The organism is Phenylobacterium sp., assembly GCF_030651185.1.
Taxonomy (GTDB): Bacteria; Pseudomonadota; Alphaproteobacteria; order Caulobacterales; family Caulobacteraceae; genus Phenylobacterium.
The window spans coordinates 1-54919 of the sequence record NZ_JAUSCJ010000017.1 but is presented as its reverse complement, the minus strand read 5'-3'; the positions used below and the strand labels follow the sequence as shown (position 1 = coordinate 54919).

At 67.3% G+C, this 54919-nt stretch carries 63 protein-coding genes, 1 tRNA gene and 1 pseudogene (1 of these 65 cut by a window edge); 57 read left to right on the top strand and 8 right to left on the bottom strand.

The window, feature by feature from the left end; translation table 11 throughout:
- From Q7J39_RS07000 to Q7J39_RS06845, 32 genes and pseudogenes are all read left to right on the top strand, one after another.
- On the top strand, positions 1-475 hold the 3' portion of the coding sequence (locus Q7J39_RS07000) for a DNA methyltransferase (RefSeq protein ID WP_304821957.1). Its footprint begins 497 nt before the window's first position; 475 of the gene's 972 nt are visible here — the last part of the coding sequence; its start codon lies beyond the left edge, outside the window; it ends in the stop codon at positions 473-475.
- Between the two features lie 2 nt (positions 476-477).
- A pseudogene (locus Q7J39_RS20885) lies at positions 478-849 on the top strand (DNA cytosine methyltransferase); the annotation flags it as partial.
- 421 nt (positions 850-1270) lie between these two features.
- A complete protein-coding gene (locus Q7J39_RS06990) occupies positions 1271-1606 on the top strand; it encodes a hypothetical protein (protein WP_304821952.1) in 336 nt (111 codons plus the stop codon).
- A 40-nt stretch (positions 1607-1646) separates the two neighbouring features.
- Positions 1647-1949: a hypothetical protein gene (locus Q7J39_RS06985; RefSeq protein WP_304821949.1), complete on the top strand. Its 303-nt coding sequence runs from the start codon at positions 1647-1649 to the stop codon at positions 1947-1949.
- Between the two features lie 479 nt (positions 1950-2428).
- A complete protein-coding gene (locus Q7J39_RS06980; RefSeq protein ID WP_304821946.1) occupies positions 2429-3103 on the top strand; it encodes a hypothetical protein in 675 nt (224 codons plus the stop codon).
- Positions 3100-3453 (top strand): thermonuclease family protein, encoded by a 354-nt coding sequence (locus Q7J39_RS06975; RefSeq protein ID WP_304821944.1) that lies wholly within the window; start codon positions 3100-3102, stop codon positions 3451-3453. Before Q7J39_RS06980 ends, Q7J39_RS06975 begins: the two co-directional genes overlap by 4 nt.
- On the top strand, positions 3450-4019 hold the full coding sequence (locus Q7J39_RS06970) for a transcription termination/antitermination protein NusG (protein ID WP_304821941.1): 570 nt from the start codon (positions 3450-3452) through the stop codon (positions 4017-4019). The genes Q7J39_RS06975 and Q7J39_RS06970 overlap by 4 nt, the downstream gene beginning before the upstream one ends.
- A gap of 157 nt (positions 4020-4176) precedes the next feature.
- The gene (locus Q7J39_RS06965) at positions 4177-4500 is read left to right on the top strand and encodes a hypothetical protein (protein WP_304821937.1); all 324 of its coding nucleotides are present in this window, start codon (positions 4177-4179) and stop codon (positions 4498-4500) included.
- The gene (locus Q7J39_RS06960) at positions 4497-5720 is read left to right on the top strand and encodes a phage terminase large subunit (RefSeq protein ID WP_304821934.1); all 1224 of its coding nucleotides are present in this window, start codon (positions 4497-4499) and stop codon (positions 5718-5720) included. The genes Q7J39_RS06965 and Q7J39_RS06960 overlap by 4 nt, the downstream gene beginning before the upstream one ends.
- Before the next feature lie 12 nt (positions 5721-5732).
- Positions 5733-7748 (top strand): anti-CBASS protein Acb1 family protein, encoded by a 2016-nt coding sequence (locus Q7J39_RS06955; RefSeq protein WP_304821931.1) that lies wholly within the window; start codon positions 5733-5735, stop codon positions 7746-7748.
- Positions 7745-8767 carry a minor capsid protein gene (locus Q7J39_RS06950; protein WP_304821928.1) on the top strand — a complete coding sequence of 341 codons (1023 nt, stop codon included), beginning with the start codon at positions 7745-7747 and terminating at the stop codon, positions 8765-8767. The genes Q7J39_RS06955 and Q7J39_RS06950 overlap by 4 nt, the downstream gene beginning before the upstream one ends.
- Positions 8768-8774: 7 nt before the next feature.
- Positions 8775-9029 (top strand): hypothetical protein, encoded by a 255-nt coding sequence (locus tag Q7J39_RS06945; RefSeq protein ID WP_304821925.1) that lies wholly within the window; start codon positions 8775-8777, stop codon positions 9027-9029.
- A 37-nt stretch (positions 9030-9066) separates the two neighbouring features.
- The gene (locus tag Q7J39_RS06940) at positions 9067-10170 is read left to right on the top strand and encodes a DUF2213 domain-containing protein (RefSeq protein ID WP_304821922.1); all 1104 of its coding nucleotides are present in this window, start codon (positions 9067-9069) and stop codon (positions 10168-10170) included.
- A gap of 56 nt (positions 10171-10226) precedes the next feature.
- Complete coding sequence (locus tag Q7J39_RS06935; protein ID WP_304821919.1) at positions 10227-10982, top strand: hypothetical protein; 756 nt, start codon at positions 10227-10229, stop codon at positions 10980-10982.
- A 53-nt stretch (positions 10983-11035) separates the two neighbouring features.
- Complete coding sequence (locus Q7J39_RS06930; protein ID WP_304821916.1) at positions 11036-11986, top strand: DUF2184 domain-containing protein; 951 nt, start codon at positions 11036-11038, stop codon at positions 11984-11986.
- Between the two features lie 68 nt (positions 11987-12054).
- Positions 12055-12408: a hypothetical protein gene (locus tag Q7J39_RS06925; RefSeq protein ID WP_304821913.1), complete on the top strand. Its 354-nt coding sequence runs from the start codon at positions 12055-12057 to the stop codon at positions 12406-12408.
- Positions 12409-12800: 392 nt separating this feature from the next.
- Entirely contained in the window at positions 12801-13163 is a 363-nt protein-coding gene (locus tag Q7J39_RS06920) for a hypothetical protein (RefSeq protein WP_304821909.1), read from the top strand.
- A gap of 78 nt (positions 13164-13241) precedes the next feature.
- Positions 13242-13607: a DUF4054 domain-containing protein gene (locus Q7J39_RS06915; RefSeq protein WP_304821906.1), complete on the top strand. Its 366-nt coding sequence runs from the start codon at positions 13242-13244 to the stop codon at positions 13605-13607.
- Positions 13607-13975 carry a hypothetical protein gene (locus Q7J39_RS06910; RefSeq protein WP_304821903.1) on the top strand — a complete coding sequence of 123 codons (369 nt, stop codon included), beginning with the start codon at positions 13607-13609 and terminating at the stop codon, positions 13973-13975. The genes Q7J39_RS06915 and Q7J39_RS06910 overlap by 1 nt, the downstream gene beginning before the upstream one ends.
- A 1-nt stretch (position 13976) precedes the next feature.
- Positions 13977-14366, top strand: a complete 390-nt coding sequence (locus Q7J39_RS06905; protein WP_304821900.1) for an HK97 gp10 family phage protein — start codon at positions 13977-13979, stop codon at positions 14364-14366.
- Positions 14363-14770: a phage tail terminator-like protein gene (locus Q7J39_RS06900; protein ID WP_304821897.1), complete on the top strand. Its 408-nt coding sequence runs from the start codon at positions 14363-14365 to the stop codon at positions 14768-14770. The genes Q7J39_RS06905 and Q7J39_RS06900 overlap by 4 nt, the downstream gene beginning before the upstream one ends.
- 95 nt (positions 14771-14865) lie before the next feature.
- Positions 14866-16074 (top strand): phage tail tube protein, encoded by a 1209-nt coding sequence (locus tag Q7J39_RS06895; RefSeq protein WP_304821890.1) that lies wholly within the window; start codon positions 14866-14868, stop codon positions 16072-16074.
- A 79-nt stretch (positions 16075-16153) separates the two neighbouring features.
- Positions 16154-16567 (top strand): hypothetical protein, encoded by a 414-nt coding sequence (locus tag Q7J39_RS06890; protein ID WP_304821887.1) that lies wholly within the window; start codon positions 16154-16156, stop codon positions 16565-16567.
- Between the two features lie 422 nt (positions 16568-16989).
- Positions 16990-17283 carry a hypothetical protein gene (locus Q7J39_RS06885; protein WP_304821884.1) on the top strand — a complete coding sequence of 98 codons (294 nt, stop codon included), beginning with the start codon at positions 16990-16992 and terminating at the stop codon, positions 17281-17283.
- Positions 17284-17464: 181 nt separating this feature from the next.
- A complete protein-coding gene (locus tag Q7J39_RS06880; RefSeq protein ID WP_304821881.1) occupies positions 17465-20686 on the top strand; it encodes a phage tail length tape measure family protein in 3222 nt (1073 codons plus the stop codon).
- Entirely contained in the window at positions 20686-21846 is a 1161-nt protein-coding gene (locus Q7J39_RS06875; RefSeq protein WP_304821878.1) for a hypothetical protein, read from the top strand. Before Q7J39_RS06880 ends, Q7J39_RS06875 begins: the two co-directional genes overlap by 1 nt.
- Before the next feature lie 78 nt (positions 21847-21924).
- Positions 21925-22398: a hypothetical protein gene (locus Q7J39_RS06870; RefSeq protein ID WP_304821875.1), complete on the top strand. Its 474-nt coding sequence runs from the start codon at positions 21925-21927 to the stop codon at positions 22396-22398.
- Between the two features lie 15 nt (positions 22399-22413).
- On the top strand, positions 22414-22824 hold the full coding sequence (locus Q7J39_RS06865; protein ID WP_304821872.1) for a hypothetical protein: 411 nt from the start codon (positions 22414-22416) through the stop codon (positions 22822-22824).
- Between the two features lie 603 nt (positions 22825-23427).
- Complete coding sequence (locus tag Q7J39_RS06860; RefSeq protein ID WP_304821869.1) at positions 23428-23793, top strand: hypothetical protein; 366 nt, start codon at positions 23428-23430, stop codon at positions 23791-23793.
- A gap of 139 nt (positions 23794-23932) precedes the next feature.
- Positions 23933-24256, top strand: coding sequence for a hypothetical protein (locus tag Q7J39_RS06855; protein ID WP_304821866.1), 324 nt, complete (start codon positions 23933-23935; stop codon positions 24254-24256).
- An 8-nt stretch (positions 24257-24264) separates the two neighbouring features.
- A complete protein-coding gene (locus tag Q7J39_RS06850; RefSeq protein WP_304821863.1) occupies positions 24265-25095 on the top strand; it encodes a hypothetical protein in 831 nt (276 codons plus the stop codon).
- A complete protein-coding gene (locus Q7J39_RS06845; RefSeq protein ID WP_304821860.1) occupies positions 25095-26108 on the top strand; it encodes an SGNH/GDSL hydrolase family protein in 1014 nt (337 codons plus the stop codon). The genes Q7J39_RS06850 and Q7J39_RS06845 overlap by 1 nt, the downstream gene beginning before the upstream one ends.
- A gap of 423 nt (positions 26109-26531) precedes the next feature.
- Here Q7J39_RS06845 and Q7J39_RS06840 read toward each other — a convergent pair whose 3' ends face one another.
- Positions 26532-26720: a hypothetical protein gene (locus Q7J39_RS06840; protein ID WP_304821857.1), complete on the bottom strand. Its 189-nt coding sequence runs from the start codon at positions 26718-26720 to the stop codon at positions 26532-26534.
- Between the two features lie 99 nt (positions 26721-26819).
- Here Q7J39_RS06840 and Q7J39_RS06835 point away from each other — a divergent pair, with 99 nt between their 5' ends.
- From Q7J39_RS06835 to Q7J39_RS06785, 12 genes are all read left to right on the top strand, one after another.
- Complete coding sequence (locus tag Q7J39_RS06835) at positions 26820-27140, top strand: hypothetical protein (protein WP_304821854.1); 321 nt, start codon at positions 26820-26822, stop codon at positions 27138-27140.
- Positions 27137-27430, top strand: a complete 294-nt coding sequence (locus Q7J39_RS20880) for a DUF6527 family protein (RefSeq protein ID WP_370690004.1) — start codon at positions 27137-27139, stop codon at positions 27428-27430. The genes Q7J39_RS06835 and Q7J39_RS20880 overlap by 4 nt, the downstream gene beginning before the upstream one ends.
- Before the next feature lie 97 nt (positions 27431-27527).
- Positions 27528-27785, top strand: coding sequence for a hypothetical protein (locus tag Q7J39_RS06830; protein WP_304821851.1), 258 nt, complete (start codon positions 27528-27530; stop codon positions 27783-27785).
- Positions 27782-28081, top strand: a complete 300-nt coding sequence (locus Q7J39_RS06825) for a hypothetical protein (protein ID WP_304821848.1) — start codon at positions 27782-27784, stop codon at positions 28079-28081. Before Q7J39_RS06830 ends, Q7J39_RS06825 begins: the two co-directional genes overlap by 4 nt.
- Positions 28082-28301: 220 nt before the next feature.
- Complete coding sequence (locus tag Q7J39_RS06820) at positions 28302-28469, top strand: hypothetical protein (RefSeq protein ID WP_304821845.1); 168 nt, start codon at positions 28302-28304, stop codon at positions 28467-28469.
- 182 nt (positions 28470-28651) lie between these two features.
- Entirely contained in the window at positions 28652-28978 is a 327-nt protein-coding gene (locus Q7J39_RS06815; protein ID WP_304821842.1) for a hypothetical protein, read from the top strand.
- Positions 28975-29163 carry a hypothetical protein gene (locus Q7J39_RS06810; protein ID WP_304821839.1) on the top strand — a complete coding sequence of 63 codons (189 nt, stop codon included), beginning with the start codon at positions 28975-28977 and terminating at the stop codon, positions 29161-29163. Before Q7J39_RS06815 ends, Q7J39_RS06810 begins: the two co-directional genes overlap by 4 nt.
- Positions 29160-30329 carry a hypothetical protein gene (locus Q7J39_RS06805; RefSeq protein WP_304821836.1) on the top strand — a complete coding sequence of 390 codons (1170 nt, stop codon included), beginning with the start codon at positions 29160-29162 and terminating at the stop codon, positions 30327-30329. The genes Q7J39_RS06810 and Q7J39_RS06805 overlap by 4 nt, the downstream gene beginning before the upstream one ends.
- Positions 30326-30580, top strand: a complete 255-nt coding sequence (locus tag Q7J39_RS06800) for a hypothetical protein (protein WP_304821833.1) — start codon at positions 30326-30328, stop codon at positions 30578-30580. Before Q7J39_RS06805 ends, Q7J39_RS06800 begins: the two co-directional genes overlap by 4 nt.
- Positions 30577-31017 carry a D-Ala-D-Ala carboxypeptidase family metallohydrolase gene (locus Q7J39_RS06795; protein ID WP_304821830.1) on the top strand — a complete coding sequence of 147 codons (441 nt, stop codon included), beginning with the start codon at positions 30577-30579 and terminating at the stop codon, positions 31015-31017. The genes Q7J39_RS06800 and Q7J39_RS06795 overlap by 4 nt, the downstream gene beginning before the upstream one ends.
- Entirely contained in the window at positions 31014-31160 is a 147-nt protein-coding gene (locus Q7J39_RS06790; protein WP_304821827.1) for a hypothetical protein, read from the top strand. Before Q7J39_RS06795 ends, Q7J39_RS06790 begins: the two co-directional genes overlap by 4 nt.
- A gap of 103 nt (positions 31161-31263) precedes the next feature.
- Positions 31264-31650, top strand: a complete 387-nt coding sequence (locus tag Q7J39_RS06785; protein ID WP_304821824.1) for a hypothetical protein — start codon at positions 31264-31266, stop codon at positions 31648-31650.
- Positions 31651-32548: 898 nt separating this feature from the next.
- Here Q7J39_RS06785 and Q7J39_RS06780 read toward each other — a convergent pair.
- Together Q7J39_RS06780 and gph are read right to left on the bottom strand one after the other, a co-directional pair.
- Positions 32549-32620, bottom strand: a tRNA-Val gene (locus tag Q7J39_RS06780).
- A 31-nt stretch (positions 32621-32651) separates the two neighbouring features.
- A complete protein-coding gene (gene gph, locus Q7J39_RS06775; RefSeq protein WP_304821821.1) occupies positions 32652-33350 on the bottom strand; it encodes a phosphoglycolate phosphatase in 699 nt (232 codons plus the stop codon).
- An 84-nt stretch (positions 33351-33434) separates the two neighbouring features.
- On the opposite strand from gph, the gene glmU reads away from it, so the two are divergent.
- The 5 genes from glmU (at position 33435) to Q7J39_RS06750 (ending at position 39622) form a co-directional block, all read left to right on the top strand.
- Positions 33435-34784 (top strand): bifunctional UDP-N-acetylglucosamine diphosphorylase/glucosamine-1-phosphate N-acetyltransferase GlmU, encoded by a 1350-nt coding sequence (gene glmU / locus Q7J39_RS06770; protein WP_304821818.1) that lies wholly within the window; start codon positions 33435-33437, stop codon positions 34782-34784.
- A 37-nt stretch (positions 34785-34821) separates the two neighbouring features.
- Entirely contained in the window at positions 34822-35505 is a 684-nt protein-coding gene (gene rpiA, locus Q7J39_RS06765) for a ribose-5-phosphate isomerase RpiA (RefSeq protein WP_304821815.1), read from the top strand.
- A gap of 76 nt (positions 35506-35581) precedes the next feature.
- Positions 35582-36961, top strand: a complete 1380-nt coding sequence (gene gor / locus Q7J39_RS06760; protein WP_304821812.1) for a glutathione-disulfide reductase — start codon at positions 35582-35584, stop codon at positions 36959-36961.
- Positions 36958-38199: an O-antigen ligase gene (locus Q7J39_RS06755; RefSeq protein ID WP_304821810.1), complete on the top strand. Its 1242-nt coding sequence runs from the start codon at positions 36958-36960 to the stop codon at positions 38197-38199. Before gor ends, Q7J39_RS06755 begins: the two co-directional genes overlap by 4 nt.
- Before the next feature lie 43 nt (positions 38200-38242).
- Positions 38243-39622, top strand: a complete 1380-nt coding sequence (locus Q7J39_RS06750; RefSeq protein WP_304821807.1) for a class II 3-deoxy-7-phosphoheptulonate synthase — start codon at positions 38243-38245, stop codon at positions 39620-39622.
- On the opposite strand, the gene Q7J39_RS06745 is transcribed toward Q7J39_RS06750, so the two are convergent.
- A complete protein-coding gene (locus Q7J39_RS06745) occupies positions 39619-41028 on the bottom strand; it encodes a hypothetical protein (RefSeq protein WP_304821804.1) in 1410 nt (469 codons plus the stop codon). The two genes, Q7J39_RS06750 and Q7J39_RS06745, sit on opposite strands and share 4 nt — an antisense overlap.
- A 256-nt stretch (positions 41029-41284) precedes the next feature.
- Here Q7J39_RS06745 and Q7J39_RS06740 point away from each other — a divergent pair, with 256 nt between their 5' ends.
- The 3 genes from Q7J39_RS06740 (at position 41285) to Q7J39_RS06730 (ending at position 43693) form a co-directional block, all read left to right on the top strand.
- Complete coding sequence (locus Q7J39_RS06740) at positions 41285-41728, top strand: hypothetical protein (RefSeq protein WP_304821801.1); 444 nt, start codon at positions 41285-41287, stop codon at positions 41726-41728.
- A 113-nt stretch (positions 41729-41841) separates the two neighbouring features.
- Positions 41842-43218, top strand: coding sequence for an MATE family efflux transporter (locus Q7J39_RS06735; protein WP_304821799.1), 1377 nt, complete (start codon positions 41842-41844; stop codon positions 43216-43218).
- A 58-nt stretch (positions 43219-43276) separates the two neighbouring features.
- Positions 43277-43693 (top strand): VanZ family protein, encoded by a 417-nt coding sequence (locus Q7J39_RS06730; RefSeq protein WP_304821797.1) that lies wholly within the window; start codon positions 43277-43279, stop codon positions 43691-43693.
- Here Q7J39_RS06730 and Q7J39_RS06725 read toward each other — a convergent pair.
- Positions 43690-44592 (bottom strand): cobalamin biosynthesis protein CbiG, encoded by a 903-nt coding sequence (locus Q7J39_RS06725; protein ID WP_304821793.1) that lies wholly within the window; start codon positions 44590-44592, stop codon positions 43690-43692. The two genes, Q7J39_RS06730 and Q7J39_RS06725, sit on opposite strands and share 4 nt — an antisense overlap.
- Before the next feature lie 221 nt (positions 44593-44813).
- Between Q7J39_RS06725 and Q7J39_RS06720 the strand changes: the two genes are divergently transcribed.
- The 3 genes from Q7J39_RS06720 to Q7J39_RS06710 are packed head-to-tail and all read left to right on the top strand — an operon-like array spanning position 44814 to position 48174.
- Positions 44814-45740 carry a Gfo/Idh/MocA family protein gene (locus Q7J39_RS06720; RefSeq protein ID WP_304821790.1) on the top strand — a complete coding sequence of 309 codons (927 nt, stop codon included), beginning with the start codon at positions 44814-44816 and terminating at the stop codon, positions 45738-45740.
- A gap of 39 nt (positions 45741-45779) precedes the next feature.
- The gene (locus Q7J39_RS06715) at positions 45780-46256 is read left to right on the top strand and encodes a glutathione peroxidase (RefSeq protein ID WP_304821787.1); all 477 of its coding nucleotides are present in this window, start codon (positions 45780-45782) and stop codon (positions 46254-46256) included.
- A gap of 16 nt (positions 46257-46272) precedes the next feature.
- The gene (locus Q7J39_RS06710) at positions 46273-48174 is read left to right on the top strand and encodes a tetratricopeptide repeat protein (RefSeq protein WP_304821784.1); all 1902 of its coding nucleotides are present in this window, start codon (positions 46273-46275) and stop codon (positions 48172-48174) included.
- Here Q7J39_RS06710 and Q7J39_RS06705 read toward each other — a convergent pair.
- Both Q7J39_RS06705 and Q7J39_RS06700 read right to left on the bottom strand, forming a co-directional pair.
- Positions 48171-49478 carry an MFS transporter gene (locus Q7J39_RS06705; RefSeq protein ID WP_304821781.1) on the bottom strand — a complete coding sequence of 436 codons (1308 nt, stop codon included), beginning with the start codon at positions 49476-49478 and terminating at the stop codon, positions 48171-48173. The two genes, Q7J39_RS06710 and Q7J39_RS06705, sit on opposite strands and share 4 nt — an antisense overlap.
- Positions 49479-49534: 56 nt before the next feature.
- A complete protein-coding gene (locus Q7J39_RS06700; protein ID WP_304821778.1) occupies positions 49535-51220 on the bottom strand; it encodes an AMP-binding protein in 1686 nt (561 codons plus the stop codon).
- 114 nt (positions 51221-51334) lie between these two features.
- Here Q7J39_RS06700 and ilvD point away from each other — a divergent pair, with 114 nt between their 5' ends.
- Together ilvD and Q7J39_RS06690 are read left to right on the top strand one after the other, a co-directional pair.
- Complete coding sequence (gene ilvD / locus Q7J39_RS06695) at positions 51335-53071, top strand: dihydroxy-acid dehydratase (protein WP_304821775.1); 1737 nt, start codon at positions 51335-51337, stop codon at positions 53069-53071.
- The gene (locus Q7J39_RS06690) at positions 53071-53754 is read left to right on the top strand and encodes an aspartate/glutamate racemase family protein (RefSeq protein ID WP_304821772.1); all 684 of its coding nucleotides are present in this window, start codon (positions 53071-53073) and stop codon (positions 53752-53754) included. The genes ilvD and Q7J39_RS06690 overlap by 1 nt, the downstream gene beginning before the upstream one ends.
- 208 nt (positions 53755-53962) lie before the next feature.
- Here the strand turns inward: Q7J39_RS06690 and Q7J39_RS06685 are convergent, their stop codons facing one another.
- The gene (locus Q7J39_RS06685; protein ID WP_304821769.1) at positions 53963-54655 is read right to left on the bottom strand and encodes an NnrU family protein; all 693 of its coding nucleotides are present in this window, start codon (positions 54653-54655) and stop codon (positions 53963-53965) included.
- Between the last annotated feature and the right edge of the window lie 264 nt (positions 54656-54919).

The following is a 54919-nucleotide window of genomic DNA, read 5'->3' as shown; positions in this document are numbered from 1 at the left end:
CTATCGCAAGTGGGCGACCGAAGAGACCGCCCACATGGTCAAGCCGATCTCCAACCCGAACTACCCGACCGAGCTCTGGCAGCAGGAAGCCTCGCCGGTCTGGGATGGCGAGACCATCTGGAACTATCGCCTCGGCCAGTCGGGCAAGGGCGACTACGATCTACGCGCTACTGAGGTCCTCAACGTCAAAGCGGCCAAGGATGAGGAGGCGATCAAGCACCTCTGCCCCATGCCGCTGAACGTCACGCGCCGCGCCCTGACGCTATGGAGTGCTCCCGACGACGTGGTGTTCTCGCCCTTCATGGGTATCGGGTCCGAGGGCTGGGAAAGTCTGAGGGCCGGACGCCGCTTCATCGGGACTGAGCTGAAGGGCTCCTATTACGACACGGCGGTCGTGAACCTGCGCGAGGCAGCCGCGGCGGGCGAGGGGCCGGACATCTTCGCTGACTCTTCCGCCATGGAGAGCACAGCGTGACGATGACGGTTCTCGACTTATTCAGCGCAGCCGCCGGCGGCTGGTCCCTGGGCATGCACCGGGCAGGCTTCACGACCGTAGCCGCGTGTGAGCGCGAAGAATGGCGCCGCATCCTCTATGCGGAGAACAATCCTGGTGTTCGCCTCTATGACGACGTCTGCACGCTCACGGCGGGACGCCTTGTCGCCGACCTTCGAGCTCTTCCCGACATCATCGTCGGATCACCGCCCTGCCAAGACATCTCAAGCGCCAACACCAAGGGCAAAGGCGTCGACGGCGAAAGATCCGGCCTCTTCTTCGAAGCTATCCGCATCATCGGAGAGGTCCGCCCTCGTTGGTTCGCTCTTGAGAACAGCGCTAATCTCCGAACTCGCGGGGCAGACCGGGTCGTCGATGCACTGGCGAAACTCGGCTACACCTGCTGGCCATTCGTGGTCGGTGTTGGCGACGGAAAAATCGCGGCCGGCATTGGCGGGAACAACGAACGCGCCAGGTCCTGGCTCATCGGCTGCGACCTCGCCCAAATTGCCGACCCCTACAGCCACCCAGTACGGCTCGCAGAGCTATCCCGAGGACCCGAGCCGCAAGCGTCCGTCCCTCTCTACGCTGCTTGCGACGCCTCGGAAGACCGACGCGGATCGGGGCTTCCGGGGGGACCTCCTGGCCCAACTGCAGAACCAGAACAACCGACATGCTGGAATGCTCTCGACGCCGCGGGCCTCGGACATGAAGGCCGGCGGTCATGGGGACGTGGGTCGGATGGGGACGGTTCGTCACCAACTCCAAAAGGCAATGATGCCGACGCCGCTCAAGAGCGACCGGAAGGGCTCGCTGGGCGTCCATGGCGGGGGAGGGCGGGTGAAGTCGCAGAATGTCCCGACCTACCTGCGGGATGCGAAGTGGGACTACGCCCGTCAGATCGCCTCGCTGCTCTCCAGCACCGGCCTGACTGGTCACTCGATGACCTTGCCCGTCACATACGGCTGGATGATGGGCTACCCGCCTGGGTGGCTGGCGCGCGCGTTGCGGTCGGCGGTCCTCGCGGGACGTCTGCCGCTAGCCTCATCGTCGAAGCCTTCGGCGATTCCGTCTGCCCGCAAATCCCGGAAGCGATCGGCCGCGCCATCCTGAGGACCGAGGCCGCGCTGGCTGCTGTCTATTCGGAGGCCGCATGACGATCCCTCCCACCCCCCAGATGGCCGAGACTCTGGCCGCGATCCGTCGGCTGACAGTCGACGGCGTCCCTCCGAGCATGCAGTCCCTCGCTGAGGCCTGTGGATACCGGAGCCGAGGATCATTCCACCAGACCCTCGAACGCATGCGCAGCCGGGGCCTGATCACCTGGGAGCGAGGCAAGGCGCACTCGCTGCAGATCGTCGACGCAGAGCCCGACTACGAAGCCATGCCGACGGAAAGCCTGATGCGCATCCATCGCCGGATCGAGGCGGTGCTGGCGAACAGGGGTGCAGCGTGACGTCTCAGCCCAAACTCTGGAACGAACGCGACTTCGACGAGTGCTGCTATGCGGTCAGTGGTGTCGGAAACGACACGATGGTCTGCGCGGCCCCTTGCCGGGGGTCCTACTGCACAGATCATCGTGACCCGGAAACTGGCGTCATCGCCCCGTTCCCGACCCGCAAGAGATCTGCTTCGCGGAAGCCTCCGAAACTTGGTCCTCCGTCGCCAGCAGCAGCGCAACGGGTCGCCCAAATCCCGAGCCCCAAGCTCGCCGAGATCGTGGCGATTGTGGCGGAGATTCACGGCGTTTCGGTCTCAGACATTGTGGGTCCGAACAAGGCGGTGTCGCTCTCTCCCGCACGTCAGGAAGCGTCGTGGCTTCTGAGGCGGCAAGGCGCAAGCTGGGAGCAAGCAGCCCGAGCCCTCGGAAAGACGGCCAAGAACACCAAGCGCCACGCTGGCGCCTACGGCGATCGCCTTGAGGGAGCGGGCTAGGTGAGCCAGCCCTGGATGAAATTCTATCCCCGCGACTGGCGCGGCGACCAGGCCCTTCGGGTCGTGTCGCTGGCTGCGCGGGGCCTATGGATGGAGATGCTGTGCATCATGCACGAGGCGTCCCCTTACGGTCATCTCCTGATCGGCGCGAAGCCCGTGACAGATGACGCCCTAGCCCGCGCGGCAGGAGCCAGCATAGAGGAGGTCCAAGCCATGCTTGTCGAACTCCACGACGCTGCCGTCTTCGACCGCTCGCGTAATGGCGTCATCCTCTCCCGGCGTATGATCGCTGATCAAAAGAGGTCCGAAGTCGGCCGGAAGGCCAAAGTAGAAGCCCTTGAAAAGGCGAAGGGAAATCCGCGACCTTCAAGGTCAACTACAAGCCCCCCTTCCACTCAGAAGCCAGAAGCCAGAGCTAAGGTAGAAGGGCCCAATAGCCCTTCTACCCTTAGCGACGCGAAGAATGATTTTTTAGGACCGAAGGAAGTTCGGCAGGCCTTCTGCGAAGCATTGGACGATGGCTGGTGCCGCAGCTACCTCGATCCCTGCGGCTGGCAGGACGTTCCTGATCGCGCCCTGGTCCCCCACACCGCCTTGGCCGGCCGGAAGTTGGTCCGCGAAGGCCGCGCCGTCCTCGCGAAGCTTGGACTCATCGTTTTGGAGAAAGCCGCATGATCATCCTCGCCGCCGCCATGTCCGGCCTCATCCTGTGCGCTGATCCGTCCATCACCGACGGCGACACCTTCCGCTGTGACGGGAACCTGAAGATCCGCCTCTGGGGCATCGACGCGCCGGAACTGCAAACCGACGCCGGCCCAGCTTCACGCCGCGCCCTGGCCGACATCACCCGTGGCCAGACCCTCGTCTGCAAGCATCGGGGCAAGAGCTACGATCGCGTCGTGGCCCAGTGCTTCATCGGAAACGCCGACGTCGCCGAACGCATGGTTCGCCAGGGCCAGGCGGTCGACTGGCCGAAGTTCTCCCGCGGCCACTATTCGAAGTTCAGCAAAGGATCTCGTCGATGAGCACATGGTTCGTCTGCCGCGTCACGACCCGCCAGGAGAAGCGCATCCTGGCCGCCTTCGAGGAGAAGGGGATCACCGCCTACTGCCCGATGGAGCGGAAGTGGTCCCTCCATGCCCGCCCCAAGGTCGCGATCAGCCGGGCGCTGTTCCCGGGCTACGTCTTCGCGGTCCTGCCTGATGACGAAGCCCTCGACGCCGCCCGCTCGGATCGGCGGGTGCGCGAGATCATGTGCGACAAGTTCGGTCAGCCGATCGCGGCGACCACCCGCTCGCTCCGCGGGCTCTTCATCGCCGACATGTTCCACGAGTTCGATGAGACGTGGGTGGCGCCCAAGCGCAAGCGGCCGAAGGGGAAGAAGTACTCCCACAAATGGGCGGCCGGACAACAGGCCAAGATCACCCGCGGCCCCTACGAGGGCTTCATCGCCAGGGTGATCAAATCCAAGGGCAAGGAACGCGTCGAGATCATGCTCACGCTCTTCGGGCGCGAGTGGGAGTGGAATGTGTCGCAGGCCGACCTCGAAGAACTGCCAGCACAAGATATTGCGCGCGATCTGGCCGCGTGACATACATGCGGTAGTGCTTCGCTTCGCGAGGCAGGGATGATCGACCTGAGGCTGTCGCTTCCGTAGCGCGCGAGGTTGACCCCGGCCAACCCCACTCGGTTCGGCCCAAATGATGGCGCGTGTCCGCTGCTTTGAATTACAATCAAGGAAATCAAACATGGCACCTCGTGGGGGCGCTCGCCCCGGCGCGGGCCGGAAGCCAGGCGCGGTCAGTCAGGCCAAGCGCGAGATCGCCGAAATGGCGAAGGATCACGCTGAGACCGCGCTGCAGGTTCTCGTGACCGTCGCGAACAACACCCAGGCGCCGAGCGCTGCTCGGGTGTCGGCGGCCACGGCGATCCTTGATCGCGGCTACGGTAAGCCCCGCCAGTCAGTGGAGCTTGAGGGCGCACTCGCCGGGACGATGACCGTGACCTATGTCACCACAGCCTCTGGCCCGGCGCCCGCGCCCAGCGAAGAGGATTACGAGACCCCGGCGTGATCTACGAGCCGATCCCGGCCTATCGGTTCCTGACCGAGAAGCCGCTGGGATCCTATCGGTTCAGGGCAGCGTTCGGGGGTCGGGGCGGGGCGAAGTCCTGGGAGTTCGTCGACGCGGCGATCTTCCACACCGTCACCACGCCCAGGCTGCGCACGATCTTCCTTCGGGAGATCATGGCCAACCTCAAGGAGTCGTCGCTGGAGCTGGTGCGAAACCGGCTTGAGCACTACGGCCTGCTGAACACCTACTTCCGCGAGGTCGACGGCTCGTTCGTCGGAATGGGCGGCCAGAAGGTTCTTTTCATCGGCCTCTGGAAGGGCAACAAGCCGGACGGGATCAAGTCGCTTGAGGGCGCTGGCCTGACGATCTTGGAGGAGGCGCAGGAAGTGCGCCAGGCCTCCCTTGACGTGCTGCTGCCCACCATCATGCGGACGCCGATCTCCGAACTCTGGGCCATCTGGAACCCGCGCCTAGCGACCGACCCGATCGACGTCTTCTTCCGCGGCCCGGTGAAGCCAAAACGGGCCATCGTCCGGAAGATCAACTACGACCAGAACCCGTTCTTCCCCGAAGCCCTTCGGGAGATGATGGAGCTCGACTTCCTGAAGGACCGCCTCCGGGCGATCTGGATCTGGCTGGGCGGCTACATGCCGTCGGTGCAAGGCGCGATCTGGAACCGCGAGGGCCTGGATCGGGCCTGGCAGGCCGGGCGGCTCGTCGAGAGCGGATGGGGCAGGGTGGTTGTCGGTGTCGACCCCTCCGGTGGCGGTGACGACGTGGGTATCGTGGCTGTAGCTGAGTACGGCGACGGCGCGATCGTTCTCGAGGACGCCACCTGTCCGGCGGCCAGCCCTATGGCCTGGGCCACTGCCGTCGCCAAGTGCGTGGAGCGCTGGAAGGCCGACTGCGTAGTCGCCGAGAAGAACTTCGGCGGCGATATGGTGGAGAGCACTCTCCGCGCCGGCAACGTCCGCGCCCGGGTCGTCATGGTCACCGCCAGCCGCGGGAAGCACGTCCGGGCCGAGCCCGTCGCCGCCCTCTACGATCAGAACCGCATTCGGCATCTACAGCCGTTCTCGCTCATGGAAGCCGAGATGCTGATGACCACTCCCGCCGGATACCAGGGCGAAGAGTCACCGAACCGCCTCGACGCCGTCGTCTGGGCGATTACCGAGCTGAAGCTTGAAGGCTCGCAATACAACATCTCGGCGTTCACCTAGGAAGGGGACCGCATGCCGCCTTCCCCTATCCGCCGCACGGGCCGCCCAGGCGGCCTGACGATGGACGGCCTGTCCAACGTGATCTCCGGCGTGGGGACCTCGGTCGATAAGCGGTCCTACGACACCTACACCCTCACGGCGCCCATCACTCAAGGCGAGGTCGAGAGCGCCTATCGCACCTCCTGGCTCGGCCGGAAGATCCACGATCTGCCTCCCTTTGACATGGTTCGAGAGTGGCGCGACTGGCAGGCGAAAGCCGATCAGATCGAGAAGCTGGAAGCCGAAGAGGCTCGCCACGGGCTGCGCAACAAGATCCGCAAGGCTCTGACCTGGGCGCGGCTCTACGGCGGCGCGGCGTTGATCCTAGGCGTGAAGCAAGGCTCCCCCGATCAGCCGCTCACGGCCAGCGCCGGCCTCGGCGCCCTGAAGTACGTCCACGTCGTCACCCGTCACCAACTGACCATCACGGAGATGGACAGCGATCCGGAGTCCGACTTCTTCGGTCAGCCGCTGTTCTACGAGATGAGCAGCCTCAAGGGTCAGGTCCGCATCCACCCGTCGCGCGTGATCGCTTTCGTCGGTCAGCCCATCCCCGAGGGGTCGATGGGCGTGAGCGGCCAGGATACGTTCTGGGGCGATCCGCTCATGCAGAGCGTGCGCGACGCCGTGAGCAACGCCGACCTGTCGCAGAACGGCATCGCCAGTCTGGTGCATGAGGCGAAGATCGACACCCTGTCGATCCCTGGCCTGTCGAACAGCCTCGCCACAGTCGAATATGAGCAACGGCTGATCAAGCGACTGCAGGTCGCCAACCTCGCCAAGTCGCTGCTGAACACCCGCGTTCTCGACTCCGAGGAGAAGTGGGAGACCCGCCAACTCAGCTTCACCGGCATGCCCGACCTGATGGACAAGTTCCTGCAGATCGTCGCCGGCGCCGCAGACATTCCCGTCACCCGCCTCCTGGGCACGTCGGCCAAGGGCCTGAACGCGACCGGGGAGGGCGACAACGACAACTACGACGAGATGATCAGCGCCCGGCAGGAGATGGACCTCCGCCCCTGCCTGGAGCGCCTCGACGCAATCCTCATCCCCTCCGCGCTGGGCAGCCGCCCGCCTGAGGTTCACTTCATCTTCGCCCCGCTGGAGAAGTCCGACCCCAAGGAACAGGCCGAGATCGCCGACAAGCGGGCCGACACCGCCAAGAAGTACGTCGACAGCGGCCTGGTGCCGCTCGTCGCTATGGCGAAGGCGGTTCAGAACGGCCTCATCGAGGACAGCACCTATCCCGGCCTGGAAGCCGCGCTGGCAGAGACCAAGGCGACCGTCGGCCTGCCGGTGGAGCTGTTCAAGGTGCTGCTGACGGCTTGGCAGGGTGGCGGGGCTCCCATCGAGGCCGTCTACGAGCGCCTCAACGCCGCCGGGCTCCTGCCTGCCGGCATGACGATCGACACGTTCAAGGCCGCGATTGAAGAGGGCGGAGAGGCCCTCGGAGAGATGGACGAGGGCGACGAAGGCGGCGACGTCGAGGACCCGATGCTGCGGCTCGCCGCCAATGACGCCGAGCCGCGCACGCTCTACGTTCGTCGCGACGTCCAGAACGCCGCCGAAATCCTGGCCTGGGCCAAGGCCCAAGGCTTCACCACCACCCTGCCGGCCGATGACCTGCACGTCACCATCACCTACAGCCGCTCCCCCGTGGACTGGATGGTGATGGGCGAGAACTGGTCGGGAGACGGCAAGGGCGTCGTGACTGTCCAACCTGGCGGCCCCCGCATGATGGAGCGGTTCGGCGAGGCCACGGTGCTGCTGTTCTCCTCGACGGAACTGCAGTGGCGCCACATGCACATGGTCGAGAAGGGCTGCTCCTGGGATCACCCCGAGTATCAGCCCCACGTCACGATCAGCTACGCCGCGCCCGAGGGAATGGACCTGTCCAAGGTCGAGCCCTACCGCGGCGCCATCGTCCTGGGCCCTGAGATCTTCGAGGAGCTTGACGAGGACTGGGCCGGGAAGGTGGTCGAGGCGTGACCAGCCGCGCCGAGCGGGCGTTCGACGCCGCGGTGAAGCATCGCATCGGCCTGAACCGCTACTCTTCGTGGCTGGTTCGCCGGGTGATCTCGCAGCTTAACCGGGTCGAGAAGGACATCATCAGCCGCCTGGCTGAAGCGGCTCCCGACAGTGTCGCGGGCGGAAGGCTTGAACTGCTGCTGGACGCCATCCGCGTGCTTCAGGCGCAGGGGTGGGTGACCATCAAGGCCCGGCTCACCGAAGACCTGACCGACCTGGCTGAGGCCGAGGCGCTGTTTTCCGATCGGCTGACAAAGCTGGCGGCCCGGCCTGAGGCCTTCACCGTCTTCTCCCCGGCCCCTCCCGTGGGTCAGGTGATGGCTGCGGTTCAGGCCCGGCCGTTTCAGGGCCGGTTCCTCAAGGGGTGGCTGGACGACGCGGAGGAGGGGGCGGCCAAGCGGGTTCGCGAGACCATTCGGCAGGGCTTCATCGAAGGGCGCCCGACTGCAGAGATTGTCCGGACCCTTCGGGGCACGCGGGCCAACAAGTATCGCGACGGGGTGCTGGAGATCAGCCGGCGCGGCGCCGAGGCGATGGTCAGGACGGCCATCACCCACACGGCCAACGTCGCGCACGAGGAAGCCTACCAGGCCAACTCCGACATCGTTCGCGGCGTCGAGTGGGTCAGCGTTCTGGACAGCCGCACGACGATGATCTGCGCCAGTCGGGACGGGAAGATCTACCCCATCGGCAAGGGACCTCGCCCGCCGGCGCACATTGGCTGCCGATCCACCACCATCCCCGTGGTCGACAAGATCGAAGGGGTGGCCGAGTTCAACCGCCCGACCTATCCCGAGTGGCTCGCCAACCAGTCGGCCGCCGCGCAAGACGACATTCTGGGCCCGGCGCGCGGGCGGCTGTTCCGATCCGGGGGCTTGAAGGTCGAGAGCTTCGTGGATCGCAAGGGCTCGCTCCTGACGCTCCAACAGCTCCGCGAGCGAGATGCCGAAGCTTTCCAGCGGGCAGGTCTCACGCCATAGTCGAGGCGTGGATGCCCCGAAATTCCAGATCATCCCCGGCGGCAAGGCCGACAAGGGGAAGCCCAAGAGGAAGCCTCGGGCCAAGATGGGGCCGACCTGGCACTGCCGCCGCTGCATCAAAGACACCGGCCAGATGACCAGCACCTTCCTCCGGGTGACGACCGATCCGATGGACCTGGGCGACCGCCTCGTGGGCGGCAAGGCCAACTGGGTCTGCGTTCACTGCCTGTCTCGCGGCGTCGTGTCTCACCAGACCGTCTAGGCGACCGGCGCTCAGCGCCACGCATAAGGACATCGTTATGCAGTTCTACGACACCGTCGTCCTCGACGGCGTGCGCAAGACCCGCGACGGCTACCTGGTGGCCAGCGCGAAGACTGCCCGCACCGGCATCCAGACCTATACCGCGGGCGAACTCGGCCTGACCGATCGCCAGCCGACCGACGTCATTCGCGTCTACCGCTCGCCCGAGGAGGTCTTCAGCAAGGATGCTCTGGCCTCGATGGCTCATCGGCCCGTGACGGTCGATCACCCGAGCGAGATGGTCGACGCCAGCAATTGGAAGAAGCACAGCGTCGGCATGACCGGCGATGAAGTGGCGCGAGACGGAGAGTTCGTCCGCATCCCCCTGACCCTGATGGATCAGGCCGCCATCATCGCCTGGGAGGGTGGCCGCAAGGAACTCTCGTGGGGCTACACCTGCGATCTCGACTTCACCGACGGCGTGACGCCGCAAGGCGAAGCCTACGACGCCATTCAGCGCGGCATCCGCGCCAACCATCTCGCCACGTGCCGCAACGCCCGTGGCGGATCCGAACTTCGGTTCGGCGACGACAACCCCAACCATGGAGGCCAGGACATGGCTCTCAAGACCATCATCGTGGACGGCCTCCCGGTCGAAACCACTGACGCCGGTGAAGCCGCCGTCAACAAGCTTCGTGGCATGCTGGACACCGCCGGCAAGGCCCTCACCGACGCCAACGCGGCCCACGCCACGGCCATCGCCGCGAAGGACGCCGAACTGGGCACGAAGGACGCCACCATCGCCGATCTGCAAAAGCAGGTCGTGACCGGCGCCGCCCTCGACGCCCTGGTGGCTGATCGCGCCGCCGTCACCGCCAAGGCTAAGGCCATCGCGCCCACCCTGGACGCCGCCGGCAAGACGAACGCCGAGATCAAGCGCGCCGCCGTGTCCGCCAAGCTCGGCGACGAGAAGGTGAAGGACAAGTCCGACGACTACGTCGGCGCCCTGTTCGATCACCTGGCGGCCGACACCGGCGAGGCCGACCCGGTGCGCGACGCGATCCGCGACAATGTCCACAACGTCAACGACGCCACCAAGGTCGTCACCGACGCCCGCGCCGCCTACCTCGCCGATCTGCACGGCGAAAAGGCCGCCGCCTAAACCCCACAATCCGGCCCGCTGGGAAGCGCGCCCTGCCCTGAGAAGGAACCGCCGACATGGCGACCTACCAAACCACCTATTCCGCCGCTCCTGCGAAGGGCCTTCCGGGTCAGATCGCGAACGAGGAGAAGTGCAACAAGGTCTCCCGCACCGTGGAGTCCGCCGCTGGCATCGCCTTCGGTCAGCCGGCCTTCCGGGGCTCGGGCGACCATGGCGTGATCCTCGGCGGGACCTTCGCGGCGACCGGCGCGGGGTCCATGGCGGCTGGCAACACCGGCGCCGCCACGATCACCGCGGCTCCGGCTGTGGCCGCCGGCGCGAAGCAGGGTCGCTATCTGCTGACCGCTGTCACCGCCGGCGCGACCGCTGCCTGGCTGTTCTCCGACCCCGACGGCACCGAGCTGGGTGAAGTCACCACGGGCTCGGCGGCCACCATCGCGGGCATCGGTCCGTTCACCATCACTGACTCCGGCACCGACCCCGCCATCGGCGATCAGGCCTACATCGACGTGACCTACACGGCCAACGCCAAGTTCCTCGGCCTGGCCGTGCTCAACGCCGCCGTGCCGCCCCTGGCCTCCGGCGCCTCCAACCCCGACCTCTACCCGCAGTACTTCACCGGCGCCTTCATGACGATGGGCCAGATGTACGTCACCGCGGGCGCTGCGGTCGTGGACGGCGGCGACGTCTACTGGAATCCGGCCACCGGCCGCTACACCTCGACGACCACCCACATCCGCATCCCGAACGCTACGTTCGACACCTCGGGCGGCGACGGCGACATCGTCGAGATCTCCCTCAAGCTCCGCTAACCCCAATCCGCCCGTCGTGACGACGCGCGTTCCCTGAGAAGGACCAGAGGCACATGCCGCAAGCTTTCACCGACGCCCAGGCGGCGCTGCCCTTCGTGGTGGCCCAGGGGCGCAACATCGAGGCCGGCGTTTACGCGCGCCGTTACCCCACCCTCAACTACAACCGCGTCCTGCCCATCGTCACCGAGGGGAACCAATGGGCCATCGGCACGACCTTCTTCACGGTCGACAGCGCCGGTGAGGCCAAGTTCATCTCCGGCGCCGGGACGGACATGCCGTTCAACAAGTCCAGCCGCGATCAGGCGTCGCACGACTTCGCCATGATCGGGTCGGGCTGGGAGTGGAACCTCGAAGAGGTCAACCAGTCCGCGCTCTACGGCATCAACCTGCCCGCCACCGATGCGGCCTCGGCCACCGACAAGATCGAGCGCCTGCTGAACAGCATCGCGTTCACCGGGTCGACCGAGAAGGGCTGGACCGGCTTCGCCAACAGCTCGGCCGTTCCGCGCGCCGACGTGGCCACCCCTGGCACCTTCTGGCCGGCGAAGACCGTCGACCAGATGCTTGCCGACGTCGATGAGGTCCTGGGCCGCGTTCGCACCCAGACCGAGGAAGTCGAGTGGGCCGACAGCATCGCGCTGCCGCCCGTCGCCTTCCGCACCGCGGCCACCAAGCGCCTGGGCGCCGGGGACGGCTTCATGACCGTGCTCGAGTACATCAAGAAGAACAACATCTACACCGCCGAGACCGACCAGCCCCTGAACATCTACCCCGTTCGGGAACTGGCCACGGCCTCGCAGGACGGCGGCGGCCGGATGGTGGCCTATCGGAAGGACCGGGAAGTCGTGCGCTTCCACCTGCCGATGCCCCGCACGGTCCTGCAGCCGCGCATGAAGTCCCTCATGGGCTTCGAGCAGGGCATCATCGCCCGCACCGGCGGCACCGAATGGCGTCTGCCCAAGTCGGCCGCGTATGCCGACGAACTGACCGCCCCTCCGGCCTAACGCCGGCTGACGAGTAGCGGCCCCGCCCCACCAGGCGGGGCCTTTCTCCCCAGATCAGGAGACGCGCCATGAAGGCGGACATCACCAACACCTCGAAGGCCGAGCAGGGCGTCTATACGACCGATGGCCTTAAGTTCATCGCGCCGGGCCAGACCCGCACGCTCGCCCTCGCGGACGACTATGTGGAGCGCGCCAAGAGCCTGCCGTTCCTGACGATCAAGGCCTCGGACCCCCTCGACCACGACGGCGACGAGAAGAAAGGCGGCGCCCATCCGCCGGTCGGCCAAGGCTACGACGCCATGACCGTTCCGCAGCTGAAGGAACTGGCCGCCGCTCGCGAGATCGACCTGGGCGACGCCAAGAAGCGTGACGACATCGTCGCGACCCTTGAGTTGGCCGACGAGGCCGCCGCTCAGGCCTAACCCACATTCGGCCAAGTAACAAGATTGACTAAATCAGCCTTTTCGGCCCTGCCGCTACCCGCTATATTCTTGGGATGCTTCAGACCGGAGAGATGAGGAAGTGCAGTAAGTGCGGTGAGCCCAAACCCGCGACGGCCGATTACTTCGCCCGGCAATCGCACCGGCGCAGCGGACTGTCCGCTGACTGCCGGGCATGTAGGCGGGCTGAGCAGGCTTTGCGGAAACACGATCCTGCGGCCCATCAGCGGACCCTCCGAGAGCGGGCGATCCGTGACGGCCGAGATCCTGAGGCCAGAGGGCGCCCGAAGCAGACGCCGGCAGAGCGGCGCGCTCGGCAACGACGGGCAGCCAACCTTTGGCGCGCACGCAACGCGGACACGGTTCGGGCGGGCATGCGCGCGGCGAACAGAAAGCGTCGGGCCACGCTCTCCGGCGCACTCAATCACCGGATCAGCTCGAACGTCTATCAATCGCTCAAAGTGAGGGGCGGCAGAAAGGCGGGGCGACGTTGGGAGCAGTTAGTCGGCTACTCGACCGACGACCTTAGGGCGCATCTGGAGCGACAGTTTAGGCCCGGCATGTCGTGGGCGAACTTTGGTGAATGGCACGTCGACCACATCGTGCCGCTTGCGTCGTTTACGTTCGCCAGTCCCGACGACGACGAATTTAGGGCCGCATGGAGCCTGGCTAACCTGCAGCCGCTTTGGGCCCTCGAAAATCTTCAGAAGCGAGATCAGCGGCTCACGCTGCTCTAGCCGACACTCATCCGGGGCATGGGCAGCCCCGCCCGCGCCGCAGTTGATGCGCCGCCGTCCCCAACGGGAGCCCCCACTATGGCCTACACCACCCCGACCGCCGCCGACTTGAAGGCGAAGTTCCCGACCTTCGCCGCCGTGGCTGACGGCGTCGTCACCTCGGCGATCACCGACGCGAACCGCCAGGTCGACGAGAGTTGGCTGGAGGGCGACTACGCGAACGCGATCATGCTGCTGGCGGCCCACAATCTGGCGCTGGACGGCCACGGCGCGAGCCGGGAAATCCAACTCTTGGGCTTCAAGCGCGTCAAGGTCGGCCCTCTGGAGTTGGAGCGGGCGGCCTCTTCGTCCGACGCGGCGGCCGGATCGCTGGGCTCGACGTCGTTTGGCGTCCGATATGCCGAGCTTCGCCGGCTAAACTTCTCGGGCGGGATCGTCGCCTGATGAGCACCTTCCTCGACGACATCTTCGGCCCGCTCACGCTCGATATGGTCGGGCTGTTCGGGAAGTCGGTGACGCACTCGCGTGTGACGCCGGGGGCCTACAATACCGCCACCGGGACCGCGACGCCCACCACAGTGACCCAGACGCTCCCGGCCATCATCGAGGAGTACAAGGGCGCCGAACTGATCAGCGGTCTGGTGAAGGCTGGCGACAAGAAGGTCAGCATCGCAGGCGCGGCGTTCGATAGCCCGCCCGAACCCACCGACACCATCACCGTGGGTAGCGTGCCTTATTCCGTCGTCGAGGTCGCCGCGATCTACTCGGGCGAGGACGTGGCGTTGTTTGTGCTCAAGTGCCGAAAGGCGTGAGATGGCTGGTCAGTTCGAGATGGCGCTATCGCAGTTCGCCCAGAAAGCCGGCGAGCGGGCGGACGCCGCGGTCCGAGAGGTTGTTCTCGAGGTGGGCGCGCGATTGATCGCTCGCTCTCCCGTTGACACCGGTCGTTTCCGCTCGAACTGGCACTACAGCGTCGATGCGCCCAGATCTGTCATCACAGCGTCGACGGGCGAGCGGGCGGTAACCGGCGTCGAGGCGATGCCCAGGGACGCTTCGGGGCGCATTCACTACATCCAGAACAATCTGCCCTATGCGATGGCCCTGGAGCGCGGCCACTCCAAACAGGCCCCCAACGGGATGGTCGGGCTGACCGTCCTTGAGTTCTCCGGCATCGTAGACGACGCCCTCAGCGTGACCCGATGAGCGTGGTTGCCATCAGGGCCGCCCTGGAAACCGCCCTGGCCGCGATTTCTCCGGCCTTGGCGACCGCTGCCGAGAACGTGGCCTACACCCCGACACCCGGCACGCCCTACCAGCGCGCCGCCGTCCTGTTCGCCCGCCCCGACAATCAGGAGCTTTCCGCCGCACACGTCGCGCAGGGCTTCATGCAGACCACGCTCTGCTATCCGACCAATGCGGGCCCAGGAGCTGCCTCGACCAGAGCCGAGTTGATCCGCACGACGTTCTATCGCGGGCGCTCCCTGACCCCAGTTTCCGGCGTCACTGTCACCGTCTTCACCACGCCCGAGATCATGCCGGGATACGTCGACGGCGACCGCTATTGCATCCCGGTCCGCGTCTATTTCAGGGCCCCCGTCGGGGCCTGACAATGCTCCACCCGAACCGAGAGGGGAGGGGAACGCTACGCGCTGACCCTGCATGGGCGCGCACCCTCAACCCAATCCCTTAGGAGATCACCACCATGACTGTGGCACAGGGCATCGCGACCACCTTCGCCCGGGTCAAGCAATCGGCGCTCGGCACGCCCGGCTCGACCGGCAGCGCCCTCGCGCGCCGCGTCACCGCGACGTTCAACCTTGACCGTGACAAATACTCGAACAACGAGATCGCTTCCCACCAGCAGTCGACCGGCGACACCGCCGGCATCGGCAAGACCAGCGGCAAGCTCAACGCCTTGCTATCGGCGGGCACCTATCAGCTGGAGTTCGCGGCCCTGCTGCGAAAGCTGTTCGTCGCCACCACGCCGATCGCCTCGCTCTCCGTCACCATCGCCGGCTCCGGCCCGACCTACACGATCGCGCGCTCCTCAGGCTGGTGGACCGACGGTGTCAAGGTTGGCGACGTGATCCGCCTTTCGGTTGGCACGCTGAACGCCGCCAACATCTCCAAGAACCTGCTGATCACCGCCCTGACCCAGACCGTTGCGACCGTCGTTCCCCTGAACGGCGTGGCCCTGGTCGCGGAGGGCCCGATCACCGGATGCACCGTCACTGTCATCGGCAAGAAATCCTGGGTTCCCACCTCGGGCCACACCAGCGACTATTTCTCCTGGGAGAAGTGGCACGCTGACCTCTCGCGCTCGGAACTGTTCACCGACGTGAAGGTGGCGATGGCCGAAATCGCCCTGCCGGCCTCTGGCAACGCGACCTGCAACTTCGACTTGCCGGGCCTGGGCCGCACCTTGGGCGCCTCGCAAGTCCTGACCTCCCCCGCCGCCGAAACCGCTTCCACCGTTCTGGCCTCCGTCCAGGGCAAGGTTCTGGTGGGCGGGACCGTTACCTCGATCACCGGCGCCCAAGTCCAGATCGGCGGCAACATCCAGCCGGGCGAGGCCGAAGTCGGCTCCAACGCCATCAGCGACCACCAAGTCGGCCGCGTGATGGTCTCGGGATCGTTCACCGCCAAGTTCTCCAGCGCCACCCTGCAAACGATCTTCGATGACCAGACCGCCACCAGCCTGGTTCTGGTCGTGGCTGACAGTTCCTCGGCCACTGCCGAGTTCATCACCTTCGTCATGAGCAACATCAAGCTGTTCAGCGACAGCGCCGACGACGGCGAGAAAGAGATCATCCGCACCTACACCTTCACCGCGGCCATCAACGGCGCCGGCGGTGCGGCCCTGGCGAACCATCAGACGATCATCTCCATTCAGGACAGCCTCGCGGCCTAAGCCGGCGCCTGAACAGCCTCCCTGCCTCAACTTTACGCGACGGTCGCGCCGTCGTGCTTCTTCACGAAAGCAGATCCCCATGTTCGACGTGTCTACTCTCGCCGCGGAAGAATGCTTCCAGATCATCCTCAACCACCCGGCCACCGGGGAGCCCCTGGAGGGCGAGGGCGGCAAGCCCTGCGCCGTCACCGTCTATGGCCCCGGCTCCAAGCCCTTCGCCGCTGCTAAGGCTGCCTCCTCGAACCGCGCCGTCAAGCGCCTCCGGGCCAAGGGCAGCGTGGAGAGTTCCGCCGAGGAAGACGCCGCCGCGACCGCATCTTTCCTGGCCGCCATCACCAAGTCGCTCGACAATTTCACCTACAAGGACGGTGAGCCCGGCCCGGCCATGTTCAGAGCCCTCTACCTCGACCCGGGGATGGGTTGGCTGGCCGAGCAGGTGAACAACGGAGCCGGCGACTGGGCAAATTTTACGGCGAAGTCACCCAAGCCCTAGTCGATTTCGCGACCGAACACTTCGCTCTTGCCGCGCCACAGTCTGACGGCGCCCCGCTTCGCGACCACCTCGAAAGCCTGGCCCGGCAAGGTGATCCGGAGGCGGCGGCGCAGTTGGAGGCCAACCGGGGACCGCCGCCAGAGACCGAATATCTCTGGCATCACTTCCTTACCCTCCACGCCACCCGGGCTCACAGCGGTGAAGGCCCTTCCCGACTGACCCGCCTCGAAATCCACGCCTGGCAGGCCGACGAGGGGGTTCCGCTCCTCCATTGGGAGCGCCGGGCTATCATGGCGGTGGACTCAGCGTGGGTCGCTGCGGCACATGCCCAGCATGCCGAGGCCGCCGCCCGCGCAAAGAGTGAGGCCAAGGGTGGACAAGGCGGGCGGGGCGCGTAGCGTTCGGGAAACTGGAGGGCTCCAATGCGCATAGTTCTGATCGGCCTCGGCCTCACTCTCATGCTTGTCGGCCTGTTCTACGACATAGGAGCGCCAGGCGGCGAGGTTGTGAACCTGGGCCGGATTGCCGAAAAGCAGATCGTGTTTTCCCTCGGAGCCGTGTTCTTCCTGGCAGGCGTCGTGATGTTGGGCGCCCATCGCATTGTTGGGGCCATCGGGGGCAAAGCGCCGGCCGACACGTCCGAGTCTGAAGCCCCCGTTGTTCTGCGCCCGGGTTACGTCGTGGGCGGGCGAAAGCCGAAGGAGCCGAAGGTCTAGGGCTTCGGCAGTTTTCGGAACTCCATCGTTATCAGTGCTTCCGACGCAAGTTAGCGCAACGCCTCGGGCCGCGACGGCTTAGGTTCAGGCTGCACGGCGGCCCCGTCGCATTTCAGAACATCACATCACCAATCTCGCCGCCTCCGGGCCGCGGGGCGAAACCCCTTGAGAGGAGTCCTTGATGGCTGAGTTCGCCGACCTCACTCTCAGGATTGACGCCTCCTCCGTTGCGGCTGGGGTCCAGAGCCTCGATGCGCTTACCGCCGCCGGCGCGAAGGCCGAGAAGTCAGCCGAGAAACTCACCGCCACCCAGCGCGGGCTAGGCCAGTCCACGACCGGCGCCACAAGCCCCCTGCGGGAAATGGCCGAGGCGATCAAGCGGGTCGAGGCCGATCAGCTGGCCGCCGCGCGCTCCGCGAACCAACTCGTGGCGGCCAACGACAAGCTGGCGTCCTCGTCGACCAAGGCCGGGATGGCGGCGAAGGGGGCTGCCGTCTCCTTCACCGACTTCCACGACGCCGCAAGCCGCGACTTTGCAGCTCAGTACGTCCAGCAGATGGGGGCTATGGCCGCCGCGCATGGCAGGGTGGCGGCGTCTTCCAAGACCCTCACCCTGACGACGCTCAACCTCTCGCGCCAGTTCGCAGACATCGGCGTGACGGCGGCAATGGGGATGTCTCCCCTGATGATCGCAATTCAACAGGGACCCCAGATTGCCGACGCTTTCGCCCAGGCCAAGACCCAGGGGCTCGGGTTCAAGGATGCGCTGGCGGGTATGGCTCGCGCCGCCGCCTCGCTCATCGTGGCGTGGGGACCACTTATCGCCGGAGCCGCCGCGGTCGGGGCCGCCTTCTTGCTCTGGCGTAAGCACGCCGACGACGTGAAGGAAGCGCTGGAAAAGACCGCCGAAGCTGGGCGGGGGCTGATTGAGGTCCAGAACGCGACTCGCGAAGCCTTCAGCAGCGCCGCCGAGTTCGCGGACAAATACGGCATCGCCAGCGCCGGTCTATCCCGAGCGATAGACGCGGTGATCATCAGCCAGAACGCGGCATATGCCGAGACGCTGGCCGGTATCGACGCGACCGATGCCGCCGGCCGCGCCGCAGTACGCCGCGCCGAGCTTGAGCGGCTGGCCACGGTCGCCATCCTCAAGCGCGCCGCCGCTGACGCCACCGCAAGGGCTGCCATTTCGCAAGGCGCAGTGAAAGAGGCGCGAGGCGCAGCCTTCGGCTCCGGCATGATCGCCGCCATTGGCATGGGCGGGAACATGGAGGCCCTGCGCGTTGGCCAGGCTGCCGAGGCGGCCAAGTTCAAGGCTCTGGGCGGCGTCGCCGCCGCCAAGGCCGCCGCGCAAGAATTGGCCTACGCCAAGTCCCTAAACCAATCGGCCGATGCGCTGATGACCGCCAAGCTGATTATTCCGGAGGTCTCCAAGGCCCACGACAGCGCGACTCGCGCAGTTGGCCGCCACGCTGGCGCGGTGAAAGCCCTCAAAGAGGCGATCGACCGGACACAACCCGCCGTCGCGGACCTGTCGAAGCTCGTCAACCTCGACGCCCCGGCCAGCACGAAGGGCTTTGATCGCACGCTCAAGGAATTGAACGGCGAACTGAAGACCCTCCCAGACATCACGGCCAAGGCCACGGACGCGATGGAGGAGTTCTACAAAGCCGCGAACGATGCCGGAAGCGGCGTCGATCAGATGTTCTATGGCCTCAAAAACCGCGACTGGATGAGCGCGGTGTCTGGCCTGTTGAGGGCGGCCAAGGCAGTCCAGTTGGCGTTCGGCAAGGACGGAACGACTAGCGGAAAAATCGGTGCAATCGCCGGCATCGCCGACGCTGCCGGCCAGGCCATCGGCGGCAAGGCGGGCGGGGCTCTGAGCGGTGCAGCGGCAGGCGCGATGGGCGCCGTCGCGGCTGGCGCGGGTGCGGTTTCGCTGGGCTTCATGACAGCAGCCACCCTGGCCGGCCCCGTCGGATGGGCCATAGCTGGGATCGGCGCCCTTGCGGGCGCGATCTTCGGTCTCGGCGGGGCGTCCAAGAAGGCCAAGGCCGAAGCGGCGGAACAGCGCCGAGCTGCCGAGGCCGCAGCGGCCCAGCGCGCTCTGGATGTCGCCAATCAGCGCCGCCAAATTGAGCTCAACATCGTCGCCCTGTCCGGCGACGCCATCGCGACCCTGGCCGCCCAGCGCGAGGCCGAAATGGCGGGCATCGACGAGACCAATAAGGCCCTGATGCGCCAACTCTACGCCCTTCAGGACGCCAAGAAGATCACCGACGAGCGCACTGCCTTGGAGGTCCGCTATATGCAGGCCACGGGCGACGAGGCGGGGATCCTAGCGAAGCTGCGCGCCGAAGAAACCAAGGGCATCGACGGCACCAACCGGGCGCTGCTGGACCTCGTCTACGCCCAGGAAGACTTCGCCGGCCGTCTAGCGGGAGCGAAGAACGATCTCGCCGCCGCCTATGAGCGCGAGGCTTCGGCCATCAGCGCGACGCAGGACAAGTTCGCGGGTCTGGCGAAAACCCTGCGCGAGTTCGGCGACAGCCTCGACCCTTCGACGTCGGCTGTGGGTGGATCCTATGCCGCGGCGAAGTTCGGGTTTCTGAAGACCGCCTCGGGGACGGACGCGGAGTCGTTGGCGGGCATCCCCGACGCGGGCCGCGCCTTCATCGCCGCGTCGGCCGCCAATTCCAGGACCCTGCTGGCCTATCAGCGCGACCTCGCCACCGTTCGCAACGCCACGCGGGCCGGCGAGAACAGCGCGCTCAACCAAGCCAGCATCGCCGAACAGCAACTTGCGGGCATCAAGGCGCAGGTCTCAGGCCTGATCACCCTCAACGATAGTGTTCTGAGCCTGCCTGCGGCCATTGCGGCGCTCCTGGCTGTCCAGGCGACCGCCCCGACCGCGACGCCCGCGACGGTGGCCCCCGCGGGCCCCAGCGCCGCGTCCCCGAACTGGACCTCGTACCTGGCGAACAATCCCGACGTGATGGCCTGGGCGCAGTCCGGCCACGGCGATCCCACCAAGCCCATCGACGGCCAGACCCTCGAAGACCGGGCCATGTACCACTACTACAACTCCGGCATGGCCGAAGGCCGCACGCCCTTCGCTGCCGGAGGCATCTTCACGAACGGCATCGTCAGCCAGCCCACCGGCTTCAACATGGGGCTGATGGGGGAGGCTGGTCCGGAGGCGATCATGCCGCTGGTGCGGGGCCCTCGCGGCCTTGGCGTCCGGGCCGCCAATGACGACGGCGAGATCCGCGCCCTGCGCGAACAGGTCGCCGAGCTGACCACGGTTGTCCGCGGCATGGCCTCCGACACCGCGAAACTGCGCAGCAACATCCAGACCGTCACCGAGGACGGCAGGGCCATGCAGACGGAGGCCTACGCCTGATGGCTCGCGTGATCCCGCCGCTCTCGATCACCAACGATATGCTCACCTCGAGTACCTGCGCCGAGCCCCACGCGACGGAGCTCGCCTACAACGCCGGCACGACCTACGCGCTGGGCGACCGGGTGATCCTGGGGTCTCCGTCCTCGACCGTGACCATCACCAACGCCTCGCCCGCCGTCGTCTCCTGGGCGACCCACGGCCAGGCGGACGGAACCCCCGTCGTCTTCACCACCACGGGCGCCCTGCCGACTGGCCTGACCGCGGGCCGGGTCTACTACATCGTCCAGTCCGCCGCCGGCACGTTCAAGGTCGCCGAGACGCCCGACGGGACGCCGATCAACACCTCCAGCGCGGGTTCAGGCACCCACACCGCCACGACCTTCGTGCACCGGGTCTATGAGAGCCTGCAGGCTTCGAACACCGGCCATTACCCCGCGCTTGCGGCGTCCTCGACTTGGTGGGCTGATGTCGGACCCACGAACCGCTGGGCGATGTTCGATCTGGAGCGGAACACCGGCACGACCCAAGCCTCACCGCTGACCGTGGTTCTGACGCCGGGCGTGCGCGTGGATAGCCTCGCCCTGGTTGGCCTGGTGGCGGACTCCGTGACCATCAGCATCACGGTCTCGGTGGTCGAGGTCTATACCGCCACGGTGAACCTCAGCACGCGCGTGGTGCTGAACGCGTATGACTACTGCTTCCTGCCCTTCAGCTACGCCGCCGCAGTCGCCAAGTTCGACCTCCCGCCCTACACGAACGGCGTCATCACCGTCACGATCACCCGCGCCTCCGGCGCCGTGACTTGCGGCGGTCTGGTCACGGGCCTGAACACCTATCTCGGGACCACGATCCATAGCGCCGAGGCCGACGCCCTGAATTTCTCGCGCGTCACCCGCGACGAGTACGGCAACTCCGAGCTGGTCCCCCGCAGGACGGTCCCGAAGGTCAACATGGCCATCGTCTGCGAGAAGGCCAACGTGAACAAGGCCCGCGCCATCCAGGCGCTCGGCAACGCCACCCCGATGCTGTGGTCCGGCATCGACGATCAGGACTCCGGCTACTTCGAGGCCGTGCTGATCCTGGGCATCTACAAGGCCTTCCGCATCAGCATGGACCGGCCGGAAACCGCCACGATCTCCCTCGAGCTGGAAGACGTATAAACCATGACGACGGTCCCCACGATCACGGCGCTCCCGGCGGCGCCTAGCACCTCTGCGCCCTCGACGTTTGAGGCGCTGATGGACGCCCTACTGGCGGCCCTTCCGCCGATGGTGACGGAGGAGAACGCCTCCATCGCGGCGATGAACGCTCTCGGGACTGAGGTCGCGGCTGCATCCGCGACTGCGGTGGCGGCGGCGGCCTCGGCGATCGCAGCGCCCGGCACGGCCGGAACTAGCACGACAACCGAGACCATCGGCCCTGGCGCGAGGTCGCTCACGATCCAGACCGGCAAGAGCATCGTGTCCGGCATGTGGGTCATCGCGGCTGAGACCGCCGCACCGACCACCAACTGGATGGCAGGGCAGGTGGACAGTTACAGCTCCGTCTCGGGCCTGTTGAACTTCACGGTCCCCGCCGCCTTCGCGATCGGATCCGGCTCGATTTCCGCCTGGACGGTGAGTCTGACCGGGCCGCCGGCCGACGCCGCGGCGCTTGCCGCCAACCTCGCCGCCGCCAAGTCCATCGCCGTCGGCTTCACCCTTCTCATCTGATCAGGATATCGAGCCATGGCCGTCACCGGAAACAACGTCATCACGCCCCAGACCCCCAAGTCTGGGGTCGCCGTCTGCACAACGGCCAATTCGACCTATTCCGACACCCCCACCAATACCCAGAAGCTGCTGACCGCAGGGCCGAACGGCGCGCGGGTCACCAAGATCTCGGCGCTCGCCCGAGCCACCGTCACGGCGACGGAGCTTCAGTTGTTCGTGTCCTATGATGCGGGCTCGACCAAGAAGCTGATCAATTCGAAGCTGATGGCCGCCTACACCGTGGCCCAGACGACGGGCCAGACGCCGACGGACTTTGGCTACAGCGAAGACACACCGCTGGTGCTGGCGGCGAACGCTGAAGTCTATGCGGCCATCGGCGTCACGAACACCGGCGTCGTTTTCTCCGCCGCGTGGGGCGATTACTGATGCGCTCGGGGCTCCTGCGGATCAGCAAGGTCAACCAGTCCATGAACCAGCCCGTCAAGGGCGCGGGGGCGCCCTATGTGCGGACTTATGGTCCCGGCGCAGCGACCTGGGTCTGTCCGCGCTCGGGTAGATATCGGTTCGTACTGAACGGCGGCGGCGGTGGCGGGAGCGGCTCGGACGGCGGCGGTGGCGGGAGCCAGGCGCAAAAGGTTCGGCGCGTGAGTATTGGCGAAAGCGTCGCCCTGGTTGTCGCCTCAACAGCCAGCAGCGGCAGCAACGGCGGGGCCACCACGGCGACGTTCGTTGATGGCTCCCTTGTAACCGCTGGCGGCGGCGGAGGTGGCGGAGGTGGCGGCGTGGCTGGGGTGGCGACTGGAGGGGATATCAACACCAACGGAACTGCGGGGTCCGGCGCCACGCCAGGCGTCGGGGGCTCCAGCGGATTGTTCGGGCTCCCAGGTGGGAATGGCGGCCCCGGCGAAGGGCTTGGGAGCCTCAGTTCTATCGGAAGCCTGATCATCGCCTTCGAGGCGCCCTGAGCGGCGTTGGCGCCCCCCGTAGCTCTCGCGGCCGCCGGCCGCCGTCTATTCACAAGGAAATCTCATGCCCACCCTCACCGTGACAGATCCCATTCTCGATCTTGCCGGCGCGCCCATGACGGCCTCCGGCGGTTCGATCACCTATCGCGCCGTCATCGTCGAGGCCTTGACCATGGCCAAGCGGGGCGATGAAAACCTCTCCTGGCAGGAGCGCCGAGACATCTTTGAGCTCGCCCGCAAGGTCGCGGAGAATGACGTGGTCGAGACCAGTGGCGCTGATCTGGTCCTGGTCATGGGTCGCCTGGCTCCCATCCAGTCCACCGTCATCGTTGGCAGGGTGGCTGCGGCGATGGATGTCAGCGCCGAGATCGCAGCCGCCGAAGCCGAAGCCCAGAGGCAGCAGGACGAACGCCAGGCTGCTTCTGAATAGGCGATACGGGCCGCCCCGAAAGCGCGGCACAACCCGCCCGTTCACGCCCAGTCCCGACTTCTGATGCCCACCACTCGTCCTTCGCGGCCACGCCGCGGCGCGAGCCCTGCGCACCATCCCCCAAATTCAGGAGCCCCACATGGCCGCCACCGTCCACATCACCCTTGCGCGCTCCGGCCGGGACACCCGTACCGAGATCGCCCGCCCAGCTCGCCCGGTGCATGACAGCGTCCCCATCGCCAGCGATGAAATGACGGCCAGCGGAACCTCGGCGAAGTCCACGATCGTGACCACTGACACCGCGGCGTTCTGGTCCGTCACCGTGACCGGCGGGAATATCCTGGCGAAGTTCGGATCCGATCCAACGGCTGCTGCAGGCGAGGGCTGGCTCCTCCTCGACGGGCAGACCCGCGATTTCGGCGTATCCGCCGTTGGTGAAACCATCGCGATCAAGACCGCCTGATGTCCGGCATGTCGCTCAGCAACCTGAGCATGGGCATGTCCGGCCCCACCAAGGGTGTGGGGGTGGTCTTGACCCCGCTGGGCGTCGCGATGGACTGGGCGGCGCGCGTCACGGCGAACGGTGGGACCTACTCCACCGACACCTATGACGCGGTGCTGGACTATCTGATCGACCTCGACCTCGCCGGGGTGCTGAACAAGATCCTCTACCTCAACGCCCGCTGCGGCAGCGACATCATCGCCGCGCGGACGGCCTTGATCGCGGTAGAGGGGACGGGCCTCGACACCGCCACCGGGACCTTCGCGGCCTGGAATGAGTTGAACGGCCTGGTCAATTCCGCCAGCGGGATCATGGATTTCGGGGTGAAGGCCGACAACGCCCGCACCACGGCCAACAATATCTACATCGGCGTCTATTCGTTGGCCGACCAGGCCGGGCTCAACGCCTACGCCATCGGCAACACCGGCAGCGCCAGCGGCCTTCTACTCCGCGCCACGTCGGAATACATGATCTTCGACTATGCGGGCCGCCGCAGCCAGACGGACGTCGGCAACCTGCCGAACGGCAGCAAGACCAAGGGCCAGTTGGCCGGGTCGCAGACCACGGCGTCGGTTGGCGGCGTTTTCCGCAACGCGGCGCAGATCGGCAACAACAACGCCGTTAACGCCGGGGCGCAGCGGCCCAACCTGAATTGGCGGCTAGTCGCCGCCAACGTCACCTCGGGCGGTGAGATCATCTCTTCCGGCCTGACCCCCACGGAATGCGTCAATGTCTCCTGGGCGGCGCACACCTTCAACGTTCGCCTTGGGCGCGGCGTGACGGCGGAGGGTTTGTTCTGATGGCTGCTTCCAACGCCTACACCCTCGACCCCACCAAGCTTTTCGAGAACGGCAAGACGCCCGTTCTGGTGAGCCCTGGTGGGGGCAATGACTACTACAACGTCGGGAACGGCGCCTATTGGCGGATCACGGAAGACGCGTCTCCGGTTCGATATATGGAGGTCGATTACTGGCCGACCACCACCAGCAATGTCCGGCCCGCTGTGCGCTGCAAGATCGGCGCGACTGTGCGGGACCTGTGGTTCGCCCCGCCGACCGCGACCGGCGCGCTTTACACCGCCAGGATACTGCTTCCGAAGAACGCCAAGACCATTGAGTTGTACGTTCCCCAGCAGAGCGCCGCAGCGGTCGGCGGGGCCCCCACGGGTTCGTATCCCATCCGCATCCGCACCGACCAGCCGGTCAGCTTTGCGACGCCGAGTCTGCTGGCCCGGCATGTGGTGCTTTACGGCGACAGCATCGCATCGGGGGGGATCGGCGCTTCCCCCGCGCAGTTCGGCTATGGTCCGATGCTCCGTAGGGGCGCGGCCCTGGACGGTATCGACGCCAGCCTGACCCAGGTCTCGCACGGCTATCGGTTGCTCACCGACGACTGCAACACCTCGGGCAAGCGGACCACCTTCGCGGCCCTGCTGCTGGCGCTCAGCCCGACCGAGATATGGCTGGCCATCGGTTCGAACGATCAGGCCGTGCTGGGCGGTCCCACCCTCGCCAACTTCACGACCTATTACGAAGGGCTGCTTGACGAGATCCACGCCCAGAGCGCGTCGATGCTGATCAAGTGCATCTCACCCATCCGGCGCAGCACTGAGGGGGCCAACACCAACGGCGAGACCATGGCGCAGTTCCGGTCGGCCATCTCCACCGCCGTCACGGCGCGATCCGGCTGGTCGGTTCCGCCCACCTATACCGATGGCCTGGCGATGTTCGCCGACCTGACCTTGCTGCCGGATAACGTCCACCCCGGCACCGCAGGGAATGTCGTCATGCGCGACGCCCTGAAGGTGATCTAGCCCCCATCACCCCTGCATAGAAAGAGCCCACCATGCGCGAGCCGACTGAAGCTGAGATCACCGCTGTGATCAGTGCGATGACCAGCCGCGCGCCGGCCTATGACGGTCCGACCAACAGCCTGGACCGCATGACCCTGCTGGCGAAGGGGATCGCCCAGGCGGTGCTCGCCGCCGGCCATTCCGACCCGGTCACCGCACCTGGCCTTGATAGGGCGGCGGTCTTGGCGGCGGCCCTGGGTGTTCTGGACGGATGGCACGATGGGAACCGGGACCGAAAGGCCGCCGAGATCACTGACGCCATCTTCGCCCTTGCGGCCACGCCGTGCCTAACTGGGTGTCGCTGGAAAAGTCCTGCTACCGCACCTGGGACGGTAGCTCAGGCTCCTGACCTCCCCACGCCCCTACTTCGGATGCTTGGGCCGTTTACTCCGGCTTCCGCCCGCCTTTGACGACCATCCGTTGTGTCGCCTCGGCGGTGTCCAGCGCCTGGTCCAGGGCCATCCGAACGAACTCCGCCCGGCCCTTCTTGCCCACCAGGGCGTCAAGCCGGGCAAGGCTTTCCTTGGTAAAGCTGATGTGCGTGCGCTTCATCATTAGGGGTGGCCGTCCCATCGGTGGCTCCTGGTCAGGGGCGCGATTGTAGCGGCCAGGCGTAAATAGACGGCGCCGGGTTTCGGGCGTATAGTTGGGGCCTAGAGTGAGGAACTGAAAATGGCCGCTGCAGCCTTGGCGACGCTGATTAAGGATCGCCTCCTGGGCGTCCGGCCCGATGATCAGGATCTCGTCCTGGAAGACCATGACTGGGAAATGGTCATCGCCGCTCTGGAGGCGTCTGACCGCGTGGCGGACTTAGCCCGCCGCGACCTGCTCAACTCCATCCTGGCGCTGAACCCTGAGGTCGCCCGCAAGCTGCATGACTGTCGGGCTGAAGGTGGGGCCTTCAACAATCCGCACGGCAAGCTGCCGTTCGACGTGGTGTTCTGGGTCGGTGAGGTCGCCGAGCGCCTTGGCATCGAGCCCGTCGAGACGTGACAGACCGGGCGTATCTCGACCGCCCGAAGGCCGACGGAACCTTCAGGGCCTGTATCTTCCCGTGTCAGCACCCGAACGTGCTCGCCCAGCTCGCGGTTGGCCGCCTCACTGAGCGTCCCGAGTGTCAGGTGTCTGTTGATCCTGCTTTCACCGATGGGCCTGTCTGGCGGGTTACCGGTCCTGCAGATGCGCCCACGCTCTCGCCTTCGATCAACTGCATGAACGACACCTGCTGGCACGGCTTCATCGTGGACGGCCAAGTGCAGAACCCCGCCCGGCCCGCCGAATAAACGGCCCAATCTGGCCCCGGATAATACGTATATACGTTATTGACCATCGCGTATGTACGTTCTAGGTTCCAATCGTACATACGAATTGGAGCTGGCTGTGACTGAGACCTACCGCAACTGGCACATCCACTTCGATCCGCCGCCGATCCCGACGCGCGTCAGCGACTGGCATTTCGCGCACGCCGACTTCGACGGCGCGCCCGACGCCAACGACAACCGCTGTGGCCACGCCGAGAGCCTTGAGGCCGCGAAGGCTGAGATCGACGCCTGGATCGAAGAGAATTTCGACTGCCGGTGTTCTGCCGCCATTCCGCAGGACTGCATGGCGCTGACCTGCAAATGGAGAGCCACATGAGCGAAGTGATCCAATTCCCCACGCCTGAGGAGCCGGAAGACCTCCTGATCGGCCCGTACACCGCCTTCAAGGTCCAGGTTGAGGGCCGGGTCATTCCCCGCCTCACTGGCTACCCGCAGGCCGACGGCAGGGTTTCCCTGATCGTGGATGGGCGTTTCGAGGCGGACTTCCCGGCAGACGTCGCCCGCCAAGCCGCGTGGCTGATCGCGAACGCCCTGGCTGTCGCCGAGGGCTACTCGCACCTAGCGGCGCCGAACAAAGACCAGCCGTTCGCGCCCATCGGGGTGAGGATGTGATCGAGGAGCCTCGCGTCTCGACTGATCACAAGCGCCATGCTGAGGCCCTCGTCTGTTTCGAGGCCTTCGTGCAGCGCAAGGCCGACATGGACGGGATGGGCTACGGTCTGCGCGCAGAGGAGTGGCCAGATTTTGTGGCGGCCATGCGGGCGGCCCTATCGCCCACGCAGAGCAGAGACCCGGTTTGACCGAATCTCGTACATACGACACACGGGAGCGCATGGCGCGCCCGACGATCTATCCGAAGCGGATCACGCTCCCGCTCACTGCGGAGATGCTGGCCGCTGCTGACGCCGCCCTGGTGGACGGTGAAGACCGGGTCTCTCTGATCCGCACGGCCATCGAGGCTGAGCTGAAGCGCCGGCAGCGGGCCAAGCCCAAGGCCTGACCGGCCCACCCACGACCCTGCATAATTCGGCAACAGTCCGCCCCTGCGATGCGTCAACACCGCAGGGGCGCGGCCTTCAGGTAGTGAGCCCCAAGACCGACCTCGCGAGGCGCCGGTCAGGGATCACGAAAGCTGAGCCATGAAAACCCCCATCAACAGCCGAGCGAAGTGAGACGCCCGACATGCTGAGCAGCGAATACATCACCATCGGCCTTGCCGCCGTCGCAGCTATCGTCTGGCTTGTGAGGCTGGAGGGGCGGGTCAACACCGGCGAGAAGACGGACCTCGCCAACGCGGCTACCGCCGCCAAGGCCGACGAGGAGCTGCGCCGCGAAATCGCCGTCGTCCAGGCCGCGCAGGTCATTCGCGAGGCCAAGCACAGCGAGATGAACGACAACCTCATCCGCATGCAGGAGCAGCTCAAGTACCTGACCAGCCTCTTCGAGCGGCACTTCGTTGAGCCGCCAGTTCCAACCCCCACCACCCGGCGCCGGACTCCGCAGCCGTGACCCTGGCCCCGGTCGAGATGAACTATCTCCCGGCGGTCTCCAAGCTCCTCCAGGCCCGTTACGAAGAGGCCCGCCGCATCTGGGTCTCTGACCCCTCCAACGGCCTGCTGCCCTATCCCAAGCGCCGCACGTCGAAGCGTAAGCCCATCCCCGCAACCCTGGACGTTCGGGAGGTCGAGGGATGACGGCTGCAAACCACATCGACCCCGGATTGCTCGACTTCGCCACGGATGCCGAGAAGCGGTATTGCGAGGCGATCAACCTGCATGGGTCTGGCCGTGCTGCGGCTATCGCCCTTGGTGTCGTCCCCAACGCCGTCAATGGGGCTATAGCGCGCCTCCGGGCGAGGGCCGCAAGCAAGGGCTACGCCCCCGGCCACTTCAGCTCCGGCGTCGCCCCCGGCTACGTCATGGGCAAGGTCACGGTCGAGCGGCGCCACGAAGACGGCACGCGGACCTGGGAGCGCATGTCTCCCGAGGCCCTGAACCTCGAGGCCCTCATCGCGCGCTGCGAGGAACGGCTCGTGGACTTCCCGCGCTTCGGGCCGATCGCCGCGCCTGAGTTACCATCCGCGCCCCTGACGAACTTCCTCGGCCTGTTTGACCTCCACATCGGCGAGAAGATCAGCGCCGAAGATCCGACCGCGCGCTGGGACATCGCCACCGCCAAGCGGGTGATAACGGCCAGCGCCGCCTACGCCATGTCGGTCGCACCCAAGGCCAAGCGGATGGTGGTCTGCTTCGGCGGCGACGCCATCCACTACGACGGCCTCCTGCCCGTCACCCCCAAGAGCCGCCACGTCCTGCACTCGGACGGCGACTTTGACGACATGGTGGATGCGGTCCTCGACGTGGCAATCTTCACCATCGACCTCGCGCTCAAGACCTACAGCGAGGTCTACCTGATCTGGGCCGAGGGCAACCACGACGAGGCGTCCAGCCTGTGGATGCGAAAGATGCTCGCCCGCATTTACGCCGATGAACCCCGCCTGACCGTCGTGCAGTCGAAAATCCCCTACTACGCCCTGCAATTCGGCCAGGTGATGATCGGCGTCCACCACGGCCACAAGGCCAAGCTGACGCGCTACGCAGGCATCTTCGCCAACATGTTCCGCAAGATGTGGGGCGCGACAACCTACGCCTACGGCCACCGGGGGCATGAGCACCATATCCACGAGAAGGAGGCGGATGGCTTGATCGCCACCCAGCATCCGACCCTTGCGCCGTCCGACGACTACGCCTCGGGGATGGGCCTCGTCAGCCGGCGCGGCTGCATGATGGTCACCTATCACGATCTCTATGGCGAGGTGTCTCGCAACACCACGCGACCCGAAATGCTGGAGGCCGCATGACCATCGACCAGTTCAAGGGCGTCGTGGCGGACCTCGCCCGGCCCTTCGCCATCATCTCATCGTCTGCTGCGGCTGCGGTCGCTGTCGTGGTGATCGCCTTCCGCGTCACGACGTTCGGCGAGGCCGCCATCTTCATCGGGGCCGTCTATGGCGGGCTGGGGGTGCTGTACGCCGGACGCGCGTGGGAAAACGTCAAGGCCGGGAAGCACGCGGCTGATGTCGAAATCGCCAAAGCCGGAGCCCCGCAATGACCCAACTCTCTCCGCACTTCTCGCTGTCCGAGATGACCGTCACCGGGACCGGCCTCCCCAACGTCGCCCCGTCCCAGGCCATCGCCAGCCTGACCGCGCTCTGCGTCAACGTCCTAGAGCCGATACGAGCACACTTCGGAAAGCCCGTTCAGGTCAACAGCGGCTATCGGGGACCAGCGGTCAATCGGGCGGTCGGCTCCAAGCCCACCAGCCAGCACGCCAAGGGGGAGGCCGCCGACATCGAAATCCCCGGCGTCTCAAATCTGGCGCTCGCCCGATGGATCGCGGCCAACCTGAAGTTTGACCAGCTCATCGCCGAAGCCGTGAAGGCCAACGACCCGAGCGCGGGGTGGGTCCACGTCTCCTACGGCCCCCGGATGCGCGGTCAGGTTCTGACCATGAAGGGTGGCAAGTACACCGTGGGGCTCGCGGCATGAAACCCGCCCTGATCCTCCTCATCCTCGCCGCCTGCGCCGCTCCCCCTTCAGACCCCCAGCCCGCACCGACCAAGGCCGGATGGGAACAGCGGATCATCCAGATACCCGGCCACCGGATGCAGGCTGAGACGGAGGTGATCTGATGGCCGCTGTCTTTCTCGCCTACTTCATCCCGCCGTTCGCCTTCATGGCGGGCCTGGTCCTGCCGCCTGCCGCGCTGGTGCTGCTGTGGAAGGGGTTGAAGCTGTGACCTTCTGGCGCGAAATCCTGATCGCGGCCCTTGTCGCATCCCTCGCCCTGGCCGGCGCCTTCATCAAGCACCAGGCCGGAAAGATCGGCGACCAGCGCGACGCCCTCGACAAGGCCGCCAGCGCCCTCAGGACCGCCGCTGACGCCATCCGCGACCGAGACAAGGCGGCGACCGACAAAGCCGCCCTGGAGGCCTCAGACGCCACCGAAACCGCAACCTTCTACCGTGGAGCTGCCCGAGATGCGTTCAAAGCTGGTCTGGCCTCTCGCCCTCGTTGCCCTGGTGAGCCTGCCGGGGTGCGAGACGATCTCCGGTCGCTTCAAGCCCCCGGGGCCTTCCGTGCCTCTGACGTGCCCGGCGAGCCTGCAAAGCAAGATCGCTGACGAACCGTTGGCGCCCGAAGGGGTGGACTTGGCGTCGCTTCCGCCTGGGGTGTCTGAGTGGTGGTTCGGGGACTATCTGCCGTGGAGCCGGGGGAACGCTCTGCGGCTGGTCCAGGGCCAGCGATGGTGCGCCAGTCATGCCGCCAAGCCGCCCGATCCTGGCTAGCCGAGCACTTTGCATTTTTTGCAAATTGCCCCCCGACATAGCGTTGAGCCTACGGGTTCCGCTCAATGGCCCCTCGGAGTGATCCGGGGGGCCGTTTTTGTGCTTGCGTACCGCTGTTTCAGGCGCAGGATTCTCGGGCAAACGTTGACGGCTTTGACCGAATGAGTGACCCGAAACCGGAGATCGCCATGTAGATCGCAGCGCAGGCGCGCATCCCACATTGGAACGATTTTGATAGGCCCCGCACATTGTAGCGGGGCCTTTATCGTGTCTGGTCCCCCGCCATCAATCCTTGCGGGTGGGGGGAGGGTGGGGTAGGTTGTCTCGCACTCTGGGGTAGCGCCTCGGATGATCTGGGGAGATGCGGGCACCCCCAGCGAGAATGACAACATCCCGCACAAGTTTCGCCGGTCTAGCGAACCGTCGCCCGACACCGGAAGGTGAACCGTTCGGGTGGTGAGGTCTAAGGGCCTCACCCTAAACGCCGAGCCCGCCGCCCACCATAGCGGCGGGTTTCGTGTATCTGGCTCTCAGCTCGTATCCGAAAAGCCCCTTCCTCCCCTATCCGTTAGAGAACAAGGGTTTATGGCCGCACGAGCCAGCCGTGCTTGGCTATAGGGCGCCATCGGAGGGGGTGGACTGGCTGGAGGCGGCACGGTTGATTCTAGGTCAATCCGGCAAGTATTCAGGCAAGTTAGGCGGTGGATCTGGAGATAGTTGAATGATTTCCGGTGGATGCGACAGGGATTGAACCTGTGACCCCCTCGGTGTGAACGAGGTGCTCTCCCGCTGAGCTACGCATCCTCCGGAAGGGATGCGCCTATAGCTCGCCGCTTCACGCCGGGCAAGCGGTGAGAAGCCGCAGACACGCTTCCGTCAACTGATCGTAGTGGTCGATGAGGATGTCGGCCCCCAGTTCGGCCACCGGGACCTCGGTGTAGCCGAAGCTCACCAGCACCAGCGGCACCCCCGCCGCGCGGGCCGCGCCGGCGTCGGTGGCGGCGTCGCCGACCATCACCGCCCGGTCAATCCGGCCCCCGGCGGCGGCCACCGCCATGGCCAGGTGGCGGGCGTCGGGCTTGGGCGCAGGCGGCAGATCGCCGCCGATCACCGAGTCGAAGAACCGGGCGAGGTCCAGGCGCTCCAGGATCGGCACGGACAGGCTGGTAAGCTTGTTGGTGCAGACCGACAGTTTCGCCCCGGCGGCCTTCAGTTCCGCCAGGCAGTCCACGACGCCAGGGAAGGGCCGGGTCAGGTCGGCGCTGTGCTCGCTGTAGTGGGCGATGAAGCGCTCGAACAGTGCGGGCATCCGGTCGCCCGGTATCGGATGGCCCTGGGCGGTGAAGCCTCGCTCCAGCAGCCATTTCGCCCCGTGGCCGATGAAGGGGCGCGCCTCGGCGAGGGGCAGGGGGGCGATGCCCTCCTGCTCCAGCAGGACATTCAGGGCGCCGATCAGGTCGTGGGCGGAATCCACCAGGGTCCCGTCCAGATCGAAGGCGATGGTGGCGCCGGAGAGGGGGGTAAGGTCGGGCACGGCGCTGGCTCCATCGAAAGCGCTCGCCGTTTCGGCTAAACGCCGCGAGATTGCAACGTCTTCGCCGATTCCAGGACCCAGCCCATGACCGCACGCGCCGCCGTAATCCTCGCCGCCGGCCAAGGCACCCGGATGAAGTCGCCGGTGCCCAAGCTGCTGCACAAGGTGGGCGGCCGCACCCTGCTAGACCGGGTGATCGACACCGTCGAGCTGGCCGGCTGTGAAAGGATCGTGGTGGTGGTGGGCGACCACAGCCCCGGCGTCCGCGCCCTGGTGGTCAGGCGGCTGGGGGAGGGGGCTGTCGCCGTCCAGGACCCGCCTCTGGGCACCGCCCACGCGGTTCTGGCCGCCAAGGACGCCCTGGCCGACTTCAACGGCGACGTCCTGGTGACCAATGGCGACTGCCCGCTGCTGCAGGCCGCCGACCTCGACCCGCTGTTCGCCTTGCGGGCGGCGGGGACGGACCTGGCCATCATGGGCTTTAAGCCGGTGGACGGGCTGCTGTACGGCCGCCTGATCCTGGGGGCCGACGGCCACGTCATTCGGGTGGTCGAGCCCAAGGACGCCACCGCCGAGGAGTTGGCGGTCAAGGCCTGCAACGCCGGCATGTACTGCGCCGACCGCGCCGCCCTGTTCGGCTGGCTGGCCCGCGTGGACAACAACAACGCCAAGCAGGAGTACTACATCACCTCCATCGTCGGCCTGGCCACGGCCGAGGAGAAGAAGGTGCGGGTCAACTTCGCCCCCGAGAACGCGGTGATGGGCGCCGACACCCCCATGCAACTCTCTCAGGCCGAGGCGATCTTCCAGGGCCGGGCGCGGGCGCACTTCCTGGCGCAGGGCGTGGCCATGGCCGCGCCAGAGACGGTCCACTTCAGCTGGGACACCCAGCTGGCCCCCGGCGTGCAGGTGGAACAGTTCGTGGTCTTCGCGCCGGGCGTCTCGGTGGAGACCGGGGCGGTGATCCGCGCCTTCAGCCACCTGGAGGGCGCAAAGGTCGGCGCCGGCGCCCTGATCGGACCCTATGCCCGCCTGCGCCCCGGCGCCGACATCGGCGAGGAAGCCCACATCGGAAACTTCGTCGAGGTGAAGAAGGTCAAGGTCGGCGCCGGCGCCAAGGCCAACCACCTGTCCTATCTAGGCGACGGCACGGTGGGCGCGCGCGCCAACATCGGGGCGGGCACCATCTTCTGCAACTATGACGGCTTCGACAAATACGACACCCACATCGGCGAAAACGCCTTCATCGGCTCTAACAGCGCGCTCGTGGCGCCCGTGAGGGTGGGAGCCGGGGCCATGACCGGTTCGGGCTCGGTGGTCACGGCTGATGTGCCGGCCGACGCGCTCGCCCTGTCGCGGGCGCCGCAGCAGAACAAGGACGGCTGGGCCGCTCGCTTCCGGGCCATGAAGATCGCCCAGAAGGCGAAGAAATAGCGTCGCGGGGAGGGCGAGCTTCGCCTATGTCAGAGCCATGAGCGCAGACGATCAGAAACGCGCCGCCGGCGAGGCCGCCGCGGCCCTTGTCGAAGCCGGCATGACCGTGGGCCTGGGCACAGGCTCCACCGCCGCCTGGTTCGTGAAGGCCCTGGCCGCCCGCAAGCTGGACATCGTGGCGGTCTCCACATCGGTCGCCACCGCGGAACTGGCCGCCAGCCTGGGGATCCGCCTCAAGGAGCTGGGGGAGGCCCGGTCCATCGACCTCACCGTCGACGGGGCGGACGAGATCGGCCCGGCTCTGTCCCTGATCAAGGGCGGCGGGGCGGCCCTGCTGCGGGAGAAGCTGGTCTGGGAGGCGTCCAAGCGCTGCGTGGTCATCGCCGACGCCGCCAAGCGGGTGCCGCTGTTGGGCAAGTTCCCCCTGCCCATCGAGGTGGTGGCCTTTGGGCATGAGACGACCATGCTGCGCATCTGCGATGCGCTGACCGAATGCGACCTCGGCGTTGCGCCGCGCCTGCGGATGAAGGACGGCCAGCCGGTCCGCACCGACGGCGGCAATGTGATCTATGACGCGGCCTGCGGTCGCATCGAGGAGCCGGCCCTGCTGGCGGCGGCGCTGAAGAGCGTCACCGGGGTGGTGGACCACGGCCTGTTCCTGGACCTGGCGGATCTCGCCCTGGTGGGAACCGCCGACGGCGTCGTCTCCGTGGAGCCGTAGTTTATTTGAACTGAGGTGTTCCCGCCTGGCGATCCGATCGCCATTTCTTGCGGCCACGCTTCGAAGGAGTTTTCTCTTGGCGACCTACGACTACGATCTCTTCGTCATCGGCGCGGGCTCGGGCGGCGTGCGCGCCGCGCGGCTGGCGGCCATGTCCGGCGCCAAGGTGGCGGTGGCCGAGGAACACCGCGTCGGCGGCACCTGCGTCATTCGCGGCTGCGTGCCCAAGAAGTTCATGGTCTACGCCTCCGAGTTCGCCAGCTACGCCAAGGTGGCCGAGGGCTACGGGTGGTCGGCCAGTCAGTCCACCTTCGACTGGACGAAGTTCCTCGAGGCCAAGGATCGCGAGATCGCCCGCCTCTCGGGCATCTACGTCACCAACCTCAGCAACGCCGGCGCCGAGATCGTCCACGCCCGCGCCACCCTGAAGGACGCCCACACCGTCGAGATCGTCGGCAAGGGCGTGGTGACCGCCGGCAAGATCCTGGTGGCCACCGGCGGTCGGCCCTGGAGCCCGGAGGATCTGCCGGGCGTCGAGCACGCCATCACCTCGGAAGAGGCCTTTCACCTGCCGGCGCTGCCCAAGTCGATCATGATCGTCGGCGGCGGCTATATCGCCGTGGAGTTCGCGGGCATCTTCGCCGGGCTGGGGGTCGACACCACCCTGGTCTATCGCGGCGCCAACATTCTGCGCGGCTTCGACGACGATGTGCGCTCCCACCTCACCGATGAGCTGAAGAAGCGCGGTATCAAGATCATCCTGGGCTGTGAGCACACCAGCATCGAGAAGACCGACGCTGGCCTCATCAGTCACATGTCCAGCGGAACCGATGTTGTCTCCGACCAGGTGATGTTCGCCACCGGCCGCATGCCGCACACCAAGGGCCTGGGCCTGGAGGCTGTCGGGGTGAAGCTTGCCGAGAGCGGCGCGGTGATGGTGGACAAGTTCTCCAAGACCAACGTCGACAACATCTGGGCCGTCGGCGACGTCACCGACCGCATCAACCTGACCCCGGTGGCGATCCGCGAGGGGGCGGCCTTCTCCCAGACCGAGTTCTACAACAACCCCACCAGCTTCGATCACGACATGGTGGCCTCGGCGGTGTTCTCGCAGCCGCCGGTGGGCTCGGTGGGCCAGTCCGAAGCCGAGGCGCGGCACGAGCACGGCAAGGTCGATATCTACCTGTCCCGCTTCCGGCCGATGAAAACCACCTTCTACGGCGGTGACGATCGCTGCCTGATCAAGCTGGTGGTGGCGCAGGAGAGCCAGAGGATCGTCGGCTGCCACGTGGTGGGGCCCGACGCGCCGGAGATCATCCAGATGGCCGCCATCGCCCTGAAGATGGGCGTGACCAAGGCGCAATGGGACTCCACCTGCGCCGTCCACCCGACGCTCGCCGAAGAGCTTGTCACCATGCGCGACAAGTACGTGCCGGCCGGCCTGAGCGCTGCGTGACCGCGACCGCCCAGCCAGGACCCAAGCTCGCCGCCTGGTGTGGCTGGGTGGTGGCAGGCGGCATGGTCCTGACGCCGATCGTGGGCTGGCTGGCGCCTCTGGCCTTCGCGCCCTTGCTGACCCTGATGGGCCTCCTCACCTTGCCCGCCCTGCGCGTCGAGGAGGAAGACCGGCCGGTCGGGATCGCCGTGGTGACCCTGGTCCTGTGGGCGGCGGGGTCCTCGGCCTGGAGTCCTTTCACCGCCAAGGGGCTTGAGGAGTCGACCGCCGCCAAGCTGATCGCCGAGACCGTGGTGTTCTTCGCCGCCATCTGCGCGGCCCGGGCCGCGTCGCCGCCGTCGCGCGCCATCGCCCTGCGCGTTCTGGCCTGGGGCACGGCCCTGCTGGGGGTGGTGATGCTGATCGAGGGCCTGACCGGCGCGGGGCTCTATCGCGCCGTGCGCGAGGCCATCAACGACCCGATCCGCCCGGATCTGGGGGTGAAGAACGCCGCCCAGGGCCTGTTCGTCCTGGCCATGCTGGCGCCGGCCGCCGCCCTGGCCGCGGTGCGGGTCGCCCGCGCGCCCTGGCTGATCGCGCTGATGGCCCTTGGCCTTGTCGTCCCGTCCGTGACACTGGGGTATGACGCCCCCCTCATCGCCCTGACCGCCTGTGTGCTGGCGGGCCTGGCGGTCGCCGTTTGGCCGAAGTGGGCGCCGCGGAGCCTGGGCGCCCTCGGCGCCGCCTTCTTCCTGACCGCTCCTGCTCTCATCTGGCTCGCGCGGCGGTCCGGTTGGTATGCGGTTCTGGAGAAGGACGTGCCCGTCTCCTGGGCCCAACGCATGGGCTACTGGCGTCACGCCGCCGACTGGATCACCGACCATCCGCTCCGGGGCTGGGGGCTCGACGCCAGCCGCATGTTCAATCCCGGGATCAAGCTGCACCCGCACGACGCCGCCCTGCAGGTCTGGCTGGAGCTGGGGCTGATCGGCGCCATGGCCGCCGCCGTCTTCTGGGCCGCCCTGCTGGCGGGCATGAGCCGCAAGGTCCGCGACCCCGCCCTGGCCATCTCGGCGGCCACCGGAATGGCCTATCTGACCTTCAGCGCCTTCTCCTTCGGGGTCTGGCAGGAGTGGTGGCTGGCGCTCGGCGCCCTGGCGGCCCTGTCCTGCGCGGCTCTGCAGCGACAGCCCGGCCTGACGAAAGGCGCGGCCAATGTGGCTCCCCGGCCATCGACGGCGGCGGTGTTCTCGGAGTAAGAACGCCGGCCCGCAAGCCCAGGCGGGGACGGAGTTGTTTAAGATGACCGAACATTGGACGCCGGCCTCCTGGAGAGCCAAGCCCGCCAAGCACCTGCCCACCGACTATCCGGACGCCGCCGCCCTGGCCGGTGTGGAGCAGACCCTGCGCGGCATGCCGCCCCTGGTGTTCGCCGGTGAAGCCCGCCGTCTGAAGACCCTGCTGGGCGATGTGGCCGAGGGCCGGGCCTTCCTGCTGCAGGGCGGCGACTGCGCCGAAAGCTTCAAGGAATTCCACGCCGACAACATTCGCGACACCTTCCGCCTGATCCTGCAGATGGCGGTGGTGTTGACCTTCGCCGGTGGCAAGCCGGTGGTGAAGGTGGGGCGCATGGCCGGCCAGTTCGCCAAGCCGCGCTCCTCCCCGGTGGAGACCATCGGCGGCGTCGAGCTTCCCTCCTATCGCGGCGACATCATCAACGGCATGGATTTCGACGCCGCCTCCCGCGTCCCCGATCCCCAGCGCCTGCTCCAGGCCTATTCGCAATCGGCCTCGACGCTCAACCTGCTGCGGGCCTTCGCCGGTGGCGGCTATGCCGACCTGTACAATATCCACCGCTGGACCCTGGGCTTCGTCAACGACAGCCCGCAGGGCGCGCGCTACCACGAACTGTCGGAGAAGATCAGCGAGGCCCTGACCTTCATGGCCGCCATCGGGGTCACGCCCGAGAGCCAGCCGGACCTGCATCGCGTAGAGTTCTTCACCGCCCACGAGGCCCTGTTGCTGGGCTTCGAGGAGGCCATGACCCGGGTCGATAGCACCTCGGGCGAATGGTACGACACCTCGGCCCATCTGTTGTGGATCGGCGAGCGCACCCGCCAGCTGGACGGCGCCCACGTCGAGTACTTCCGGGGCATCAAGAACCCGATCGGCGTGAAGGTCGGTCCGACCGTCGAGCCCGACGAGCTGCTGCGCCTGATCGACGTGCTCAACCCGAAGAACGAGGCCGGCCGGCTGACCCTTTATGGCCGCTTCGGCTCCGACAAGATCGAGGCCCGCCTGCCACGGCTGATGGAGGCCACCAAGCGCTCCGGTCGCAGCGTCGTCTGGGCCATCGACCCGATGCACGGCAATACCCTGACCGCCACCAACGGTTACAAGACGCGCCCCTTCGACCGCATCCTGTCGGAGGTGAAGAGCTTCGTGGAGATCGCCAAGGCCCAGGGCGTCCATCCGGGCGGCGTGCACCTGGAGATGACCGGCCAGAACGTCACGGAATGCCTGGGCGGCGCGCGGGCGCTCAGCGAGGGCGACCTGGCCGACCGTTACCACACCCACTGCGACCCGCGTCTGAACGGCGAACAAGCCTTGGAGCTGGCTTTCCTGGTGGCCGAGAAGCTGAAGGAAGACCGGGTCGACGCGGCCCTTCGCGCCGCGGTCTAGCCTGCGCTGACACCCAGCTTCTGCAGGGCGTCGGCGGCATGCCGCGCCGCCGGACCGGGCGGGGCGGTCTCGCCGCTCGCCATGGCCTGGAGCACGGCGAGCTTCTTTGGTTTGGCGGTCATGCCGCCGGCCAGGTCGGCGACCACCCCACCCTCGAGGTCGATGGCGCCGCCCGTCTGGCCGATGCCGTCCAGCAGGTCCTGCACACCCACGACGCCCCTGCCGGCGCGCGTCAGCCGACGATAGGTCCGCGCGAGCACCTGAAGGGCGCCGATCGCGCCGCCCGCCGCGTTCAACAGATCCTGTTTGAACTGGGGAGCCAGGATGGCGGCCTCGACGAAGCGGAGGGCGCGGCGGCGGTTGGCGTCCCCGGTTACGCTCTCCAGCACCGTCATCAGAGCGTCCAGGCCCGGCGCCAAGCCGTTCTGTTCAAGCAGCAGGGTGTTGACGAAGTTCGGCTCCACCAGGCGCTCGGAGCGGCGCAGGATCGCCTCTGCGACGTCCTCGGCGGGCAGGAGGGGGCCGCTGGCCGCGGTCATGGCCACGGCGAGGCCACGCACGGCGGCGATCTCGCCCATGGCGCTTCCCGGATGCAGACGCCGGGGGGTGTCCAGGTCGGCCAGGACCCGCCGACTGATCATCAGCCGCAGGTCGCTGAAGTCGCCGTTTTCGAAGTGGCGCGCCAGCCGGGCGCCAGGCGCGGGCAAGGGCGCGACCAGCTTCTGAAGCGTGGGATGGACTGCGATGATGGCGTCGATGGTCCCGCCGTGAGCCAGGCGCACCAGGGCGAGCAGGAAGCATCCCAGCTCCAGCTCGGTCCCGATCAGCTGGGCGAGGCCGAGCTCCGAACCGCAGATATCCTCCAGCGCCGGCTCCAGGACCCTCAGGGCGAGGGTTCGGGCCGGGCCGTCGGCCGGCGCGGCGACCACCAGGTCGAGCAGGCGCTCCACCTTGCCCTCCCAGGACTCGGCGGCGGCCATGTAGGCGGCGACCCCGGCTGCCAGGCGATAGCCGAAATCGGCTTCGGCCGCGGCGCTGGCCCCGGCGAAGCTGCGGAGGTCGACCGTGGTCAGCAGGCCCTGCTTCTCGTCGCGCAGGATGCGGGCGATCGCCTGGTCGGCCACGGTGTGCAGGCCGCGCATCACCTCATGGACGCTGGCGCCTCGCGCCAGGGCCAGGGGCACGGCGACCTTCTGGAAGGCGTGCTGCAGATCGCGGCTGGAGGCCTCCAGTTTGCGGATCAGGTCGGGCCGATGCAGCAGTTCGAAAGGGGTGGCCTGGTTGGCGGCCAGCCAGGATTCGAGGACGCGGCCGATCTGCTCGCGCGCCACGGGGGCGTAGAGATCGGCGGCGCTGGCGCAAAGAGGTTCGAGGTTTCGCCTGGGGGGGGGCGCTTTGGAGGTCACGGCTATCTTGGGTAGGTCGCCTTGCGGCGACCGACCCTCCTTGTTCGCTTGGGGGGTGACCTGAGCTTGCCGCCCAAAGTCCGTAGGAAATCCTAAGGCCGAGGGGAAAGCGCCGCCATGTGCCGCTGGGTCGCACGCTTCCAGGAAAATTACATATGTAGTTTTCAAGCACGTTTGCGTCGGGCATGCTCCTCCGATGACCGAGATCCGACGAAGGGCCGACTATGGTGGACAGCCGATCCGGCGGGGGAGCGCCTTGGCGTTCGCCGGGGTCGCGGTCTGCGTGGCCGCCCCGCTGGTCGCGCTCACCGTCTGGCATGAATTGGAGATCGCCGCGGACCATCGCGCCCAGGCCCGGGCCCTGACCCGCGATCTGACCCGCCCCGGCCCGGCCTGCCGGGAAATCTCCGAGGCCCAGCACCTCCGGCGGCGGCGACCGATGCGGAACGTTTTCGCCTTCAACGGCGTGTGGTTCGGTCGACGGTTCGGCCATGCCGACTGCATGATGATCGGCCTGTACGAAGCGGGCGCCGGCGATGGCTATCCAGCCTGTCGATTTACTGCGCCGGCGGTCCTGCGAGTGGCGTTCGCCGGCGGGCCGGTGCATATCTTCGATGTCGGGGTTGGAACGTCGGCCACTGTGACGGTGCGCGATCACGTGGCGCGCTGCGCGCTGACGGCGCCATTCCGCCGGCCCTGATGTGCCATTGTTGTCACCGGGGCCCGAGAATCCGCCCGCTCTGACCAAGCTTCGCTTGCGAGGCGAGGAGGGTGGCGGCAGGTTCGCGCCCTCTTTGAAATCCGGTGATCCCCATGGCCGCCCCCTCGGCCCCCGCGAACTCCCCGCCGGGAGGGCGCGCACAAGTCGTCCGCACGGAACTGGCCGAGCTGCTCAAGCTCTCCTGGCCGGTGGTGCTGTCGCGCCTGGGCATCATGGGCATGGGTCTGTCGGACGCCATCGTTGTGGGCCGCTATTCGGCGACTGAGCTCGGCTATCACGCCATGGCCTGGGCCCCCACCAGCGTCATCGTGACCATGACGGTCGGCCTGCTCAGCGGCATCCAGGTGATGACCTCACGGGCCAACGGCCAGGGGCGGCCGGAGATCACCGGCGCCGTCCTGCGGCGGGGGCTGAGCTACAGTCTCTGGATTGGCCTGGCCTCGACCCTAGTGCTGATCGCCGGGGGGCCGGCTTTCCTTCACATCCTGGGTCTGGAGAAGGACCTGGCGGACGGGGCCTCCAAGCCCCTGATCATCTTCGCGCTCTCCATGCCGAGTTACGCCTTGAGCGTCGCCGCCAGTTTCTGGCTGGAGGGGCAGGGCCGACCCAAGCCCGCCGCGGCGATGATGTGGCTGGCCAATGGGGTGAATCTGGCTTTCGATCTGCTGCTGGTGCCCGGCGCCTTCGGCCTGGAGCCGCTCGGCGCCGTCGGGGCCGCCTGGGCCACCACCGGTGCGCGAACCTTCCTGGCCGTCGCCCTGGTGGTCTACATCATCCGCATGCCCGACAGCCGGGCGCTGGGGGTCTTCACCAAGCCCGAGCGCGACCTGGCCGCCGAGGCCGAGCAACGGCGCATCGGCTATGGCGCAGGCGCGTCCAACTTCTTCGAGGTGGCGTCCTTTGCCGGGATGAACGTCATCGCCGGATGGATGGGCGGCCTGGCGGTGGCGGCCTGGGCGATTACGCTCAACGTCATTGCGATCATCTTCATGGTTCCGTTGGGGCTATCGACCGGCGCCGCGGTGCTGGTGGGTCGGGCCTATGGCGCGCGCGACACCGCCGCGGTGAACCGCGCGGGTCTCATCGCCTTCGCGGTGACGGCGGTGTTCGGCCTGCTGGTGAGCCTGATCGTCTGGCCGGGCGCGGGGCTGATCGCCGGCGCCTACACCCATGACCCCCTGACCCTGGCCATGGCCGCGCCGGCCGTGGCGCTGTCATGCCTGTTCCTGATCCCGGACGCCGTGCAGGTGGTGGCCGCCCAGGCGCTGCGGGCGCGGGGCGAGGTCTGGATCCCCACCTTCACTCACCTGGCCAGCTATGTCCTGGTGATGTCCCCGCTGGCCTGGTGGCTGGCCATCCCCATGGGCCTTGGCCTCAACGGCATTGTCTGGGCGGTGATCGCCGCCAGCTTCCTGTCGGCGGCCCTGCTGCTGGCTCGCTTCCAATGGCTGAGCGCCAGGGGCCGCTAGAACGCCCCTCAAGGCGCATCAACGGAGTTTTCATCGGACCTGGGCTAGGTAACCGTCCATGCCCACGTTCCAACCCAAGATCACCGCCAGAATTCTGCTCGCCGCAGCGGTGCTGATCTGCGCTGTGGGCATGCTCGGCCCCTTTGGCGGGGTCGAGAAAGACCTCGTCCCCGAGGACAAGGCCGCCCACTTCATCGCCTTCTACGGCCTGACACTGCTGATGTTCTCCGCATTCCCGAACCGGCGGCGGCTCGACCTGGTGATGCTCGCGGTGTTTGCGGGCCTCGCCCTGGAAATCGGCCAGCGCCTGAGCGGTCGTGACGCCGAAGTCGGCGATCTCCTGGCGGACGCCCTCGGCGCGCTGGCGGTGCTGGCGCCGGTTTGGCTGGAGCACCTGCGCTTCCCACGACGGGAGCGCCGGGCCTTGCCGCTGCGGAAGATCGAGTCGCCGGAGCCGCTGGGCGAAGCCGCCTAGGCTTCGACCCCCAGGATCCAGCCTTCCTCGGCCTCGGCGTCCGCCACCACGGCCGGATCGGCGGTCTTGGAAGGGGCGAAGATCGCCCCGAGCTTGCCCGCCTCGTCCAGCTTGGCGAAGTGCTCGGCGGTCACCCGCACCTGGGCCTGGTCCTTGACCTCGCCGGGCAGGGGCTGGGCCTTGTACAGACTGGGATAGACCTCGGTGACCACGACCTCGACGCCGTCCAGGTCGGCCTCGGTCAGGGCCTTGAAGCCGGTCTCGAAGGGATAGGCCTTCACCGCCTCGCCCCGCGCCAGCTTGAGCCGGCGGACCGCCGGGATGCCCAGGATCGCCTGACCGCCGACAGAGCCATTGTAGTAGAGCTTCCAGATCGACGCGGCGCCCTTGGCCGCCAGGTCGGCGTGACGGAACTCCGGCAGGTCGTCCGCCTCATGGGCCCGTGTCCGCTTGGGCTGCAGGGTTGTGAGCGCGTCCTTGGGCGGGCAGCCCCAGAAGGGGAAGGGCCCGCCGGTCATGCGCCGGTTGATCTCGGAGCCCACGCCGAAGCGGTTGTTCGTGTTGTCGGCCTTGTCCTTGACCATCTTGTCGAGCTGGTCCCAGACCGCCCGCCAGGGCTGCTCACCGGCCAGGTTCAGGGCCTTGGCGAAGCCGCGGGGAAAGCCCAGCGGGAAGTCGAACCCCACCAAGGCGCGCTCCGAGCGCTTCTTGAAGTCATCCAGGATCGTGTTCAACAGCTTCTCGGCCTCTGCCCGGGTCGCCGGGTTGTGGCTCTCGAAGGTCAGGCGGAAGCGGACGTCGCGCTTGGCGACGCCGATCCAGACGGAATCGGCTCCGGTGGACGGCTTGGCCGCCGCGCTCCAGTCGACGATCACATAGGCGCTGAACAGGCGGGACAAGGGACAAGCTCCGGGGGAGGAAAGACGGGAGGCTTGTAGACCTTCCCTCTCGACCGGCCAACGGCGCAGGCGTTCACATCCCAGGTTCTTGCGGGATGGACAGCCCTTGTCGCCCCAACAGGGGCGGCGGCTCCTGCGGGTGATCCCGGCGATCACGGCGCGCGACCAGTGGCGCCAAGCGCCCGCAGCCTGTAAGCGCAGGCGAGCTTTCGGAGTGAGTCATGGCGGAAATCTTGCGGGGCGGCGTGATCGGGGCCGGCGTTTTCGGCGGCTATCATTCGCGCCAGTACGCCAACCAGCCGGGCGCGCGCCTGGCGGCGGTCTATGACCCGCACCATCTCGCCCGCGCCGAGGAGATCGCTCAGAGCCATGGCGGCCAGGCCTTCGCCGACCTCGAGGCCTTCCTGGCGTCGGTGGATGTGGTCACGGTCGCTTCGCCCGGCAGCTACCATGCCGAGGGCGCCTTGGCGGCGCTGGCGGCCGGCAAGCCGGTCTATGTGGAAAAGCCGCTGGCCGTGAACCTGCAGGACGCCGACAAGATTATCGGCGAGGCCGCCAACCGCAAGCTGGTGCTGGCGTGCGGCCATCAGGAGCGGGTGGTGTTTCAGGCCATCGGCCTGTTCGACGTGCCCGAGCAGCCTCTGCGGCTGGAGGCCGTGCGTCATGGCCCGCCGTCGGAGCGCAGCCTGGACGTCTCTGTGGTGCTGGACCTGATGATCCACGATCTGGACCTGGCCCTGTCGCTCAGCGCCGGCCAGCCCCTCGCCGTCGAGGCCACCGGCGTCCGTGACTTCAGCGGCGGCTGGGACCAGGCCCGGGCCGAGGTCAATTTCGACAACGGCTTCCTGGCGGTGTTCGACGCCTCGCGCATGGCCCCGGCCCGCAAGCGCACCATGAAGGTGGTCTATCCCTCCGGCGAGCTGGAGATCGACTTCCTGACCCGGGAGTTCCGCAACACCACCGGCTTTCCGCTCAATCCCGACTTCGCCGACACCCCGGGCGCCAAGGACCCGCTGGGGGCCAGCGTCGCCGGTTTCCTCGCCGCCGTGCGGGGTGACGCACCGCGGCCGGTCGTGACGGGGGAGGAGGCGGCTCGCGCCCTCGATGTGGCCCTGGCCGTCGAACAGGCGTTGGAGGACGCGGGGTAAGGAGGGTAGCCTGTCACCATACCCTTGGAGGAAGCCGCCATGTCCGACGCCTATGATTTCTCGTTCAAGTCTATCGATGGCGCGCCCCTGCCCCTGACCACCTTCAAGGACAAGGTCGTGCTGGTGGTGAACACCGCGTCCGCCTGTGGCCTCACCCCGCAGTACGAGGGGCTGGAAAAGCTTTACAGCGACTATCGCGACAAGGGCCTGGTCGTGCTGGGCGTGCCCTGCAACCAGTTCATGGGCCAGGAGCCGGGCACTGAGCAGGAGATCAAGGACTTCTGCGAGACCAAGTTCAACATCGACTTCCCGCTCACCTCCAAGGAAGACGTGAAGGGAGATACGGCCCATCCCTTCTACAAGTGGGCGCTGGCCGAACTGGGCGAGTCCGCCGACCCGGCGTGGAACTTCCACAAGCTGTTGGTGGGCAAGGACGGCAAGCTGATCCGCGCCTTCGGCCCCCGCACCGAACCGCAGGCCGATGAGATCACCGCGGCGGTCGAAGCCGCACTCTGAAGATCGCTGTCGGCTCATGACCAACGAGGTTTCGCCGTCCGAGGCGGTGACGGACGATCTCAACGAGGCGGTGCGGCTGCATCGGCTGGGCAGGATGGAGGAGGCGGAACTGCTCTACCGCTCGGTGCTGTCGCGCCTCCCCGTCCACCCCTATGCGATGCTCAATCTGGGACTGATCCTCAAGGCGCGAGGGCAGTTCGAGAACGCCCTGGGGCTCTGGCGGACCGCGGCCATCAACAACCCGAACAATGGCGGCCTCCCGCTAGCCTCCGGAAAAGTGTTGGCCATGCTCGGCCGGCTGACCGAGGCTCTCTCAGCCTTCGACCAGGCGCTCAAGATCGCGCCGGCCGATTTCGACGCGCTGAACTGCCGCGGAAATGTCCTTGCCAGGCTTGGCCGCCAGTCGGACGCCCTGGTCAGCTACGATCAGGCGCTCGCCGTCCAGCCGGACTACGGGCTGGCCCTTATCAACCGGGGCAACGTGCTGGGCTACCTCCGGCGTCCCGAGGAGGCCGTCGCCAGCTACCGCGAAGGCTTAAGGCTGCACCCCGGCAGTGTGGAGGCCCTGGGGCAGTTACTCCATCAGCAGCTCCAGGTCTGTGATTGGGCGGACTATGGGCAAACCCGCGCCCTGATCGCGCAACGGATCGGCGAGGGTGCGTCTGCCGACCTGCCCTTCAGTTTCCTGGCCCACAACGACGATCCCGCCGCGCAGCTCGCCTGCGCCCAAGTCCACGCCAAGGGGCGGTTCCCGGTTCGCCCCGCGCCGCTCTGGAACGGCGAGGTCTACCAGCACGACCGGATCCGGGTGGCCTATGTCTCGGCCGACTTCCGCAACCACGCGGTGGCGCACCTGATCGCCGGCCTGTTCGAACACCACGACAAGGCGAGGTTCGAGATCAGCGGCTACGCCCTGGGCCCGCCTTCTGACGACGCCCAGCGCCGGCGAATCCGTGCGACCTTCCCGGTCTTCCATGATGTCTCGCGGCTCAGCGATCTGGAGGTGGCCCGCATGATCCGGGCGGCGGAGACCGATATCGTCGTGGACCTGACCGGCCTCACCACTCATTGCCGCCCAGGTATCTTCGCTCACCGACCCGCCCCGCTACAGATCAACTATCTGGGCCATCCCGGAACCCTGGGGGCCGACTTCATCGACTACATCCTGGCCGATCGGCACGTCATCCCGCCGGGCTCCGAACGGTTCTACAGCGAGCAGGTGATCCGCCTACCGCACAGCTATCAGGTCAACGATCACAGCCGGGCCGTGCCGCCCGAGACGCCGACGCGGCGCGAGGCCGGTCTGTCGGATGCCGGCGTCGTCTTCGCCTGCTTCAACGCGACGTACAAGGTGACCCCGGCGGTGTTCGGCGTCTGGATGCGGCTGCTGAACAAAGTCCCGGCCAGCGTGTTGTGGCTGCTGGAGTCCAACCCGGCGGTGGTCCGGAACCTACGGGCCGAGGCGGAGGCGCGCGGGGTGTCGGGCGACCGCCTGGTGTTCGCGCCGAAGATGTCGTCGGGCGATCATCTGGCCCGCCATCGACTTGCCGACCTCTTCCTCGACACCCTGCCGTACAACGCCCACACCACCGCCAGCGACGCCTTGTGGGTCGGCCTGCCGCTGGTCACCTGCGCTGGCCAGGGCTTCGCCGCGCGGGTGGCCGCCAGCCTGCTGGAAGCGGTCGGCCTTCCCGAGCTGATCACCGAAAGCCTGGAGGCCTATGAGGCCCTGGCGCTGGAGCTGGCCACCCAGCCGGCGCGGCTGGCCGACCTCAAGGCCCGGCTGGCCGCGAGCGTCGAAACCGCGCCTCTGTTCGACACCGACCAGACCCGCCGCCACATCGAGGCGGCCTATACGACCGTATGGGAGCGTCAGCAGCGCGGCGAGCCCCCGAAAGCCTTCGACGTCGAACCCTAGTCCTCGACGATGCGGCTGTGCTTGCGCGTGTCGCGCATGAAGACATAGACCAGCAGCGAGACCCCGATCACCACGGTGACGTAGGTGAAAAACCAGGTCTCGTGACCCTTGGACTTGAACCACAGGGCGACATATTCCGCCGTGCCGCCGAACAGGGCGTTGGCCAGGGAATAGGGTAGGGAGACCCCCAGCGCCCGCACCTCGGTGGGGAAGAGTTCGGCCTTCACCACTCCGTTGACCGAGGAATAGGCCGCCACGATCAGCAGGGCGCCGGCCGTGATCCCGAACGCCGCCAGGGGATCGCGGGTGACCGCCAGGGTCGAGAGGATCGGCCAGGTCAGGGTGACGCCAGCCACGCCGAAGGCGATCAGCAGCGGGCGGCGGCCGACCCGGTCCGACAGCATGCCAAGCAGCGGCTGGGCCAGCATGAACACCACCAGGGCGCAGGCGGTGATGGCTGTGGCGGTGTCCTTGGAGAAGCCCGAGGTGTTGACCAGGAACTTCTGGATGTAGGTCGAATAGGTGTAGTAGCCGAGCGTCCCACCGGCGGTCAGGCCCATCACCAGCAGGCTCTCCCGCGGGTGGGTGGTGATCAGTTTCCAGGTGCTGGCGCGCTCACCGCTGCGCGCATGGAACGACGGGGTCTCGTGCATCCCGCGTCGGAACCAGAACACCGCCAGGGCCAGGGCGCCGCCGATGAAGAACGGGACCCGCCAGCCCCAGGCCTGCATGTCCTCCTGGGACAGCAGAGCGCTCAGCACCAGCAGGGTGGCCACCGCCAGGAGCTGGCCGCCGATCAGGGTTGAGTAGAAGATTCCCGACCAGAAGCCGCGGTTGTCGCGCCCGGCCATCTCCGACATGTAGGTGGCGCTGGTGCCGTATTCGCCGCCCATGCTGACGCCCTGCAGGATGCGAGCGGTGACCAGGATCGCCGGCGCCCACGCGCCGATCGCCTCGTAGCCGGGGCAGAGCGCGATGATCAGGGAGCCGAAGCACATCAGGCTGACCGAGGCGACCATGGCCGCCTTGCGCCCCGCGCGGTCGCCATAGAGCCCCATCAGCCAGGCGCCCACCGGCCGGGCGAAGAAGCCGACTCCAAACACCGCGGCGGTGTTCAGCAGCTGGGCGGTCTGGTCGCCGTCGGGAAAGAAGACCTTGGCGAAATAGAGGGCGAAGGCGGCATAGACGAACCAGTCATAGGTCTCGACCAGGTTCCCGGCCGAGCCGGCGAGGATCGAGCGCAGCCGATCAGAGGCGCGCACAGGCGGCGCGAGAGGCGTCTCCGCCGGAATATCTATGGCCATGAACGCGCCCTCCCCAGAACGGCGCGGATACGACCCCGTTTCGGCGCGCAGTTCAACTAGGCGGTCTGGGCCACGGTCAGGTTGAGCTCGGCGATCATCTGGTCGCGAATCAGGAACTTCTGCACCTTGCCGGTCACGGTCATCGGGAAGGCGTCCACGAAGCGCACGTAGCGGGGGATCTTGTAGTGGGCGATCTGGCCGCGGCAGAAGTCGTGCAGCTCCTCCTGGGTGGCGGTTTCGCCGGGCCTTAGCCGGATCCAGGCGCAGAGCTCCTCGCCGAGGCGTTCGTCGGGGACGCCCACCACGGTGACGTCCTCCACCTTGGGATGGCGATAGAGGTACTCCTCGACTTCGCGGGGATAGACGTTCTCGCCGCCGCGGATGACCATGTCCTTGATGCGGCCGACGATGTTGCCATAGCCCTCGGCGTCGATCACCGCGAGGTCGCCGGTGTGCATCCAGCCCTCGGCGTCGATGGCCTCGGCGGTCTTCTCCGGGTCGTCCCAGTAGCCCAGCATGACCGAGTAGCCGCGGGTGCAGAGTTCGCCCGTCTGGCCGCGAGGCAGGGTGTTTCCCTCCAGGTCGACCACCTTGCATTCCAGGTGCGGTTGGACCCGGCCGACGGTGCCGACGCGGCGGTCCAGGGGGTCGTCCTGGGAGCTCTGGAAGCTGACGGGTGAGGTCTCGGTCATCCCGTAGGCGATGGTGACACTGCTCATGTGCATCCGGCTGATCACCTGCTTCATCACCTCCACCGGGCAGGGGGAGCCGGCCATGCAGCCGGTCCGCAGGGACGACAGGTCGTAGCGGTCGAAGTTGGGGTGGCCGAGGGTGGCGATGAACATGGTGGGCACGCCGTAGAGGCCGGTGCAGCGCTCGGCCTGGACGGCCTCCAGCACGGCTGTGGGGTCGAAGCCGTCGGAGGGATAGACCATGGCCGCGCCGTGGGTCAGGCAGCCCAGATTGCCCATCACCATGCCGAAGCAGTGGTAGAGCGGCACCGGCAGGCAGAGGCGGTCGCCGGGTTTCAAGCCGATGGCCTCGCCGACGAAGAAGCCGTTGTTGAGGATGTTGCGGTGGCTGAGGGTCGCGCCCTTGGGCAGGCCGGTGGTGCCGCTGGTGAACTGGATGTTGATGGGGTCGGAGGCCATCAGGGTCGGGGCGAGGGCGGCGAGCCGCAACATGTCGGCCGCCGTGGAGAGACCAGGAACGGCCTCGAAGGGCAGCCAGCCCGACCTGGGCGGGCCGCCGATCTGAATTACAGTTTTAAGTTGTGGAAGGCGGGTGGAGAGGATCTGGCCGGGTCGGCTGGCGCCGATCTCCGGCGCCAGGCTGTCGATCATGTCGGCGTAGAGGCTGGTCTTGAAGCTTTCGGCCGCCACCAGGGCCTTCACCCCCACCTTGTTCAGCGTGTAATCGACCTCGGATAGCCGATAGGCGGGGTTGATGGTCACCAGGATCAGGCCGGCCCGGGCGGCGGCGAACTGGGTCAGGGTCCACTCGGCGCGGTTGGGAGACCAGATTCCGATGCGGTCGCCGGGCGCGAGGCCCAGCGCCAGCAGTCCGGCCGCCATGGCCGTTGCGTGACCGTCGAGGTCCCGCCACGTCCAGCGGATCCCCTGGTGCACCGAGACCACGGCCTCCTGATCGGGCCAGCGGCGGGCGGCCTCGGACAAGGCCTGGCCGATGGTGTCCTCCCGCAGGGGCGGTGTTGTCGCTCCGCGCGCGATGGCGTCGTCCATGTTGGTGTCCTCCCGGCGTGAGCTTCGCGCAAGTTAGCGCCCGTGACCATGCGGCCTTCCAACTGCCTTCGCCGACCGGTACGGAAGGGGCCAATTGAACGGAAGGCCGCCGCCATGACCCGCAAGCCCGATGGTACCTGGGACAAGTCGAACCTCCCCAGCCGCCACGTGACCGAGGGCCCGGCGCGGGCCCCGCACCGGTCGTACTATTACGCCATGGGCCTGGGCAGCCGCGAGATCGCCCAGCCCTTCGTGGGGGTCGCCTCCTGCTGGAACGAGGCCGCGCCCTGCAACACCGCCCTGATGCGCCAGGCGCACGCGGTGTCCGAAGGGGTGAAGGCGGCCGGCGCGACGCCGCGGGAGTTCTGCACCATCACCGTCACCGATGGCATCGCCATGGGTCACGAGGGCATGCGCTCGTCCCTGGTGAGCCGCGACGTCATCGCCGACTCCGTGGAGCTGACCATGCGCGGCCACGGCTATGACGCCCTCGTTGGCATCGCCGGCTGCGACAAGTCCCTGCCGGGGATGATGATGGCCATGCTGCGGCTGAACGTGCCCAGCGTCTTTCTCTATGGCGGCTCCATCCTGCCGGGGTCGTGGCAGGGCCGCGACGTCACGGTGGTGGACGTCTTCGAGGGCGTCGGCATGCACTCGGCCGGCAAGATGAGCCTGGAGGACCTGTGCTCCCTGGAGCAGCACGCCTGTCCGTCGGACGGCGCCTGCGGCGGCCAGTTCACCGCCAACACCATGGCCTGCGTGTCGGAGGCCATCGGCCTGGCCCTGCCGCTCTCGGCCTCCCTGCCCGCGCCCTATCTGAGCCGCGACGCCTATGCGGTGGCCTCGGGGGAGACGGTGGTGCGGCTGATCGCGGAGCAACTGCGGCCCCGCGACATCGTCACCCGCAAGTCCTTCGAGAACGCCGCCGCCGTCGTGGCCGCGACGGGGGGCTCCACCAATGGCGGCCTGCACCTGCCGGCCATGGCCCATGAGTGCGGCATCGAGTTCACCCTGCGCGACTTCGCCGAAATCGCGGCCCGCACCCCGCACATCGCCGACCTGAAGCCCGGCGGCCGCTTCGTGGCCAAGGACATGGGGGAGGCGGGCGGCATGCCCATGCTGCTGAAGACCCTGCTGGAGGGCGGTTTCATCCACGGCGACTGCATGACCATCACCGGCAAGACCATCGCCGAGAACGTCAAGGATGTGAAATGGCGCGACGACCAGGTGGTGATCCGCAAGGTCAGTGAGCCGCTCTCACCCACCGGCGGTGTGGTGGGCCTGTGGGGATCGCTCGCCCCCGACGGTTCCATCGTCAAGGTGGCCGGCATGACCAGCCACCGCAGCCATCGCGGGCCGGCCCGTTGCTTCGACGGCGAGGACGCCTGTTTCGCCGCTGTCGAGGCCGGCGACTACAAGGACGGCGACGTCCTGGTGATCCGCTATGAGGGCGCGCGCGGCGGTCCCGGCATGCGCGAGATGCTGTCCACCACGGCGGCGCTGTCGGGTCAGGGTCGGGGCGACAAGGTGGCCCTGATCACCGACGGCCGGTTCTCCGGCGGCACGCGCGGCCTCTGCGTCGGCCATATCGGTCCCGAGGCCCAGTTGGGCGGGCCCATCGCGCTGATCCAGGACGGCGACATCATCAACATCGACGCCGACGCGGGCATTCTCGACCTGGAGGTCGATCCCATTGAGCTGGAGAACCGCCGCCGCCACTGGGAGCCGAAGGTCACCAACTACAACTCCGGCGCCCTGTGGAAGTACGCCCAGATCGTCGGCCCCGCCCACAAGGGCGCGGTGACCCATCCCGGCGCGGCGGGGGAAACCCACGTCTACGCCGACCTGTGATGAAGACGCTCGGCCTGCTGGGCGGGATGAGCGCCGAGAGCACGACGCTCTACTACCAGGAACTCAACCGTCTGGTCCGCGAGCGGCTGGGAGGGCTGCACTCGGCGCAGCTGTTGCTGTGGTCGGTGGACTTCGCCGGCATCGCGGACCTGCAGGCGCGGGGCGAGTGGGCGCAGGCCGGGGCGGTTCTGGCCGACGCGGCCCGGCGGCTGGAGGGGGCCGGCGCGCAGGCCATCCTGATCTGCGCCAACACCATGCATCTGGTGGCCGATCAGGTGCAGGCGGCGGTGGGCGTCCCGGTGATCCATATCGCCGACGCCACGGCCGACGCGGTCAAGGCCGCGGGCTGCTCGCGGCCGCTGCTGCTGGCGACGAAGTTCACCATGGAGAAGGACTTCTACCGCGGGCGGCTGGCGGCGCGGGGGATCGAGGCCGTCGTTCCGGACCAGGCCGATCGCGACCTGTTGCACGCCATCATCTATGACGAGCTCTGCCAGGGGGTGATCTCGGCGGTGTCCAAGGCGCAGGTCCTGGCGATGATCGCCAAGGATGGCTCGGCCGACTGCGTGATCTTCGGCTGCACCGAGGTCGGGCTGCTGCTGGCGCCGGGCGACCTCGCCGTGCCGGTGGTGGATACGGCGCTGGTGCATGCGCGGGCCGGGGTGGATTTCGCGCTGGGGTAAACCAATACCCCGCTCACCCCGGCGAAGGCCGGGGCCCAGGTCGTAGGTCATGACCTGAGTCCAATGACCTGAAACGGTTGATGAATCTGGGTGACTGCTTTGCGCCGCCGCTTCGCGGTCCCGGCCTTGGCTGCTTCGCGCCGCCGCTTCGCGGTCGCCGGGATGAGCGGATTTGAGGATGGGCGGGCGTTTCTCCCCGCCCCGCCGATCAGGAGACCGCCGAGACCCCGAACAGGAAGGGGTGGGCGAAGACCAGGGCGACATAGACGACGATGGCCGCCAGAATCCGCCAGAGGCCGATCTCGCCGACCTTCAGGGACTGGCGGCCCGTCAGGATGGCGGCGAAGGGGATGTTGGAGGTCTGGGCGGCGAAGGGGGTCCAGGTGTCGCCCAGCGCCCGCTTGCGCTTGGCGTCGATGCTGGCCGTGCCGAACAGGGCCAGGACCAGCATGGACCCGAACAGGGCGATGCTGGCGCGGTCGCCGTTCACCAGCAGGTGGCCCGCCGCCCACAGGGCCACGCCCCAGAGGAAGGGGTGGCGGGTGACCCGCAGCATGCCCTTGACCACGTCGGGCCGCTGCAGAGCACCCTCCTGCTTGACGCTGGTGGGGTTGGGGGTGGTCAGGCCCACCACCACAAACAGGAAGGCCACGGCCTGGAGCGCGAGCTGGATCTTCCAGGTCAGGGGCGTGATGTCCCAGTAGGCGAGGTTCCAGTCGGCGTTGCGGCTGCCGGCGAAGGCCAGGCCCAGCCAGGCGAGGCCGGCCACCGAGGCCAGGGAGAAGAGGCCCATATAGGGCCCGTCGCCAATCTTGCCGGTAATGGCGTCGCGCAGGGGGGTGCCGGAGACGAGCAGGTGCAGCAGGACGAAGAAGAGCGCGGCGGCGAGCAGGCTGGTCATGAGAACCTCCCTCAAGGTGAGGGGAGGGTGGGGCTATGGATTTACGGTGTCAAGTTTAGGAATTCCTCCTCCGAGCCGGCCTGCGGCCTGGGGAGGAATTAGCGCTCGTCCTCGTCCAGGTCCTCGTCGTCCTCCCAGGGCGGGGGTTCGGCGCCGGCGCGGGGGGCGGGGGGCGGGAGTTCGGCCTGGGGCGGCGGCGGGGCCGGGGGCGTCGCCAGGGGGGCGGTCACGGCGGTGGCGGCGGCCGCGGCGGGGGTGAGGGCG

Bases quoted from the DNA above. Each gene is read 5' to 3' on its own strand.
- Q7J39_RS06990 (WP_304821952.1), top strand. From the start codon at position 1,271: ATGCCGACGCCGCTCAAGAGCGACCGGAAGGGCTCGCTGGGCGTCCAT.
- Q7J39_RS06985 (WP_304821949.1), top strand. From the start codon at position 1,647: ATGACGATCCCTCCCACCCCCCAGATGGCCGAGACTCTGGCCGCGATC.
- Q7J39_RS06975 (WP_304821944.1), top strand. From the start codon at position 3,100: ATGATCATCCTCGCCGCCGCCATGTCCGGCCTCATCCTGTGCGCTGAT.
- Q7J39_RS06970 (WP_304821941.1), top strand. From the start codon at position 3,450: ATGAGCACATGGTTCGTCTGCCGCGTCACGACCCGCCAGGAGAAGCGC.
- Q7J39_RS06965 (WP_304821937.1), top strand. From the start codon at position 4,177: ATGGCACCTCGTGGGGGCGCTCGCCCCGGCGCGGGCCGGAAGCCAGGC.
- Q7J39_RS06955 (WP_304821931.1), top strand. From the start codon at position 5,733: ATGCCGCCTTCCCCTATCCGCCGCACGGGCCGCCCAGGCGGCCTGACG.
- Q7J39_RS06940 (WP_304821922.1), top strand. From the start codon at position 9,067: ATGCAGTTCTACGACACCGTCGTCCTCGACGGCGTGCGCAAGACCCGC.
- Q7J39_RS06935 (WP_304821919.1), top strand. From the start codon at position 10,227: ATGGCGACCTACCAAACCACCTATTCCGCCGCTCCTGCGAAGGGCCTT.
- Q7J39_RS06930 (WP_304821916.1), top strand. From the start codon at position 11,036: ATGCCGCAAGCTTTCACCGACGCCCAGGCGGCGCTGCCCTTCGTGGTG.
- Q7J39_RS06925 (WP_304821913.1), top strand. From the start codon at position 12,055: ATGAAGGCGGACATCACCAACACCTCGAAGGCCGAGCAGGGCGTCTAT.
- Q7J39_RS06920 (WP_304821909.1), top strand. From the start codon at position 12,801: ATGCGCGCGGCGAACAGAAAGCGTCGGGCCACGCTCTCCGGCGCACTC.
- Q7J39_RS06915 (WP_304821906.1), top strand. From the start codon at position 13,242: ATGGCCTACACCACCCCGACCGCCGCCGACTTGAAGGCGAAGTTCCCG.
- Q7J39_RS06910 (WP_304821903.1), top strand. From the start codon at position 13,607: ATGAGCACCTTCCTCGACGACATCTTCGGCCCGCTCACGCTCGATATG.
- Q7J39_RS06905 (WP_304821900.1), top strand. From the start codon at position 13,977: ATGGCTGGTCAGTTCGAGATGGCGCTATCGCAGTTCGCCCAGAAAGCC.
- Q7J39_RS06900 (WP_304821897.1), top strand. From the start codon at position 14,363: ATGAGCGTGGTTGCCATCAGGGCCGCCCTGGAAACCGCCCTGGCCGCG.
- Q7J39_RS06895 (WP_304821890.1), top strand. From the start codon at position 14,866: ATGACTGTGGCACAGGGCATCGCGACCACCTTCGCCCGGGTCAAGCAA.
- Q7J39_RS06890 (WP_304821887.1), top strand. From the start codon at position 16,154: ATGTTCGACGTGTCTACTCTCGCCGCGGAAGAATGCTTCCAGATCATC.
- Q7J39_RS06885 (WP_304821884.1), top strand. From the start codon at position 16,990: ATGCGCATAGTTCTGATCGGCCTCGGCCTCACTCTCATGCTTGTCGGC.
- Q7J39_RS06880 (WP_304821881.1), top strand. From the start codon at position 17,465: ATGGCTGAGTTCGCCGACCTCACTCTCAGGATTGACGCCTCCTCCGTT.
- Q7J39_RS06875 (WP_304821878.1), top strand. From the start codon at position 20,686: ATGGCTCGCGTGATCCCGCCGCTCTCGATCACCAACGATATGCTCACC.
- Q7J39_RS06870 (WP_304821875.1), top strand. From the start codon at position 21,925: ATGGACGCCCTACTGGCGGCCCTTCCGCCGATGGTGACGGAGGAGAAC.
- Q7J39_RS06865 (WP_304821872.1), top strand. From the start codon at position 22,414: ATGGCCGTCACCGGAAACAACGTCATCACGCCCCAGACCCCCAAGTCT.
- Q7J39_RS06860 (WP_304821869.1), top strand. From the start codon at position 23,428: ATGCCCACCCTCACCGTGACAGATCCCATTCTCGATCTTGCCGGCGCG.
- Q7J39_RS06855 (WP_304821866.1), top strand. From the start codon at position 23,933: ATGGCCGCCACCGTCCACATCACCCTTGCGCGCTCCGGCCGGGACACC.
- Q7J39_RS06850 (WP_304821863.1), top strand. From the start codon at position 24,265: ATGTCGCTCAGCAACCTGAGCATGGGCATGTCCGGCCCCACCAAGGGT.
- Q7J39_RS06845 (WP_304821860.1), top strand. From the start codon at position 25,095: ATGGCTGCTTCCAACGCCTACACCCTCGACCCCACCAAGCTTTTCGAG.
- Q7J39_RS06840 (WP_304821857.1), bottom strand. From the start codon at position 26,720: ATGGGACGGCCACCCCTAATGATGAAGCGCACGCACATCAGCTTTACC.
- Q7J39_RS06835 (WP_304821854.1), top strand. From the start codon at position 26,820: ATGGCCGCTGCAGCCTTGGCGACGCTGATTAAGGATCGCCTCCTGGGC.
- Q7J39_RS06825 (WP_304821848.1), top strand. From the start codon at position 27,782: ATGAGCGAAGTGATCCAATTCCCCACGCCTGAGGAGCCGGAAGACCTC.
- Q7J39_RS06820 (WP_304821845.1), top strand. From the start codon at position 28,302: ATGGCGCGCCCGACGATCTATCCGAAGCGGATCACGCTCCCGCTCACT.
- Q7J39_RS06815 (WP_304821842.1), top strand. From the start codon at position 28,652: ATGCTGAGCAGCGAATACATCACCATCGGCCTTGCCGCCGTCGCAGCT.
- Q7J39_RS06805 (WP_304821836.1), top strand. From the start codon at position 29,160: ATGACGGCTGCAAACCACATCGACCCCGGATTGCTCGACTTCGCCACG.
- Q7J39_RS06800 (WP_304821833.1), top strand. From the start codon at position 30,326: ATGACCATCGACCAGTTCAAGGGCGTCGTGGCGGACCTCGCCCGGCCC.
- Q7J39_RS06795 (WP_304821830.1), top strand. From the start codon at position 30,577: ATGACCCAACTCTCTCCGCACTTCTCGCTGTCCGAGATGACCGTCACC.
- Q7J39_RS06790 (WP_304821827.1), top strand. From the start codon at position 31,014: ATGAAACCCGCCCTGATCCTCCTCATCCTCGCCGCCTGCGCCGCTCCC.
- glmU (WP_304821818.1), top strand. From the start codon at position 33,435: ATGACCGCACGCGCCGCCGTAATCCTCGCCGCCGGCCAAGGCACCCGG.
- rpiA (WP_304821815.1), top strand. From the start codon at position 34,822: ATGAGCGCAGACGATCAGAAACGCGCCGCCGGCGAGGCCGCCGCGGCC.
- Q7J39_RS06750 (WP_304821807.1), top strand. From the start codon at position 38,243: ATGACCGAACATTGGACGCCGGCCTCCTGGAGAGCCAAGCCCGCCAAG.
- Q7J39_RS06735 (WP_304821799.1), top strand. From the start codon at position 41,842: ATGGCCGCCCCCTCGGCCCCCGCGAACTCCCCGCCGGGAGGGCGCGCA.
- Q7J39_RS06730 (WP_304821797.1), top strand. From the start codon at position 43,277: ATGCCCACGTTCCAACCCAAGATCACCGCCAGAATTCTGCTCGCCGCA.
- Q7J39_RS06720 (WP_304821790.1), top strand. From the start codon at position 44,814: ATGGCGGAAATCTTGCGGGGCGGCGTGATCGGGGCCGGCGTTTTCGGC.
- Q7J39_RS06715 (WP_304821787.1), top strand. From the start codon at position 45,780: ATGTCCGACGCCTATGATTTCTCGTTCAAGTCTATCGATGGCGCGCCC.
- Q7J39_RS06710 (WP_304821784.1), top strand. From the start codon at position 46,273: ATGACCAACGAGGTTTCGCCGTCCGAGGCGGTGACGGACGATCTCAAC.
- Q7J39_RS06705 (WP_304821781.1), bottom strand. From the start codon at position 49,478: ATGGCCATAGATATTCCGGCGGAGACGCCTCTCGCGCCGCCTGTGCGC.
- Q7J39_RS06700 (WP_304821778.1), bottom strand. From the start codon at position 51,220: ATGGACGACGCCATCGCGCGCGGAGCGACAACACCGCCCCTGCGGGAG.
- ilvD (WP_304821775.1), top strand. From the start codon at position 51,335: ATGACCCGCAAGCCCGATGGTACCTGGGACAAGTCGAACCTCCCCAGC.
- Q7J39_RS06690 (WP_304821772.1), top strand. From the start codon at position 53,071: ATGAAGACGCTCGGCCTGCTGGGCGGGATGAGCGCCGAGAGCACGACG.
- Q7J39_RS06685 (WP_304821769.1), bottom strand. From the start codon at position 54,655: ATGACCAGCCTGCTCGCCGCCGCGCTCTTCTTCGTCCTGCTGCACCTG.